Here is a 47156-nt window from a genome sequence, read left to right on the forward strand (position 1 = left end):
CCTGACAAACCGAAGGTTTTTCAACCTTCTTCACCGCTGGTAACGCTTGGCGTCCCCGGCAGCGGATGCGTACTTTACGGATTCGCTGCCGGGTTGGCAAGGGCTATTTTGAAAAAGTTTTCAAAAAGTTCAAGCAAGCGTCACACGGGCGTAACGTTTCTTGCCTGCCTGGATGACGTACACCTTACCGGTGGCCAGCATGGCATCTTGAGCAACGACCTCGCCATCGACCTTGACGCTGCCATTTTTCAGCATGTCCTTGGCCTGGGCGCTGTTCTTTGTCAGGCCGGAGCGATTCAGAACAGCGGCGATGGGCGCTTGCTCGCTGCCTTCGAAATCCACCGTCACTTCCGGCAGGTCTTCCGGCAGCTCACCCTCGGCCAGCTGGTTGCCCGCCGATTTATGCGCATTCGCGGCTGCTTCATCACCGTGGTAACGGGCGATGAGCTCACGCGCCAGCTCCATCTTCACATCCCGAGGATTGGCACCCTGCTCCACGCTGAGCTTCAGCGCGGCGATCTCTTCGTTGGTTTTCAACGAGAGCAATTCAAAGTAGCGCCACATCAAGCTGTCAGGCATGGAGACCAGCTTGTTGAACATCGACCCCGGCGCTTCGTCCACGCCGACGTAGTTGCCCAGCGATTTGGACATCTTCTGGACGCCGTCCAGCCCTTCCAGCAGCGGCATGGTAATGACGACCTGTGGCTCCTGGCCAAAATGCTTCTGGATTTCACGCCCCATCAGCAAGTTGAACTTCTGGTCGGTACCGCCCAGCTCGATATCGGCTTCCAGCGCAACCGAATCGTAGCCCTGCACCAGCGGGTAGAGGAACTCATGGATGGCGATGGGCTGATTGGCCTTGTAACGCTTCTCGAAGTCGTCACGCTCCAGCATGCGGGCCACGGTGCTTTGGGCGGCCAGCTCGATCATCTTCGCGGCGGTCAGCTCACCGAACCATTCAGCATTGAAACGGACTTCGGTCTTTTCAGGATCGAGGATCTTGAAAACCTGCTCTTTATAGGTTTCCGCATTCGCTTTGACATCGGCTTCGGTCAGCGGCTTGCGGGTGACGTTCTTGCCGGTGGGATCACCGATCCGACCGGTGAAGTCACCAATCAGGAAGATCACCGTGTGCCCCAGGTCCTGGAACTGGCGCATTTTGGTGAGCAGCACGCTGTGGCCGAGGTGCAGGTCGGGGGCGGTAGGATCGAATCCAGCCTTGATGCGCAGCTTGCGGCCCGACGCCAGTTTCTTGCGCAGCTCGTCTTCTACCAGGATTTCATGCGTACCTCGCGACAGCAGCGCTAACGCCTGATCCACCTCACTCATTGCCTCTCTCCATGTACTATATGCCGTATATAGGCGATTAACCGTGATAGCGGGCGATATTACCACGCCCCAAGGCACTGGTTGAGCCTTCACCCCGTTTTGGATGCATGGCGATATGAAAACTTCACCTCTCGCGTTACCGACCTTGTATGTCGGGCTGATGTCGGGCACCAGCCTGGACGGCATCGATGCCGCCCTCGTCGAAATAACGCCCCATACCCCTCCGACCCTGATCGGTACCACAGCGGTTGCCATGCCCGATGCGCTGCATGGGCAGCTGCTGCATTTATGCCACTCGTCGTCGGTGACGTTTGCCGAGCTGGCCGCTGCCGAAGATGCCTTCTGTCGCTTGCAAGCACGGGCCGTCAACACCCTGTTGGCAGAGCATGGCGTCGCTCACCACCAGATAGCGGCCATCGGCAGCCACGGCCAGACCATCGAACATGCCCCCGAGGGGCACCAGGGCGGGCCGCGCTATACCTGGCAACTGGACAACCCGAGCCTGCTGGCAGAACTGACCGGCTGCGCCGTCGTGGCGGATTTTCGCCGTCGTGACCTGGCCGCAGGAGGCCAGGCGGCGCCCCTGGCTCCGGCGTTTCATCAGGCACTGTTCGGAGCACGGGCAGGTGAACAGCTGGTGCTCAACCTGGGCGGCTTTGCCAACCTTACCTGGCTATCGAGCCAACCGGGGCAGGCGGTGGTGGGGTTCGATACGGGGCCGGCCAATGTGCTGCTGGATGCCTGGTTTGGCCAGCATCATGTCGGCCGATTTGACCAACAGGGTGCCTGGGCAGCGAGTGGCTGCGTGGACACCGCCCTGCTGGAGCGACTGCTGCAAGAGCCCTTCTTTCAGCAGCCACCGCCGCGCAGCACGGGCCGTGAGCTCTTTCACCTGGATTGGCTACAGCGCCACCTCACCGGCCACGAAGCGCCCTGTGACATTCAGGCAACGCTGGCGGAACTCACGGTGGCCAGTATCGCGCAAGGCATCGCCCAACTGCCGCTGGGCGATCAAAAAGCGAACCTGCTGGTCTGCGGAGGAGGCGCCCATAACGACCATTTGATGGAGAGGCTGGCGGCTCACCTACCGCACATGGCACTGGTATCACCGGCCACGCTGGGCTGGCCGGAAGATTGGATCGAAGCGGGTGCCTTTGCCTGGCTGGCCCATCAGCGCCTGCATGGGCTCCCCGGCAACCTGCCTTCCGTGACGGGTGCCAGCGGCCCGCGTGTACTGGGCGGTATTTACGCCGCCTGATACCGCGCCGCTACTCCTTGACCGACAGCGTTCCCTTGGCTCGGGCCTGAGCATCGCCCAGTGTGACCACCCCCTCCTTGACCAACCGCGCCAAGGAGGCATCCAGCGTTTGCATGCCCAGCGCGCCACCGGTCTGAATGGCGGAGTAGATCTGAGCTACCTTGTCTTCGCGGATCAGGTTGCGCACCGCTGCCGTGGCAATCAGAATTTCGTGAGCTGCCACGCGCCCGCCCCCCTGTCGCTTGAGGAGCGTCTGCGAGATGACCGCCTGCAGCGACTCGGACAGCATCGAGCGCACCATGGACTTCTCTTCCCCGGGGAACACGTCGATGATCCGGTCGATGGTCTTGGCCGCCGACGTGGTATGCAGGGTGCCAAACACCAGATGGCCGGTTTCGGCGGCGGTCAGCGCCAGCCGAATCGTCTCCAGATCCCGCAGCTCGCCCACCAGAATCACGTCCGGGTCTTCCCGCAGCGCACTGCGCAGCGCGCCAGCAAAGCTGTGGGTGTCACGATGCACCTCGCGCTGATTGATCAGGCAGCGCTTGCTGGTATGCACAAACTCCACCGGGTCTTCGATGGTCAGGATATGCTCGAAGCGGTGGTCATTGATGTAATCGATCATGGCCGCCAGCGTCGTGCTCTTGCCCGACCCCGTTGGCCCTGTCACCAGCACCAATCCCCGCGGCAGCATGGCAAGACGCTCGAACACCTCACCCATGCCCAAGGTCTGCATCGACAGCACGTCATTGGGAATGGTACGGAACACCGCCCCGGCCCCCCGCGCCTGGTTGAAGGCATTGACCCTGAAACGCGCAACGCCGGGCACCTCGAAAGAGAAGTCGGCTTCCAGATGCTCTTCATAGTCGCGGCGCTGACGATCGTTCATGATGTCGTAGATCAATCGCCGAACGTCACTGTTTTCCATGGCGGGCACATTAAGCCGACGGATATCGCCATCAACACGTATCATGGGAGGCAAGCCTGCAGAAAGATGCAGGTCGGACGCATTCTGCTTTGCCGAGAATGCCAGCAGTTCGGTAATATCCATCTCTCTTTTCCCAGCTGCGGTAAGGTGTTTGAGTATGACAGACAACGCGCTTCCCGAGTCACTGGCCGCTGCGCGCGAACGCCTGGGCCAGGCGCTCGTCCAGGCCGGGCGACCCGCGAACGGTGCAACGCTGCTGGCGGTGTGCAAAACCAAGCCCGCCAGCAGCGTGCGCCTGGCCTGGCAGCACGGCCAGCGGGCGTTTGGCGAAAACTACCTGCAGGAAGCGCTGGACAAGCAGGCGCAGTTGGCCGACCTGGAAGACATTGTCTGGCACTTCATTGGCCCGTTGCAATCCAACAAGACCCGGCCCGTGGCTGAACAGTTTGCCTGGGTGCACAGCGTCGACCGCCTCAAGATTGCCAAGCGCCTGAGCGAACAGCGCCCGGCCCACCTGCCACCGCTGAATGTCTGCCTGCAGGTCAATATCAGTCGCGAATCCAGCAAATCCGGGGTACTGCCGGAAGATGCGCTGGCCCTGGCCCGGGAAATCGCGCCCCTACCCGGCCTCGCCTTGCGGGGCCTCATGGCGATTCCTGCCCCGGCGGAAACGCAGGAAGCGCAGCGCAAACCGTTGGCTGAGCTACGGGCGCTGCTGGAAACGCTGCAGGCAGCCCTGCCCGACGCCCCTCTGGATACGCTCTCGATGGGCATGAGCGATGACCTCGAAGCCGCGATTCTGGAAGGTGCCACGCTGGTACGGCTGGGCACCGCCATTTTTGGCGCTCGGAGTTGACGGCAACCACCCGAACACGGCTTATTTTCTGCTGCACGTCGCAGCCATTTGCGAAAAAGGATCCCCCATGGCGAACAAGATCACCTTCATTGGCGCAGGCAACATGGCCAGCGCCATTATCGGCGGCCTGATCGACAGCGGTGTCGCGCCTGGCGACATCACCGCCACGGCCCCCAACGAGAGCGAGCTTTCAGCCCTGGCCTCGCGCCTGGGCATTCATACCCATACCGATAACAACGCGGCGGTGAGTGGCGCTGACGTGGTCGTCCTGGCCGTCAAGCCGCAAATCATGCGCGGCGTTTGTGAGGCCCTGCGCGATAGCGTCCAGCAGCAGGCACCGCTGGTCGTCTCGATTGCGGCAGGTCTGGACGCTGACACCATCGACCAGTGGCTCGGGGGTGGTAACGCCCTGGTACGCTGCATGCCCAACACGCCGTCCCTGGTCGGCATGGGCGCCAGCGGCCTCTACGCCAATCAGGCCGTCAGCGAGGCCCAGCGCGAACTGGCCACACAGATGATGGAAGCCGTGGGCATCGTCGAGTGGGTCGAAGAAGAGCACCTGCTGAATGCCGTCACCGCCGTGTCCGGCAGTGCACCGGCCTATTTCTTCCTGATGTTCGAAGCCATGGAAGCAGCCGCCGTGGCACAAGGGCTTTCGGCCGCCACGGCGCGCCGGCTGGCCATCCAGACCGCGCTGGGTGCCGCCACCATGGCCAAGCGCAGCGACAAAGACCCCGCCACGCTGAAACAGAACGTGATGTCGCCGGGCGGCACCACCGAACGCGCCATTGCCCACATGGAAGAGGCCGAACTGAGAACCATCATCGCCGATGCCATGCAAGCGTGCGCTCAGCGTGCCGATGCCATGGCCAAAGAGCTCGGCCAACACACATAATGCCTGCGTTACACACAGGATGACGTGCCTGATACGCCTTTAGCGTTTATTTTGCACACCAATACCAAGATCGAAGGAGAGGCAGCAATGGGAAGCCAACTGGGCAGCGCGGGGCTAATGCTCGTCAACACACTGATCAATATCTATCTGTTTCTGTTGATGCTGCGTTTCTTGCTGCAGGCGTCACGGGCCGATTACTACAACCCCCTGAGCCAGTCGGTGGTCAAGATCACCCAGCCGGTGGTAGGGCTGTTCCAGGGCTTCCTGGGCCCCGTGGCAGGTCGCTTCGACCTGGCCACCCTTGCGGCAGGGTTCGTCTTGAAGGTCGTCAGCATCGTGGCCATCTTCATGGTCATTGGTCTGGGCATGCCGCCGATTCCCGGCCTGTTGATTGCCGGGGTAGCGGCCCTGGCCAATGCCATCCTGAAGATTTACTTCTTTGCCATGATCGTCATGATCATCCTGAGCTGGGTGGCCCCCAATGCCAGTCATCCAGGCGCGCTGCTGGTCATGCAGCTGGTAGAGCCCATCATGGCTCCCGTGCGCAAGGTCATCCCGCCGCTGGGCATGATCGACCTGTCGCCCATCGTGGTGTTCATCGCCATCAACCTGGTCGATGGGCTGGTGGTTGGCGCGCTGATCCGCGCGGCGGGAATCTCGGGCGCGCTGGTCGGCCTCTGAGGCTGGTCGTCGCGTCTTTTTGAGCAGGATCCATTTTGCAGGACTAGCGCTTTCGATGCCTGATTCAGACACTCTTGCTTTTGCTGACCGGCCAGCGGACTCCGTGGGTCTGGTCACACCACACGTTGCCAAATTTGATACGCCGCTACCGCTTGCCTGCGGCAAGACGCTGCCGGAATACGAGCTGATCTATGAAACCTACGGCACGCTCAACGCCGAGCGCTCCAACGCGGTACTGATCTGTCACGCGCTCTCCGGCCACCACCATGCGGCGGGCTACCACTCTGCCGAGGACCGCAAGCCCGGCTGGTGGGATGCCCATATCGGCCCGGGCAAATCCATCGACACCGACCGTTTCTTCGTGGTGTCGCTGAACAACCTGGGCGGCTGCCACGGCAGTACCGGCCCCGTCAGCCATAACCCAGACACCGGCCGCCAGTGGGGGCCCGACTTCCCCGTGATCACGGTCAACGACTGGGTGGCCAGCCAGGCACGCCTGGCCGACCACCTGGGCATCGTGCGCTGGGCTGCGGCCGTGGGTGGCAGCCTGGGCGGCATGCAGGTACTTCAGTGGAGCATCACGTACCCGGAGCGGGTGGCCAATGCGGTCATCATTGCCGCCACGCCACGCCTGTCGGCCCAGAACATCGCCTTCAACGAGGTGGCTCGTCAGGCCATTCGCTCCGACCCGGAGTTCTTCGATGGATGGTACGCAGAGCACGACACGGTGCCCAGGCGGGGCCTGAAGCTGGCGCGGATGGTCGGTCATATCACTTACCTCTCCGAAGACGCCATGGGCAGCAAGTTTGGCCGCGACCTGCGCAGCGACGACCTGAATTTCGGCTTCGATGTCGAGTTCCAGGTGGAGTCCTACCTGCGTTATCAGGGCGATACCTTCTCCACCGCCTTCGATGCCAATACCTATCTGCTGATGACCAAGGCGCTGGACTACTTCGACCCTGCCGCCCGCCACGGGGGCGACCTTGCCCAGGCGCTGGCCCCGGCCCAATGCCCTTTCCTGATCGTCAGCTTCACCACCGACTGGCGCTTCCCACCCTCGCGTTCCCGTGAGCTGGTGGATGCCCTGACCCAGGCGGGCAAATCGGTCAGCTATGCCAATATCGACTCCCCTCACGGCCACGACGCCTTCCTGCTGCCTGAACCCCGCTACCACGCGCTGTTCAGTGCCTTCATGGGCCGCGTCGCTCGCGAGCTGAAGATCGACGCCGTCGCCAAGAAGGAGGCTCGTTAATGCGTACCGACCTGGAATTGATCTATGACTGGGTGCCCCACGGCGCCCGTATCCTCGACCTGGCCTGCGGCGACGGCACGCTGCTGGAACGGCTGGCCAACGAGAAACAGGTCTCCGGTTACGGGCTGGAGATCGACCCGGAGGGCATCACCCAGTGTGTGGCCAAAGGGGTCAGCGTGATCGAACACAACCTGGACGACGGCCTGGCCAGCTTCAGCGACAACAGCTACGACCAGGTCATCATGACGCAGGCCTTGCAGGCACTGCGCCGCCCGGACAAGATGCTCGATGAGATGCTGCGGGTGGCGGAGGAGGGCATCATTACCTTCCCCAACTTTGCCTACTGGCGTCACCGCGTCCACCTGGGGGTGCGCGGTTACATGCCGGTATCGAAGTCGCTGCCCCACGCCTGGTACGACACGCCCAACATTCACCTGTCGACCTTCAATGACTTCGAGCATCTCTGTGGCGAGAAGGGGCTGGTGATCGTGGACCGCGCCGTGGGCGTGGGCGACCACAAAGGGCACTGGACATCCAAATGGTGGCCGAATCTGTTTGGCGAAATTGCCATTTTCAGGGTTCGCCGCCGCCCATCGTAGAGGAGAACCGCCATGGCGATGGCAAGACTGCGCCGCAGCCTCGCGCTGCTGACACTATTGGGTCTGCTGCTGATGTCGACCCAGGCCACGGCAGAACAGTGGGTCGAAGTCGGCGATTATGAAATTCACTACAGCGCCATCGCCACGCGGCACCTGAGCCCTGAAGTCGCTCAAGCCCACCGCATCCAGCGCAGCGCCGGGCACGGGCTGGTCAACGTGGCCGTGCGCCAGCGCCAGCCCGATGGCACGACGCGCCCGGTCATGGCCAACGTCCAGGGCAGCGTCGGAGGACTGAATGACGCCGGGGAGTCTCTCGGCTTTCGCAATGTCCGCGACGGCGATGCCACCTACCACATTGCGCTGTTCACACTGCGCCATGACGAACCCATGCGCTTCGACCTGGAAGTGCGCCACGACCGCAATGCGCCCCCGCAGCCGGTCAGCTTTATCCAGCGTTTCTACATCGAGCGTTAGGCCCGCACCGTCAGCGCCCGGTTCAAACGTGCAGTGAACGGCGCTGCGTCGCGCCACTCGAGACGAATGCCGTAGGCCAGCACATCGACGCCCGCCGCCATGGCCTCGGCCAGCGCGGTCGCATAAACGGAGTCGATGTGGGCCGCGGGAGCCACGTCCTCGATCCCTTCATGGGCCACGCAAAACAGCAGCACCGCCCGTTCGCCCTGCTGGGCCAGCGCCGTCAGATGATGCAAATGCCGCGTGCCACGCTCACTGACCGAATCCGGGAAATAGCCATGGCCATCGTCCTCCTTGAGCGTTACCTGCTTGACCTCGACATAGGCCGCCCCCTTCACCGGGTCGTCGAGGCGAAAATCGAGCCGCGCATCGGCCACTTTTACCTCACGCTTCAGCGTGGCGTAGCCTGCCAGAGGGGGGATGTCTCCCGCCTGTATGGCCGACTCGACCAACCGATTGGCCCGCCCGGTGTGCACCGAGGCCAGCGCCAGCGCGCCGTCCGGCTGGGGCAGCGCAATCCACTCCCAGGTCCAGGCCAGCTTGCGTTTGGGGTTGTCGCTGGGCGATAGCCATACCCGAGCCCCCGGCACGTTGACCGCCTTCATCGAACCGGTATTGGGGCAGTGCGCCACCACCTCTTCGCCGCTGTCCAGCCGCACATCGGCCAGAAAACGCTTGTAGCGGCGCAGCAGCGTACCCGGCATCAGCGTGGGGTAGTGCATCATAAGCGACCTACGAAGCGGGCCAGGCGCTCCATGGCTTCCTGAAGTCTGGGCACTTCATTGGTGAACGCGATTCGCACATGGTGCTCTCCGCCCTCGACGGCAAAGTCGATCCCCGGTGTGATGGCAACGTTCTCCTCTTGCAGCAGGCGTTCGCAAAAGGCCTGGCTGTCGCGGCTGTAGCGAGAAATATCCAACCATACATAAAACGCCCCCTGGGGTGGCAGGTCCGGCGCCAGCCCCAGGGCCGCCAGGCCATCCAGCAACACCTGACGCCGCTGCTTGAGGGTGGCCCGACGGGTTTCGAGAATGTCGCGACACTCCGGCGTGAAAGCCGCCAGAGCCGCATACTGGGAGGGCGTCGGCGCAGCCAGAAACACGTTCTGCGCCAGCCGCGTGAGTGGCTCGACCGCCTGCTCGGGCGCCACCAGCCACCCCAGCCGCCAGCCCGTCATGCCGAAGTACTTGGAAAAGCTGTTCACCACAAACGCATTCTCCGACAGCGACAGAGCCGACAGCGGGGCATCGTCGTAATTCAGCCCCTGATAGATTTCGTCGACGATGAGATCGCCGCCCTTGGCGGCCACCGTCTGCATGACCTCCCTTAGTGCGGTAGCGCTGAGCGTATGCCCGGTGGGGTTGGAAGGCGTGGCCAGCATCACCAGCCGCGTATCGGGCTGCCAGTGACGTTCGACCAGCGGTGCGGTCAGCTGCCAGCCGCTGTCACGGCCCACCGGTACGCTGTCGATGTGGGCACCGGCCAGCGCCATGAAGTGGCGATTGCACGGGTAATTGGGGTCGGCCATCAGCACGCGCTGACCGCTTTCCACCAGCAGCTGGCTGGCCAGCAGCAGGGCACCGGACGCGCCGGGGGTCACCAGAATCCGCGCCGGGTCCACCGTTGCCCCAAAGTGCTGGGCATAATGGTCGGCAATCGCTTCACGCAGTGAGGCCAGCCCCGCCGCCGGTGTATAGCGTGTACGGCCTTCCGCCAGCGCCTGCTGCCCTGCCGCCACGATGGGGGCTGGCGTGGCAAAATCGGGTTCTCCTACCTCCAGGTGGATGACATCATGACCCGCCGCCTCACGCGCCTGCGCCATTTCCAATAAGTGCATCACGCGAAAAGGTGCGACGTGTTCCACACGCGTATTCCAGGCCATAACGGTTCCTTTTCCTAGCAGTAGTCAAAACATGACCCATGGCGTACAAGATGTAGGACCATGGTCGAAAACGCACTATTATGCTTGCATCGCAGCTAATTTTCAGCTAAACAAGCACCCCTTTGGCGTGCGATCGTGACACACGCACATGGTCGATCAGCAGTCACAACGTTCAGTAGTCACAACGTAAGGGGCACTCCCATGCCAGTAGCGGAAAAGAAATCGGAAGCGTCCAAGTCCTTCATCCCGTACGAGCCGGCACCGGGTGAAGAGTATATGAACGAGAAGCAGCTCGCGCACTTCCGCCAGCTGCTTCTGGACTGGAAACAGGACCTCATGGAAGAGGTGGATCGTACCGTACGCCACCTGCAGGAAGACGCCAATAACTACGCCGACCCCGCCGACCGCGCGACCCAAGAAGAAGGCTTCAGCCTGGAATTGCGCACTCGGGATCGTGAGCGCAAGTTGCTGAAAAAGATCAACGAAACCATCGAAAAGATCGATGAAGACGACTATGGCTTCTGCGAGGCCTGCGGGGTCGAGATCGGTATTCGCCGCCTCGAAGCACGCCCGACGGCCACGCTGTGCGTCGACTGCAAAACGCTGGCCGAGCTGAAAGAGAAGCAGCTGGGCGGTTGACACCGCGGCCACCGCAACATGAGTGACGGCCGCTGACGGGCACCCTTGAGGTGCCCGTTTTTGTTTGTCATCTTGTGTCTTTCCACGCTTGTGCTCTTTGATTGCCAGAAACGGGTTGCCATGACCGCTACCGCTTCCTATCGCGGGCGTTTTGCCCCTACGCCCTCCGGCCCTTTGCATCTTGGCTCACTGGTGGCCGCCCTGGGTAGCTATCTGGACGCCCGTGCCGCCGGTGGCCAATGGCTGGTGCGCATAGAAGACATCGACCCGCCACGCTGCCCAGACGGCGCCGACCTCACTATCCTGCAGCAGCTGGAAAGGTTCGGCTTGTATTGGGACGAAGCGGTCTGCTGGCAGCACACCCGCTCAGACGCCTATCAGCGGGCGCTGGAGCAGCTGATCACCCAGCGCCTCGCCTACCCCTGCAGCTGTTCGAGAAAGCAGTGGCAGAATTTCGACGTCTATCCTGGCTGGTGCCGAGACGGCGTGCGCGACGCAACCAAACCTATTGCCTGGCGGCTGCGCAGCGACCTCGGCCAGCGCCCCGTCGTCTGGCAGGACCGCCTGTTTGGTCGCCAGCAGTTCGACCCGGCGGCGCTGGGCGACGTGGTGCTCAAGCGCAAGGATGCCTTGTGGGCCTATCAGCTGGCGGTCGTGGTCGATGATGCAGACCAGGCCATCACCGATATCGTGCGCGGCTACGACCTGCTCGACAACACCCCCTGGCAGCGCCAGCTGCAAGCGGCACTGGGCTATGCCACGCCGCGCTACCTGCACCTGCCGCTGGTGGTATCTGCGGATGGTCAGAAGCTCTCCAAGCAGAACCTGGCCCCGCCGCTGGCCGATGCACCAGACGCCGTGCGCCGCCAGCTGCACCAGGCGCTCACGCTGCTCGACCAGGCGCCCCCGGCAACCCTGGCAAGCGAACCAGTCGACACTCAGCTGCAGTGGGCCATTGCCCACTGGTCGCCCGAGCGCCTGACGCCCCACGCCCATCGGCCCACGCCCGAGGAGCCCTGACATGTACGTTTACCGCATCATGCTGTTTCTGGTGTTTGGCGGCTACCTGCTATCGCCTCTGTTCATGAACGGCTGGGGCGACCCGGACACGGCCTGGTATCGCCCTTTCGCCATCTGGGGTGGTCTGATCGCCCTGACCCTATGGCTCGAACAGAAGAGGAAGCTGGATGAGCGTTGAGCTAGCGGGGGTTGCCCTGCTGGGCCTGGGCTATCTTGGCCTGCTGCTGGCCTGCGGCATGGCCGTCGAGCGCGGCTGGGTACCTATTCGGGTCACGCGTCACCCCATGGTCTACACCCTGGCGCTAGGGGTCTATGCCAGCGCCTGGGCGGTCTACGGCAGCGTCGAGATGGCTTCCAAGGCCGGTTTCGGCTACCTGGCCTACTACCTGGGCGCGGCCGGTGCCTTCTTGCTGGCACCGGTACTGCTGGTGCCCATCCAGCGTATCACCCGCACTTACCAGCTCTCATCTCTGGCCGACCTGTTTGCGTTCCGCTATCGGTCACGCTGGGCCGGTACGCTGGTCACGCTGCTGAGCCTGGCGGCCGTCCTGCCCTTGCTGGGCATTCAGGTGCAGACCCTCAGCGACACCATTGCCCTGCTCTCGGGTAGCCATTACAGCGGGGGCGTCACGCTGCTGCTCTGCGCCGCCATCGCTGCCTGCGCGGTGCTGTTTGGTGCCCGCCATAGCCACCGCCAGCGCCACGATACGCTGCTGACCGTGATTGCCTTCGAATCGGTGATCAAGCTGCTGGCCATGCTGGGGCTTGGCGTGATTGCGCTGTGGTGGGTGTTCGATGGCCCCCAGGACCTGCAGCGCTGGCTGGAAGGCCCGGGGGCCGCCGTGCAGGCCGCTACCCCGCAGCTGGAAGCGCCCCAATGGAGAACCCTGCTGCTGCTGTTTTTTGCCGCCGCCTTCCTGATGCCGCACCTGTTTCAGATCACCTTCGCCGAAAGCCTCTCACGGCACACTCTGCTTCAGGCCAGCTGGTCACTGCCACTGTTTCTGCTGCTGATGGCGCTGCCCGTCCCGCTGATCTTATGGGCAGCCCAATCGACCCAGCCCGACGTGCCCGTCGCGGCCTACGCCGCCTATCTGATGACCGAGCACTGGTGGGTCGGTGCGCTGGCTTTCATCGGCGGCCTGGCCGCAGCCAGCGGTACCATGATGATGATTGCGCTGGCGCTGTCGGGCATGGTGCTGAATCACCTGGTGCTCGTAGCCCGGCCGCCGGAAGCGCGCAGCGACCTCTATGGCTGGCTGCTGTGGCTACGTCGCGCGCTGGTGGTTGCGGTGATTGCCGGTGGCTGGCTGTTCGCCGAAAGCCTGGGCCGCTATCACTCCCTCACCAGCCTGGGGCTGGCCGCCTTCGTGGGCATGGCCCAGTGCCTGCCGGGCATGCTGGCACTGCTCTACTGGCCCGGCGCCAATCGCAAGGGCACCCTGGCGGGATTGGTCGGCGGCATCGTCATCTGGCTGTGGGGGCTTTGGCTGCCCCTGCTGCTCAACACCCCGCTGCCCGCCCTGCCCTTCACCCCGCTGATGAGCGCCGATGACCCTGCCTGGTTCAGCGTCACGCTGATCTCGCTGGCCATCAATATCGTTCTGCTGATGGTGGTATCGCTGTTCACGCGCATGTCCGAAGGCGAAAGCTCGTCTGCCGAGGCCTGCTCGGTGGACGCGGTCATCCGTTCCAAGCGCCTGCCGCTGGAGGCCGCCACCGCCGGTGATTTCACCGCACACCTGGCCCAGGCGCTGGGCGAGGAAGCCGCTGGCCGTGAGGTCAGTCGCGCCCTGAAGGCGCTCAACCTGACACCTCAGGAGCGCCGCCCCTACGCACTGCGCCGCCTGCGTGATCGTATCCAGGCCAACTTGTCCGGGCTCATGGGGCCTTCGGTGGCGCGCGACATCGTGGACCGCTACCTGCCCTATCGCCACGACGATGCGCCGGTCACCGACGACATTCACTTCGTCGAAAGCCGCCTGGAAGCCTATCGTTCACGGCTGACCGGGCTGGCCCGCGAACTGGACGGTTTGCGCCGCCACCACCGCCAGACGCTGGCGTATCTCCCCGTCGGGCTTTGCGTACTGGGTGACGACGACGAACTCCTGATGTGGAATCAGGCGCTGTCGCAGCTCTCGGGTATCAGTGGAGACAGCGTGATCGGCTCACACCGCGACAGCCTGCCCGCACCCTGGCCGGAACTGCTGGGCAGTGTACTGGAAGCAGACCAGACCCCGCTTTACAAACAGGCCGTCTCGCTGCACGGCAGGGATTACTTTCTCACCCTGCATAAAGCGGTTCTGAGTGGCCATGACAGCCGTGGCGGCAGCGTGGTGCTGGTCGAAGACCACACCGAAATGAAGTGGCTGGAAGAGGAACTCGTGCACGCCGCGCGGCTGGCCTCGATTGGCCAACTGGCCGCCGGCGTGGCCCATGAAATCGGCAATCCGATTACCGGCATCTCATCGCTGGCCCAAAACCTGCGCTACGACACCGAGGACCCAGCACTGCTGGAAACCGCCGACCAGATCCAACAGCTGACCCAGCGCGTAACCCGCATCGTCAACTCGCTGGTCGGCTTTGCCCATGGCGGCCGAGCGGCCCTGCCCCAGCCCGCCGCTCCGGTCGCCCTGGCCAGCGTCAGCGACGATGCCTTGCACTTGATCCACCTGGCCCGCTCAGGGGAGGATGTGCGCTTTACCAATGCGTGCGCGGATGACATTGTGGTGCGTGGTGACGCCCAGCGACTGACCCAGGTGATGGTCAACCTGCTGAGCAATGCCAAGGATGCCTGTGCCCCGCAAGGCAGCGTGGTGATCGAGGCTGGCCACCAGGCCAACCACGCCTGGTGGCGCGTGACCGACGACGGTCACGGCATCGACGACAGCGTCAAACACCGGTTGTTCGAACCGTTCACCACCACGAAACCGGCAGGCGAAGGTACCGGGCTTGGGTTATCGTTGGCGTATCAAATCATCAATGAGCACCAAGGCAACATAGAAGTGGCTTCGCCACCTCCCGGACAGCCTCGCGGCACGGCCATCACGCTATGGCTCCCGCTTTACCGACAGGATGATCACTTGCCCCATGCCCCGGATACTGATTGTTGAAGATGAAGCGATTATTCGCAGCGCCCTCAAGCGCCTGCTGGAGCGGCATGACTATCGCGTCAGCGAGGCCGCCAGCGTCGAGGAAGCCCGCGAGCTCCCCCCCAGCGACTTCGATCTGGTGATCAGCGATCTGCGCCTGCCAGGGGAACCGGGCACGGCGCTGATCGCCCTGGCCGCCCCGGCCCCGGTGCTCATCATGACCAGCTATGCCAGCATGCGCTCGGCGGTGGATGCCTTGAAGCAGGGCGCCGTGGATTACGTGGCCAAGCCCTTTGACCATACCGAACTGCTGGAAACCGTCGAGCGCATTCTGCACAAGCAATCCATGCAGCAAGGTACTCCCCCGGACATTACCGACGATGGCGGTGGCAGGCAGACGATGATTGGTGATTGCAGCGCCATGCAGCAGGTCTATACGCGCATTCGCAAAACGGCGCCCGCCGATGTCACAGTGCTGATCCAGGGCGAGTCCGGCACCGGCAAGGAGCTGGTCGCCCGCGCCATTCATCAACAAAGCAAGCGTGCCAAGGCACCGTTGATCTGCGTGAACTGCGCGGCGATCCCCGAAACGCTGATCGAGTCCGAGCTGTTCGGCCATGAAAAGGGAGCCTTTACCGGCGCCAGCGCCGCCCGCACCGGATTGGTGGAAGCCGCGGACGGCGGGACGCTGTTTCTGGATGAAATTGGTGAACTGCCGCTGGACGCCCAGGCCAGGCTCTTGCGGGTGCTGCAAGAGGGCGAAATCCGCAAGATTGGCTCGGTCGAAACACGCCACGTGGATGTGCGCCTGATTGCCGCCACCCACCGGGACCTGCGCGCCCTCTCCAAGAGCGGCGAATTCCGGCTCGACCTCTACTACCGCCTGAACGTCATGCAGATCGCGCTGCCGCCGCTGCGGGAGCGCGAGGATGACGTGCTGAAGATTGCCGACATTCTGCTGGAGAAAGCTTGCAAGCGACATGAGCGGCCGGGGCTGCGGCTTTCACGGGCGGCACGCCAGGACCTGCGCGACTACCCATGGCCCGGTAACGTGCGCGAGCTGGAAAATGCTCTGGAGCGCGGTGTCATTCTGGCCGAGGGGCATCTGATCCACCCTGACGACCTGGGCCTTGGTCCAGTGACCAATCGCCCGGCGCCGCCCCCCACCGCCAGCGTCACACCCACGGCTCCTGCCAGCGACGGCGAACCGGAACCCAACGAGGACGACCTCTCTCTGGAGGACTATTTTCAGCACTTCGTGCTGGAGCATCAGGACCAGATGAGCGAAACGGAGCTGGCACAGAAGCTGGGCATCAGCCGCAAGAACCTCTGGGAAAGGCGTCAACGGCTAGGGATTCCCCGTAAAAAAACGACACGCCGATAAACTTAAGTCGATAATAAGACTAACGTCCAATAGATTGATTTGCATAAGAATTATCCAAAAACCGTTACCCCTTCACTGTTACCTTCCCACACAACGACTCGGCAAAAAGGGCAATTTCGGGGTAACACTTCCTGTGCGGATAAGTTCCCCGACCCGCCTGAAAATTGCCAAGCTCATGAAAACTAAAAGTTATCTGATAGGTGGCACAGCGAGTGCAATATTACTCAGCAAGAAGAACAAACTGGGCCACGCGGCAGTCGCCAACAAAAACAACATGACGCCGCCCCGACCTGAGCCACAACAAGAACAACAGGGCCAGGCAGAGATAACGGTACTAACAAGAACAACAGGCTTGAGTCTCACTACTTGTAAGCACAGGGTTTGCAAACACGGCGCAGCCCCTGATGCGACAACAAAAACAACAGCAATCTACAAGTGCCCAAAAAGGACGCGACGTACACAACAAGCTGCACCCCAACAACAATAACAGCAGCATAGGTGTACACCCCCGGAGCCAATAACAATTCGCCGGGAGAGAAAAGTTCGCGGTTGGATTATTGTTTTGAATACGAGGCGGTCGGAATCAGAGTGGTTCTTACGCCTACCGACTGCGGTGCGTATTCAGGGCGATGTGCCATCATGAATAAAAACAGCAGCATGGATGCTGATTGTCTGCTTAGTAGGGGGAGGCTCATGTAGCCTCCCCTTTCCGCATTTGTCACCTATTACCGTCCAAACGCCGTCTCGGCGCTTTGCAAGCTATCGGGGGTCGGATACACTCAACGCCTTGATCGATACCCCTGCGAGTCGATATCGCCGCATGTTTAAAGGATTTACCCGTTTATTACATAGTCCGGGAGAGCACTTGAAATCACTGCTCGATTCCCCAGAGAGCGCTGACAACGCGCTCAGCCCACGCATTATTCCGCGCTCCGAGCACCCCGTTTCTCGTAAGCAAATCAGTGAAGCCGCGCTGAAGGTGCTCTATCGCCTCAATGGTGCTGGCTACGATGCCTACCTGGTGGGTGGCTGCATTCGTGATGCGCTGCTGGGCAAGATGCCCAAGGATTTCGACGTGGCCACCAACGCCACGCCGGAGCAGGTGCGTGACCTGTTTCGCAACTCACGTCTGATCGGCCGTCGCTTCCGTATCGTGCATGTGCGCTTTGGTCGTGAGGTCATCGAGGTGACTACCTTCCGCGGCAAACCGCAGGACGAGCACGGCGATCACATTGCCCATCAGTCCGACGATGGCTTGCTGCTGCGCGACAACGTATGGGGCAGTATCGAGGAGGATGCGCTACGGCGTGACTTCACGGTCAATGCGCTCTATTACAACATTGCCGACTTCACCATTCACGACTTCGCCAACGGCGCGCAGGACATCGATTCACGCACTCTGCGCCTGATCGGAGACCCTGCCACGCGCTATCGGGAAGACCCGGTGCGCATGCTGCGGGCGGTCCGCTTTGCTGCCAAGCTCGACTTCACCATCGAATCGGCCACCGAAGCGCCGATGTACGACCTGGCGCCGCTGCTGCTGAACATTCCTCCGGCACGCTTGTTCGACGAAGTACTCAAGCTGTTCATGTCCGGCCATGGGCTGATTACCTTCCGCCTGCTGAGCCACTACAACCTGTTCGGCATGCTCTTCCCGGAAGCCGAAGAGGCCATGGCCGATGCCGCCTGGGCAGAGGAGTTGATCGAGCAGGCGCTGATCAATACCGACAAACGCATTGCCGAAGACCGCCCGGTCACACCGGCCTTTTTGCTGGCGGCGTTTCTCTGGGCACCGGTGGTACATCGCCAGGCTGAGCTCGAACGCGAGGGCATGCCTTCAGTACCCGCACTGCAAACCGCCGCCCAGCAGGTCGTTTCTCGTCAGTTGCAGCATACGTCGATTCCCAAGCGCTTCGGTATTCCCATGCGGGAAATCTGGGAGCTGCAATCGCGCCTGCCCATGCGGCGGGGCAAGCGCGCCTTCCAGACCCGCGAGCACCCACGTTTTCGGGCAGCCTACGACCTGCTGTTGCTCCGTGAGCAGGCGGGCGAGATCCCGCGTGGCCTGGGCGACTGGTGGACGGCCTTCCAAAAAGGGGACGAGCACGAACAGCTGCGCCTGCTGCAAAAAGTCGGCAGCGACCCGGCAAGCCAGGGCGACCGGCGGCGCAAGAAAAAGCGTAAATCTCGCAAGGGCGAAGCGTGAGCCCGGTACGCGCCTATATTGGCCTGGGCAGCAATCTGGACGACCCCAAGGGGCAGCTCACTCGGGCCCTGGAGGCGCTGGCAACGCTGCCCCTGTGCCAGATGCTGGGCCACTCTTCGCTCTACGCCACCCCGCCGATAGGCCCCCAGGACCAGCCTGACTTCATCAATGCCGTGGCCTGCCTGGAAACCCGCCTCTCGCCGCTGGCTCTGCTGGATCAGCTACAGGCGCTCGAGCAGCGCCATCGGCGGCGGCGCTTGCGCCACTGGGGCCCCCGCACCCTGGACCTGGACCTGCTGCTCTACGGGTCGCAGCACTGCCAGTGGCCGCGCTTGACCGTGCCCCATGCACAGATGCACCTGCGCGCCTTCGTACTGGTGCCACTGGCGGAGCTTGCCGGCACGCTGGAGCAACCACTCACCTTGCATGGGCAGCCGCTCGATCACTGGGCATCGACCCTCCCGCTGGACGACATCCGCCGCTTACCCAACACGGCCACCCTCTCGACTGCTACCGTCTGACACAAATCTCGACACCATGCCCGCATTCAGGTAACAATTGCCGGTTACACCCCTTCGCACATGCAGGGATGCCGCGATAATAATGGTCGAGCAGCGCTGACGTTCAGCCATGCCATCGACCCCATGAAGAAACAACGAGAGCACGCCATGAAAACCGTTACCCTGAGCACGCTGCAAGCCTATAAGCGCGCCGGCGAAACGTTCAGTTGCCTGACCGCCTACGATGCCTCTTTTGCCCATGCCGCCAGCGCCGCTGGTGTCGATGTGCTGCTGGTCGGTGATTCGTTGGGCATGGTGCTGCAAGGTCACAGCAGCACGCTCCCCGTCACCATCGACGACATCTGTTACCACACCCGCTGTGCCGCGCGGGGCAAGGGTCACAGCCTGCTCATGGTCGACCTGCCCTTCATGAGCAATGCCACCACCACGCAACTGCTGCAGGATGGCGCGGCGCTGATGCGCGCCGGTGCCGAGCTGGTCAAGGTGGAAGGCGAAGCCTGGATGGCCGACGGCATTCGCGAGCTGACACGCCGGGGCGTTCCGGTATGCGCCCACCTGGGCCTGACCCCGCAAACCGTCTATCAGTTGGGCGGTTACAAGGTGCAGGGCCGCGAAGCCGAACAGGCGGCGCAGATCATCGAGGATGCCAGGGTACTGGTAGAGGCCGGAGCCTCGGTCATTTTGCTCGAGTGCGTGCCTGCCAGCCTTGGCAAAGCCGTCACCGAAGCGCTGGATGTGCCCGTCATCGGCATTGGCGCAGGGCCGGACACCGATGGTCAGATTCTGGTGATGCACGATGTACTGGGGGTTACCCATGGCCGCACGCCGCGTTTCGTGAAGAACTTCATGAGCGAGGCCAGCTCCATTCAAGGGGCCTTCGAAGCGTACCATCAGGCGGTCAAGCACCGCACCTTCCCCGCCACGGAACACTGCTTCTAAGCGAGTCATTGCGAATTTCCTATGCGCACTTTGCGAGATATCAACGAACTACGCGCCATGCTGCGCGAATATCGGCGCCAGGGGCAGCGTATTGCGCTGGTGCCCACCATGGGCAACCTGCATGCCGGTCACCTGGCCCTGGTGGCCACTGCCCGGCAGCACGCGGACGTGGTGGTCTCCAGCCTGTTCGTCAACCCGATGCAGTTTGGCCCGGGTGAAGACCTGGATGCCTACCCGCGCACCTTCGAGGCGGACCAGGCCCAGCTCACCGAGGCAGGCTGCCATGTTCTGTTCGCCCCCACGGTGAGTGCGCTCTACCCCAATGGCCTGACGGCACAAACCCGTGTCCACGTACCGGAGGTAGGCGAAGGACTGTGCGGCGGGTCACGCCCTGGGCACTTCGATGGCGTCTCGACGGTGGTCAGCATGCTGTTCCACCTGGTTCAGCCCGATGTCGCCTGCTTTGGCGAAAAGGACTATCAGCAGCTGGCGGTGATCCGCAAGCTGGTCGCCGACCTGCACATGCCCATCGAGATTCTGGGCGTGCCCATCGTGCGTGCCGAGGACGGTCTGGCCCTGTCATCGCGCAATGGCTACCTCAGTGCCGAAGAGCGCACCCAGGCGCCTGCGCTATATCGCACGCTGTGCGCATTACGCGAGGCGCTGGGGCAAGGCGAGCCTATCGAACAGGTACTACAACGCGGCAAGGCTGCGCTGTATGATGCCGGCTTTACGCCCGACTATCTGGAGCTGCGTGACCCCGAACTCGGCCCGGTCACGCCCTCCACCCACCAGGCCGTTCTGCTGGCAGCTGCCAAACTCGGCCCGGCAAGGCTTATCGACAACATCAGTGTGCAGCTACCCAAAGCTGCCCAGGGCTAGCCGTCGGGCTGGCTCGTCATCCAGGAGTTTTCATGCACACCATCATGCTCAAGGCCAAGCTGCACATGGCCCGCGTCACCCACGCCGTGCTCAACTACGAAGGCTCCTGTGCCATCGACGGCGAGCTGCTGGACATGGCCGGGATCCGAGAAAACGAACAGATCCAGATCTACAACGTGGAGAACGGCGAGCGCTTCACCACCTACGCCATTCGCGGTGAAGAAGGCTCACGGCTGATCTCCATCAACGGCGCGGCGGCGCATCTGGCCTCGCCTGGGCACCGCATCATCATCTGCAGCTACGCCCACTACTCCGAAGCCGAAGTGGAGCAGCACCAGCCCGCGCTGGTCTACCTGCAGGAAGGCAACCACGTCAGCCACACCAGCAATGCCATTCCGGTACAGCTGGCGTAAGACGCACGCGTTGCAAACACGCCGTTTCCAGCGGGCCGTTGATCGGCCCGTTTTTATTTGCAAAAAAAGCGTATTGCCGCAACGCACAACCTTCCCCTATGCTGGTAGCCAAGCCTGACACGACACGCAGTAACGACGCTAACAACAAGAGATAGGCGGCTCGTCTATCTGCGATGCATCTATCTGCGATGAATTTACCTGCGATGAATTTACCTGCGATGAATTTATCTGCGATAGAAACGATGCAACACTCACTCAAGGAGTCAATGTATGCAAGACGTGGTCATTGTGGCGGCTCGCCGCACTGCTGTAGGCTCATTTGGCGGTTCACTTGCCGGTATTCCTGCCAGCGACCTGGGCGCGCTGGTCATCAAAGACATCATGGCATCGACGGGCGTGGCTCCTGAACAGATCGATGAAGTGCTGCTGGGTCAGGTACTGACCGCAGGCGTCGGCCAAAACCCCGCTCGCCAGGCCGCCATCAAGGCAGGCCTGCCAGAGAGCGTGCCAGCCATGACCATCAACAAGGTCTGTGGCTCCGGCCTCAAGGCGCTGCACCTGGCCACTCAGGCCATTCGCTGTGGCGATGCCGAGATCATTCTGGCAGGCGGCCAGGAAAACATGTCGGCCTCCCCGCACATCCTGCCGAATTCGCGTAACGGCCAGCGCATGGGCGACTGGAAAGCCATCGACTCCATGGTCCACGACGGCCTGTGGGACGCGTTCAACAACTACCACATGGGCATCACTGCCGAAAACCTGGCCGAAAAATACGCCATCACCCGGGAAGAGATGGACGAATTTGCCGCCGCTTCGCAGCAAAAAGCCGCGGCTGCCATCAAAGAGGGCAAGTTCAAAGGCCAGATCGTGCCGGTGGAAGTCCCCCAGCGCAAAGGCGACCCGGTGGTTTTTGATACTGACGAAAACCCGCGCGAAGTGTCTGCCGACAAGCTGGGCGGCATGCGCCCTGCCTTCAAGAAAGATGGCACCGTGACAGCCGGCAACGCTTCATCGCTCAACGATGGTGCTGCCGTGGTCATGCTGTGCTCCGCTGAAAAAGCCAAAGAGCTGGGCCTGGAGCCGCTGGCACGCATTGCCGCTTACGCCAATGCAGGGGTCGACCCGGCCATCATGGGCATTGGCCCGGCACCGGCTACCCGCCGCTGCCTGGAAAAAGCGGGCTGGAGCCTGGATGACCTGGATCTGGTCGAAGCCAACGAAGCCTTCGCGGCTCAGGCGCTGTCGGTCAACAAGGAGCTGGGCTGGGATACCTCGAAGGTCAACGTCAACGGCGGCGCCATTGCCATTGGCCACCCCATCGGTGCCTCCGGCTGCCGCGTGCTGGTCACGCTGCTCCACGAAATGATCGCCCGCGATGCCAAGAAAGGCTTGGCCACGCTATGTATCGGTGGTGGGCAAGGGGTGGCGCTGGCCATCGAGCGCCCCTGATACCGCGCTCTCGCGCCGTGATGACTGCCCCCGCACACGCGGGGGCATTTTTTTGCCTGACGGCTAGCGGTGCTTTTCCCCCACGATGCGCGCGGGGGTGCGCCATACCAGCAGCATCCCCAGCAGGAACAGTCCTGCCGATGCCCACATGGTCACCGGCAGGCTGGTGCTGTCCACCACCTGACCGCCCACCATGGCGCCCAGGCCAATCGACATATTGAAGACAAACGCCATCAGCGCCGTGGCGGCTTCGGTATTGGGGGCCGTGCGCAGAATCCAGGTCTGGATGCTGACCGAAACGCTGCCAAACACGGCGCCCCACAGCATCAGCAGCAGCACACCACTGGTCGGTTGCACGCCCAGCAGCGGAAACAGCCCGACTACCACCAGCAGCAGGCTGGGGATGACCAACACCGCCCGATAAGGATGGCGCCCGGCAAAGGCCCCAGCGGCGATATTGCCCAGAATGCCTGCCGCCCCATAGAGCAGCAGCAGGCTACCCACATGCCGCTGGGCCACGCCGCTGATCTCCTGCAGGATCGGGCTGATAAAGGTGTACGCCACGAAGTGCCCGACCACCACCAGCCCGGTGGTCAGCACGGCGACCCGAACGCCTCGGTTTTGCAACTGCTGCGCCAGCATGCGCAAGCGCACCGGCTCACGGGGTGGAAGCGGCGGCAACCACACCCATAGCGCCACGGCGGTGAGCAGGCTCAAGCCGCCAAGGGCGCCGAAGGCCACCCGCCAGTGGCTGGCATCCCCCAGCAGGGTCCCCAAAGGCACGCCCAGCACCGAGGCGGCCGCCACGCCCCCGAAGATGATGGTCATGGCACGGGCCACCTGATGCGCAGGCACCAGGCGCGGCGCAATGCTGCCAGCAATGGCCCAGAAACCGCCAATACTCATCCCCACCAGCACCCTGGCGGCCAGGAGAAAGATAAAGGTCGTGGCCAGGGCCGACAGCAGGCTGCCAATGACCATCACCACCATCATCAGCGTCAGCATGATGCGGCGGTCCAGACGGCCGACGGCCACCGGCAGCAAGGGGGCGGAAAACGCCGCCACCACTCCCGGCACGGTGACCATCAACCCGGCCATGCCGGGTGTCACGCCCATGTCTGCAGCAACCTGCGAGAGCAGCCCAATGGGCAGCTGCTCGGCGGTTACCAGTAAAAAGATGCCGATCATCACGGCGACCACCGCCCACCAGCGCGGTGACTCCTGCTGCTCCATGCTGCTTCCTCTGTATGGGTCTATCAAAATACGTGGGGCTTCAAATATGCGGGGCTACCAAACGACACCGCCCCCACAGCCAGGGGCTGCAGGGGCGGTGGGTCATACGCGGGTGGCCGATTAGCCTGCGATATCCGCCTCGGCAGCGGCAAACGCGGCCTTCTCTTCCTCGGTGATCTCTTTGATCGAGAGCTTCACGCGGTTGCGGTTGTCGATATCCAGCACCTTCACGACGACATCGTCACCTTCGTTGAGGAAATCGCGCACGTTGTTGACGCGCTCGGCGACGATTTGCGAGATATGCACCAGGCCATCGGTACCCGGCATGATGTTCACGAAAGCACCGAAGTCGGCGATGCGCACGACCTTGCCTTGGTAGAGCTTGCCGATTTCCGCTTCTGCCGTGATGGCCAGTACGGTATCGATGGCCTTCTTGGCCGCGGCCTTGTCTTCGGCATAGATGCGCACGGTGCCGTCGTCATCGAGGTCGATGGACGCGCCGGTGTCTTCGCAAATCTTGCGGATGGTAGCGCCGCCTTTGCCGATGACGTCACGGATCTTGTCCGGATCGATCTTGATGGTGGCCATGGAAGGCGCATTCTCGGAGACATCGGTACGGCTTTGGCTGATCACGGCGTTCATCTGCGCCAGGATACCGATACGCGCATCGTGAGCCTGCTGCAGCGCGGTTTCCATGATCTCTTCGTTGATGCCTTCGATCTTGATGTCCATCTGCAGGGCAGTAACACCCTCTTCAGAACCCGCCACCTTGAAGTCCATGTCGCCCAGATGGTCTTCGTCACCCAGGATGTCGGTCAGGACCGCGTAGCCGTCTTCGTCCTTGACGAGACCCATGGCAATACCCGCCACCGGGGCTTTCAGCGGAACGCCTGCATCCATCAGCGCCAGCGAGGAGCCACAGACCGAGGCCATGGAGCTGGAACCATTGGATTCGGTGATTTCCGACACCACGCGAATGGTGTAGGGGAAATCTTCTTCGGAGGGCAGCATGGCCTGGACGCCACGACGAGCCAAACGACCGTGACCGATTTCACGACGCTTCGGGCCACCCATGAAGCCTGCTTCACCCACCGAGTAGGGAGGGAAGTTGTAGTGCAGCATGAAGCGGTCTTTACGCTCGCCTTCCAGCGACTCGATCAGCTGCGAGTCGCGCAGCGTGCCCAGTGTCGCCACGGCGATGGCCTGGGTTTCACCACGGGTGAAGATGGCCGAGCCGTGAGTCTTGGGCAGCACGCCGACTTCGATGGCCAGCGGGCGCACGGTGACGTTGTCGCGGCCATCGATGCGCGGCTCGCCCTTGACGACGCGAGAGCGCACCACGCGCTTCTCCAGCGCCGCAAAGGCCCCCTTGACGTCATCGGCACTGAACTTGCCTTCCGAGGAGTCACCTTCTTCAGCCACCAGCTGGGCCAAAGCAGCCTCTTTCAGCTCGGCCAGCGCATCCTGACGCGCCATCTTGTCGGTAATGCGGTACGCATCGCCCACTTTGGCTTCGAACGCATCGGCCATGGCGGTTTTCAGCGCCACGTTTTCGGCGGGCGGCTGCCAGTCCCAGCGCGGCTTGCCTGCTTCAGCAGCCAGTTCCTTGATGGCGTTGACCGCCACCTGCATCTCCTGGTGGCCGAACAGTACGGCACCCAACATTTCGTCTTCCAGCAGCTCCTGAGCTTCCGACTCCACCATCAGCACGGCGTTTTCGGTACCGGCCACCACCATGTCCAGCTCGGAGGTGGTCAGCTCTTCGACGGTGGGGTTCAGGAAGTAGCCCTGCTCTTCGTTGAAGCCAACGCGCGCAGCGCCGATCGGGCCATTGAACGGAACGCCTGAGATGCTCAGCGCTGCCGAGGTGCCCAGCATGGCCGCAATATCCGGGTCATGGTTGCGGTCAGTCGACAGAACGGTACAGATCACCTGCACTTCGTTCATGAAGCCCTTGGGGAACAGCGGGCGAATGGGGCGGTCGATCAGCCGTGACGTGAGGGTCTCTTTCTCGGTGGGGCGACCTTCACGCTTGAAGAAGCCGCCAGGAATCTTGCCGACCGCGTAGGTCTTTTCCTGGTAGTGCACCGAAAGCGGGAAGAAGGATTGGGCGGGATTGACGTCTTTCTTCGCCACCACCGTACACAGTACGACGGTCTCGTCCATGGTGACCATGACGGCACCAGTGGCCTGGCGAGCGATACGCCCAGTTTCGAGGGTGACGGTGCTACGACCGTATTGGAACGTTTTTTTGACCGGATTCACGGCGACTTCCTTTAACATTAATAGCTACTTGTCTTTTCGCTTGGGTCGTTTTGACTCGCCACCATTCTAGGCGTTGACGCGGCTGACGGCTACCTCAAACAAAAAAACGGGCAGCTCGCAAGGAGCTGCCCGTTTTGAATCGTTGCCGTTACTGCTTAGCGACGCAGACCCAGTTTCTGGATCAGAGACTGATAGCGCTCGAAATCCTTACGCTTCAGGTAGTCCAGCAGCTTACGACGCTGGTTTACCATGCGGATCAGACCACGACGAGAGTGGTGATCCTGCTTGTTGGTCTTGAAGTGGTCCTGCAGGCCATTGATGTTGGCGCTCAGCAGTGCAACCTGCACTTCAGGGGAACCGGTGTCGTTGTCGCCGCGGCCGTATTCGTTGACGATTTCGGCCTTTTTCTCAGCGGTTAATGCCATCTGTCTCTCCAGTAAGCAATATGCCTAAAAATGAATGGGTGAGACCACGCATATTTGCAGTCTCAAGCTACTATTTTCGCGCAAATCGCCGCATCCTTGCAACGTTTTCACGGCGAAATTACGAACGAGCGACCGTACTCAACAGTCGCTTGGGAGCCACTTCCTGCGGCCCTTTTACAACGCCAAGACCGATAAAGGTCTCGGCGTGATAAAGTCGTGCCAGCGCATCCGCTGCCAACTCGCCACTGGCCAATTGCACCGACTGCCCGTGGGCCAGCCTGTCATAGGCAGCATCGTCCACGCTGAGCGATGGCAGATGATCCACCAGCACATCGACGGGCATCAGTTCCGCCTCGCGATGGGCCTGGCTTGCCAGCGCTTCCAGCGCCTCCAGGGTCCACATGGCGTCGCCACCGAAGGGGCCGGTCTTGAGCCTGCGCAGTTGACTGATGTGGGCACCACACCCCAGCGCCAGGCCAATGTCTTCGGCCAGGGTTCGGATGTAGGTTCCCTTGCTGCAACTGACTTCCAGCTCGAAGGCATGACCCTCGAACGCCAGCAGGCGCGCATCATACACGCTAACCCGCCGTGCTGCACGTTCAACCTGCTTGCCCTCGCGCGCTAGCTCGTAGAGCTTCTTGCCCTGGTGCTTCAACGCCGAATACATGGGCGGCACCTGGTCGATCTCGCCACGAAAGCGGACCAGCACGGCCTCCACATCCTCGGCGGTGAGGCTTGGCACCTCACGCCGCTCGATGACGTTACCCTCGGCATCGCCGGTGTCGGTGATCACGCCCAGTTCGACCCGGGTGCGATACATCTTGTCGGCTTCCAGCAGGTGTGCGGAAAACTTGGTGGCCTCCCCCAGGCAAATGGGCAGCAGGCCCGTTGCCATGGGGTCCAGCGTGCCGGTATGCCCGGCTTTCTGCGCCTCGAACAGACGGCGCACACGCTGGAGTGCATGGTTGCTGGAAATACCCTTGGGCTTATCCAGCAGCACCACGCCATTCACCGGTAATCCGCGACGGCGACGAGCCATTAGCGCGTCTCCTCACCCTGGGCGTCGGTGTCGTCCTCGTCATCTGATTGGCGGGCACGGTCGGTAGAGACCGCCTCGTCGATCAGCGATGAGAGGTGCTGGCCACGCACCACGCTTTCATCGTAATGAAAACGCAGCTCGGGCACGTGGCGCAGCTTGATGCGCTTGGCAATCTGGCTTCTCAGAAACCCAGAGGCGCGCTTGAGCACCTGCAGGTTTTCCTTGATACGCTCGGGCTCCTGTTCACCCAGCAGGGTGACATAGATATCGGCGTAGCCCAGGTCACGGCTGACGGCAGCGCCGCTCACCGTGATCATGCCAAGACGCGGGTCTTTTACTTCCCGCTGGATCAGTACCGCCAGCTCCTTCTGGAGCTGGTCGGCTACCCGGTCGGTACGCTTGAATTCGCGCATGTTGACTCCTCGCTGCCTTACAGGCTGCGCTCGACCTTCACTTGGTCAAAGACTTCGATCTTGTCGCCGACCTGAACATCGTTGTAGTTCTTCACGCCGATGCCACACTCCATGCCGTTACGCACTTCCTGTACGTCGTCCTTGAAGCGGCGCAGCGATTCGAGTTCGCCTTCGTAGATGACCACGTTGTCACGCAGAACGCGGATACGCTTGCTGCGGGAAACCGTGCCTTCGACGACCATACAGCCGGCCACCGCACCGATCTTCGGCGCGCGGAAGACGTCGCGTACTTCGGCCACACCCACGATCTCTTCTTTCCACTCGGGGGCAAGCATACCGCTCATCGCCTGCTTGACCTCGTCGATCAGCTGGTAGATGACGCTGTAGTAGCGCAGATCCAGACCTTCACGCTCGATGATCTCACGGGCTGCGGCATCGGCACGTACGTTGAAGCCGACCACGATGGCTTCAGACGCCAGCGCCAGGTTGGCGTCGGTTCCGGTGATACCACCCACGCCGGAGGAGACCACTGCCACTTGCACTTCGTCGGTGGAGAGCTCTTCCAGAGCGCCCTTGATGGCTTCCAGTGACCCCTGAACGTCGGCTTTGAGGACGATGTTGACCTTGGCCACTTCGTCCTGGCCCATCTGGCTGAACATGTTCTCCAGCTTGGCTTTCTGCTGACGCGCCAGGCGCACTTCGCGGTATTTGCCTTGACGGAAGTTGGCCACTTCACGGGCTTTCTTCTCGTCGGCCACGACCATGAAGTCGTCACCGGCATCCGGCGTGCCGTCGAGACCCTGGATCTCGACCGGCATGGCGGGGCCAGCGGTATCGACCTGTTGACCCAGCTCATTGGTCAGCGCACGAACGCGACCGTAGTGCAGGCCTGCCAGCACGATATCACCCTTCTTCAGCGTACCGTTCTGAACCAGCACGGTAGCCACCGGGCCACGGCCTTTGTCCAGGCGAGACTCGACAACGACACCTTTGCCAGGCGCCGACGGAACGGCCGTCAGCTCAAGCACTTCGGAGGCCAGCTGGATCGCTTCCAGCAGGTCTTCCATGCCTTCGCCGGTTTTGGCGGACACGTGAACAAACTGCGTGTCACCGCCCCACTCTTCGGAGATCACGCCGTGCTGTGACAGCTCGTTACGAATGCGGTCAAAGTCCGCGCCCGTTTTATCGATCTTGTTCACCGCCACGACCATGGGCACTTCAGCCGCTTTGGAGTGCTCGATCGCTTCAACGGTTTGCGGCATCACGCCATCGTCGGCGGCCACGACCAGGATGACCACGTCGGTGGCTTTGGCACCACGAGCACGCATGGCGGTAAACGCCGCGTGACCGGGGGTATCCAGGAAGGTGACGCCGCCGTGGTTGTCTTCCACGTGGTAAGCACCGATGTGCTGGGTAATACCGCCCGCTTCGCCAGTGGCGACCTTGGCACGACGGATGTAATCCAGCAGCGAGGTCTTGCCGTGGTCAACGTGACCCATGACCGTCACGACGGGTGAGCGGGTGATCTCTTCGCCTTCGTAGGAGATGCCTTCCAGCATTTCCGTTTCCAGCGCGTCGTCCTTCACCAGCTTGACCTTGTGGCCCATCTCTTCCACGACGATCGCCGCAGTATCCTGGTCGATGGTCTGGTTGATGGTCACCGCCGCGCCCATGGTGAACATGGCCTTGATGACTTCGTTGGCCTTGATCGACATCTTGTCGGCCAGCTCGGCAACGCTGATCGATTCAGGGATCGAGACTTCACGCACGATCGGCTGAGTCGGCTTCTGGAAGCCGTGCTTGCCGTTGCCGCTCTGGCTTGCGCCGCCACGACGGCCACCACGGCGCTCGGCACGCTTGACCTTCTTGCCGCCACCGCCACGCTTGCGCTCTTCGCGATCACCGCGATCGTCGTCATCGTCGCGGCCTTTTTTCTTGGCAGCCGTCTTCTTGGGCGGTGCCGTGCGACGGTCGGTACGGCCTTCCTTCGGCGGTGCAGGCGGCAGGTCTTCACCCGTCGGTGCATCGTCGATTTCCAGGTCAGGCACGTCGATGTCCGGCACTTCTGCCGCCTTGGCCTTGGCTTGCTCTTCCGCCGCCTTGCGTGCAGCGTCTTCAGCCGCCTTGGCTTTTGCGGCTACGGCTTTCTCTTCTGCCGCCTGGGCTTCCTGCGCCTTGCGCTCGGCTTCCGCTTCGGCCATATCGCCTACCAGCTGGCGCGGGCCAGAGTGCTGGGGCTCGGCAGCCTTGGGCTTCTCTTCTTCACGCTTGACGTAGGTCTTCTTCTTGCGCACCTGAACTTCGATGGTTTTACCGCGCTCGCCGGTCTTGATGCGGCTACGGGTTTTACGCGTCAGGGTGATGCGGTTCTTGCTCGGCTCGTTGTCGCTGCCGCCGTGGCTCTTCTTCAGAAAGCTCAGCAGCGTCTGCTTGTCTTCTTCAGATACGGCGTCGCTTTCCGAGGCGTGCTGCAAACCGGCTTCTTTCATCTGTTCCAATAGGCGGGGCACATCGCGGCCCACCTTCACTGCAAAATCTTTAACTGTCATATCCGACATAGTGACCCTCCTCAGCCCGTGACCTGTTTACTGTGTGTTCGAATCCGATGTGTCGTCGGTTTCGAACCAGGGCGCACGGGCAGTCATGATCAGTGCCGCTGCGCGCGCTTCGTCCAACTCCTCGATATCGACCAGATCGTCGACAGACTGCTCGGCGAGATCTTCCATTGTGACAATGCCGCGGCTGGCGAGAATGAAGGCCAGGTGGCGCTCCATACCGTCCATTTCCAGCAGGTCATCCGCTGGTTGGGCACCGTCCAGCGCTTCTTCCGAGGCAATCGCCATCGTCAGCAGCTCGTCTTTTGCGCGTGCACGCAGCTCTTCCACCAGCTCTTCATCGAACTCTTCGATTTCGAGCATCTCTTCCAGCGGCACGTAGGCAACTTCTTCCAGGGTGGTGAACCCTTCTTCTACCAGCAGGCGGGCAACGTCTTCGTCCACTTCCAGGTGCTGAACGAAAGAGTCCACCAGGCTGTCGATCTCCTGCTCGCGCTTGGATTCCGCCTCGTCTTCGGTCATGACGTTGATACGCCAGCCAGTCAACTCGGACGCCAGGCGCACGTTCTGGCCGCTGCGACCAATGGCCTGGGCCAGGTTGTCCTGGGCGACCGCCACGTCCATCGCGTGGGCGTCTTCGTCCACCAGAATAGACGCCACATCGGCAGGCGCCATGGCATTGATGACCAGTTGCGCCGGGTTGTCATCCCACAGCACGATATCGACGCGCTCGTTCTGCAGCTCGGAAGAGACCGCCTGCACGCGAGAACCACGCATACCCACACAAGCGCCCACCGGGTCGATACGGCGGTCGTTGGTTTTCACCGCGATCTTGGCCCGAGAGCCGGGGTCGCGAGCCGCCCCTTTGATTTCGATCAGCTGCTCGGCAATTTCCGGCACCTCGATCTTGAAAAGCTCGATGATGAACTCTGGGCAGGTACGCGACAGCTGCAGCTGGGCACCACGGGCATCCGGGTCCACCTTGACCAGCAGCGCACGCACTCGCTCGTTCATGCGGTAGCGCTCGCCGTGAATCATCTCGTTGCGCGGCAGGAACGCTTCGGCGTTCTCGCCCAGGTCGATGATCAGGCCATCACGGGTGGTCTTCTTGACGATACCGGCCACCAGCTCGCCTTCACGGTCTGCGTATTGACGCACGACTTCAGCGCGCTCGGCTTCGCGCACTTTCTGGACGATGACCTGTTTGGCGGTTTGTGCGGCAATACGGCCGAACATGGCGTTTTCGATCTTCTGCTCGACCACATCGCCCAACGCCAGCGGCGGATCCCGCTGCTCGGCGATGCTCTGCTTGATTTCGTAGTCAGGCGTCTCGAACTCGTCGTCTTCCACGACGGTCCAGTAGCGGAAGGTGTCGTAGTCGCCGGTTTTACGGTCGATACGCACCCGCACATTGGCTTCTTCGTGCTCGAAACGCTTGCGCGACGCGCTGGCCAGCGCGGCTTCAACCGCTTCGAAAATTACATCACGGGGGACGCCTTTTTCGTTGGAGATCGCGTCCACGACCATTAAGATTTCTTTACTCATGCGTATGCCTCGCCAGAAAACCTGTCCTTTTGTGCGTCGACCCGGCATCTACCGGAAGCCGCCACCCGTTATTCTTCGAACTGCGGGACAACGTGCGCAGCATCAATGCTTTCAATGGGAAAGCAGTACTCTTCGCCTTCCATCTGCAGCAGCACTTCGTCTCCTTCGACCCCAGCCAACAACCCCTGGAACTTGCGTCGGCCATCGAAAGCGAGGCGTAGCTTCAGCGCCACCTGATGGCCCTGGTAGCGAGTGAAGTGATCCAGAGAATAAAGGGGGCGTGCCATACCGGGTGACGAGACCTCCAGGCGATACTCGCCAGGAATCGGATCTTCCACATCCATCACGGCACTGACTTGACGGCTGATATCGGCGCAGTCTTCCACGCTGACGCCGCTCTCACGCTCGATATAAATGACCAGCCGCGAATGCTTGCCCTGGGAAACATGCTCGATGCCCCAAAGCTCGAAGCCCATGGCGGCAACGATGGGTTCGATCAGCGCATGAAGCGCAGCGTGTTTTGTGGCCACAGACAAAGCTCCTATAGCCGTTGCATCAGGCGCCTGGCCAGGAGTCTTGATAAAAGCCAGGAGGCTGATTGGCATTACCTGGGAATGTGTCTCTGGCTACTGAACAACGTCCGCGCGTGAGACACTCTTGGCTCGCAAAAAAGCTACTAACAAAAAGCCCCTTCACAGGAAGGGGCTTTTCGAAAGAAACCTGTAATACCATTTTAGCAACATGTTGCGATCTTTTCGCTGCCTTGAAACAAATTGCGAACTGCTTCACGACACTGCAATGTTGCTAAATAAATGGTAGCGGGGACCGGATTTGAACCGATGACCTTCGGGTTATGAGCCCGACGAGCTACCAGACTGCTCCACCCCGCATCAATCTAGGTCGACGATAATAGACACTTAAACTACTGACGTCAAGTGCTGTTTTCGTCTCAGGTGCCAACCCTGACTTTCTTTGGCAAATACTCTGGGAAGCTGGCGAGCCAGCGAAACAGATGGTGCCGAAGGCGGGACTTGAACCCGCACGACCATACGGTCACTACCCCCTCAAGATAGCGTGTCTACCAATTCCACCACTTCGGCATCAGGGGAGGCCAAAGAAAACGCGGCTGATTACTCTCCGCTTTCCTCAAGCACTGGCGCGGTATTATCCATACTTGCAGGGCTGTCGTCAAGCGTAGGAATGCTGCGCTGCTGCTCGATCAGGCGTGCGTCGGGAATGCCCGCTTCCGGTGCCTGGCCTGCCTGGGTAGCAAAGTACGCCAGCGCCATGGAGGTGACGAAAAAGCCCGCCGCCAGCACACCCGTGGTGCGAGAAAGGAAGTTACCGCTACCCCGCGAACCAAACACCGTTTGCGATGCGCCGCCACCGAAGGCAGCCCCCGCTTCAGCGCCTTTACCCTGCTGAAGCAGGATGAGTACTACCAGGGCGACCGCAATCACCACATGAACCATAAGAATTGCAACTTGCATGGCGTTATCCTGCTGACTGACAAATGGCGTAGAAATCGTCGGTTTTAAGCGAGGCACCGCCCACCAAACCGCCGTCGATATCCGGCTGAGCAAGCAGCTCTGCCGCATTACTTGCATTCATGCTGCCGCCGTAAAGCAGCTTCAACTGCTCGGCCAGCGACGCATCGAACCCTGCCTGGTAGGCACGAATACCTGCCATCACTTCTTGTGCCTGCTCCGGCGAGGCCGTGCGCCCGGTGCCGATGGCCCAGACAGGCTCGTAGGCAATCACCACCTGACGACGCTGCTCTGGCTCCAGCCGCGCCATGACGTAGCCTACCTGGCGCAAGACGACGTCCATGGTCTGGCCGGCATCACGCTCCTCGAGGGTCTCGCCGACACACAGAATCGGCGTCAAGCCGACATCCAGCGCGGCTACCAACCGGTTGAATACCTGCTCATCGCTTTCACGATAGAGCTGGCGACGCTCGGAGTGGCCCACCAGCACGTAGCCAACGCCAAACTCCTTGAGCATGCGTCCACTGACTTCACCGGTGTGGGCGCCGGAATGCTGAGGATTGAGCGTTTGCGCGCCCAGCGCCAAAGGCGTATCACCAAAGGCATGACGCGCCATGTCCAGGTACGGAAAAGGCGGAATAATGACCACCTCGACACCTTTCGGCAGCGTGGCGGAGGCAAACGTTTTACCAAACGACTCGATCAATGCCGCCGAACCGTTCATTTTCCAGTTACCGGCAATCAAGGGCGTGCGCATGGGTGATCCTCAATCCAGGTGGAGCGAAATGGTATAGGAGCCGCCTTGTCAAGACAACCGCTGTGACGAGTCCTGCGTTATTTGCCGGCGTCGTCACCCAGCAGCGCCTGCACCTGCTGTGCCAGCCGATTCGCCAGACGGTCGACATCCAGATGGGCACGGCCTTCCACCATGACCCGAATCAGTGGCTCCGTCCCCGAGGCGCGCAGCAGCACGCGCCCCTGATCGCCCAGCTCGGTTTCCAGCGCCGCCACGGCGTCCTGCAAGGGCGGCGCTGCCATTACCTGGCGGGCATCGGAGCCTGCCGGTAGCCGCACGTTGACCAGCGACTGAGGGACTTTTTCGAGCCCCTTGAGCAGGGCAGGCAGCGGCTTCTGCTCGCGAACCATCAAGGCCAGCACCTGCAGCGCGGACACGATGCCGTCGCCGGTGCTCTGCACATGACCACACACGATATGCCCCGAAGCCTCGCCCCCCAGCTCCCAACCGTTGGCAGCCATCATCTCCATGACGAAGCGGTCGCCCACTTTGGCGCGCTGAAAGGGAATACCCAGCCGCTCCAGCGCCATGGCCAGCCCAAAATTGCTCATCAGGGTGCCCACCACGCCACCTTCCAGCAGGCCACGCTCGAAACGGTCACGGGCGATCAGGTAAAGGATGTCATCGCCATCTACTTCCCGGCCGTCGGCATCCACCAGCAGCACGCGGTCGCCGTCGCCATCGAAGGCTACGCCCAGGTCGGCCCCTTGCTGAATGACCGCGGCACGTAGCGCAGCGGGATGGGTGGACCCCACCTGTTGGTTGATATTCAATCCGTCGGGGGACGCCCCAATCACGCTGACATCGGCCCCCAGCTCGCGGAATACGCTGGGGGCGATATGGTAAGTGGCCCCATGGGCGCAATCCAGCACCACTTTCAGGCCATGCAGGCTCAGCCTGTCCGGCAGCGTGGATTTACAGAACTCGATATAGCGGCCCGCTGCATCGTCGATACGCGTCGCCTTGCCCAGCTGCGCGGCCTCGGCCGTGGTCAGCGGCGCTTCCAGCATGGCTTCGATACGGTCTTCGATCTCATCGGGCAACTTCTTACCTTCGGCAGAGAAAAACTTGATGCCGTTGTCATCGAAGGGGTTGTGCGAGGCCGAAATGACGATCCCGGCATCCGCCCGGAAAGTGCGCGTCAGGTAGGCAATACCCGGCGTGGGCATCGGCCCCAGCAGCGACACATCCACCCCGGCGGCAGACAGTCCCGCCTCCAGCGCCGACTCGAACATATAGCCGGAAATACGCGTATCCTTGCCGATCAACACCCGGGTGCGGCCCTTTTCGCGACGCAACACCTGCCCGGCAGCCCAACCCAGTTTGAGCATGAAATCAGCCGTAATCGGCGCCTGTCCTACCGTGCCACGAATACCATCGGTACCAAAATAACGACGCGTCATGTCAAGACTCCTTCTTCACGAGCGGCTCACAGCCTTCTTGCAGCACGGCCCAGGCCATATTCACGGCATCCACCGTGGGCCCTACATCGTGCACCCGAATCACTTTGGCTCCGCGCTCCACCGCCATGGCAGCTAGCGCCAGCCCTCCCGCCAGGCGCTCTTCCACAGGACGGCCCAGCACCTTACCAATCATGCTCTTGCGCGACATGCCCACCAGCAGCGGCAAGCCCAGCTCGTTCAGCGAGGCCATGTGCTTCAACAGCTGCAGGTTATGCTCGACGGTTTTGCCAAAGCCAAAACCGGGGTCCAGCAGCAGCCGATGACGACGCAGCCCCACCGCTTCGCAGGCCGCGATCCGCTCCGCCAGGTAGGCCGCCACGGCCTGCTCCACCGGCACATCGTAGCCAGGCGAGTGCTGCATATCCTGCGGCTCACCCTGGCGATGCATCAGACATACCGGCAGGCCACTGCTGGCCGCCGCCATCAGAGCGCCATCGCGCTCCAGGGCACGCACATCGTTGATCATGCCCGCTCCCAGCGCGCTCACCTCACGCATGACCAGGGCGCTGCTGGTGTCCACCGACACTAGCGCATCCAGCTCACGCACCAGCGCCTCTACCACCGGAGCCACCCGGTCCAGCTCCTGCTGTTCGGTGACCGGCGTGGCACCTGGGCGGGTCGACTCTCCTCCCACATCGATCATCGCCGCGCCTTCCGCCAGCATGCGCTCGGCATGGCGCAGCGCATCATCGAGGGCCACATGCTGCCCACCGTCGGAAAACGAGTCCGGGGTAACGTTCAATATGCCCATCACCCGTGGAAACGAGAGATCGAGCGAATGGCGACCACAGCGCAGGTGAAACGCATCTTCCGGGACGTGCGGAGCCGAGATAGGGTCAACGATCGGATTCATCTTGCCGCCTGAAATCAAAAAAATTCACTGTCATTGGCCACAGGATAACAAAAAGGCGCCCCGCTGGGGCGCCTTTGCTGGTTTGCGTGATGGCCTGGCTCAAGAGCCCGCCGACCCACCCAACGGGTCCGAAGGGCGACGACGCGGCTCGTCATCGTCTTCTTCGCTATCGCCTTCCGAGGAAGCTTCAGGCTCTTCTGGTTTCGCTTCCGGCTTGTCGCCACCTACCGGAGAGCCGCCACCCGAAGAGTCACCGTCACCCCAGCCTTCCGGCGGGCGAGGGTCACGCCCTTCCATGATGTCTTTCAGCTGATGCGCATCGATGGTCTCGTACTTCATCAGCGCTTCGGCCATGGCATCCAGCTTGTCGCGGTTGTCATGCAAAATCTGGCGCGCCTGCTCGTAGCACGAGTCGATGATCTTGCGCACTTCCTTATCGAGGCGCGTGGTGGTTTCGCCGGACTTCAGCTTGCCGCCACCCTGGCCCGGGCCACCGAGGAACTGGTGAGACTCGTCCTCGTCGTACATGATCGGACCCATTTCATCCGAAAGCCCCCACTTGGCCACCATGTTATGGGCCAGCTCCGTGGCGCGCTTGATGTCGTTGGAAGCACCCGTGGTGACACCGTTGGGCCCAAGCGTCATCTCTTCGGCAATACGACCACCGAACAGTGAGCAGAGCTGGCTGATGATCTGCTGGCGCGACAGGCTGTAACGATCCTCTTCCGGCAGGAACATCGTCACACCCAGAGCGCGGCCACGGGGAATAATCGTGACCTTGTAGACCGGGTCGTGCTCGGGCATGACCAGACCAATGATCGCGTGACCTGCCTCGTGGTAAGCGGTATTGAGCTTCTCTTTATCGGTCATGACCATGGATTTGCGCTCGGCGCCCATCATGATCTTGTCCTTGGCCAGCTCAAGCTCTTCCATGCCTACCAGGCGCTTGTTACGACGCGCCGCAAACAGGGCAGCCTCGTTCACCAGGTTGGCCAGGTCGGCACCGGAGAAGCCAGGCGTACCACGGGCAATCAGCTGCGGCTTCACGTCATCGGCCAGCGGCACCTTGCGCAGGTGAACGCCCAGAATATGCTCACGGCCACGGATATCCGGCAAGCCCACGGTTACCTGACGGTCGAAGCGGCCCGGGCGCAGCAGCGCGGGGTCGAGTACGTCCGGACGGTTGGTGGCCGCAATCACGATGATGCCTTCGTTGGCTTCGAAACCGTCCATCTCGACCAGCAGCTGGTTCAGCGTCTGCTCGCGTTCATCGTTACCGCCACCCATGCCGGTGCCGCGCGAGCGACCCACGGCATCGATCTCGTCGATGAAGATGATGCAGGGCGCCTGCTTCTTGGCCTGCTCGAACATGTCGCGTACGCGGGACGCACCCACGCCCACGAACATCTCGACGAAGTCGGAACCCGAGATGGAGAAGAACGGTACCTTGGCCTCACCGGCAATGGACTTGGCCAGCAGCGTCTTACCGGTACCGGGAGGACCGACCATCAGCACGCCACGGGGAATGGTACCCCCCAGACGCTGGAATTTGGTGGGGTCGCGCAGGAAGTCGACCAGCTCTTCCACCTCTTCCTTGGCCTCGTCACAGCCCGCCACGTCAGCAAAGGTGGTCTTGATCTGGTCTTGCGAGAGCAGCTTGGCCTTCGACTTGCCAAAGCTCATCGGGCCACCCTTGCCACCACCGGCACCGCCTTGCATCTGGCGCATGAAGAACATGAAGATCGCCAGGATCAACAGGATCGGGAAACTGGCAATCAGCAGCCGCGTCCAGATGCTTTGCTGTTCAGGCTCCTTGCCGACCACCGTGACATTGTTGCTCAGCAGGTCGTCGATCAGCTTGGGATCTTCTGCGGCAGGGCGGATGGTCTGGAACTGCGAACCATCGGTCCGCTCACCGGTGATGGTATAGCCATCGATGGTGACGCTGCGGATCTGCTGATTTTGCACCTGCTGCACAAACTGGGAGTAGTTGGTGCTTTGCGGCGCGCTTTCCGTACTGAAATTGTTGAACACTGTCAGCAGAACGGCCGCGATGACCAACCACAGAATCAGGTTCTTCGCCATATCGTTCAAGGGGCTACCCTCATTACAAGAATCCGTCAGTTAACCGTTAGTACTCAGACCTTACACTAGAGTTTAACGTTCAACCATTGCCAAAGCGCATAACGCCCTGGGCCATCTGTGTCACGCTCGTCCAATGTGCATAATGTGACACACCTTACGCCTGCCTGTCTGGCAATCGTGGTGATAAATCGTCGCTATCGTGGCCATGCACGCGGTCACTTGCTAACCGCGAAAGCCTTCGGCCAGAAAATAGACTTCTCGTGAACGGGCCCGTGAAGCATCCGGCTTACGGGTCACTACGCGCTGAAAGCTGCCGCGCAGCTCCTTCAAATAGGTGTCGAAGCCCTCCCCCTGAAACACTTTGACCAGAAAACGCCCCTTGGGCGAGAGCGTTTCACGCGCCAGCTCCAGAGCAAGCTCGACAAGGTACATGGCCTGTGGCTGGTCGATGGCGGCCATACCACTCATATTGGGGGCCATGTCGGACATAACAAGGTCTACCGGTCGATTTCCCAACCGCTCGAGAATCGCATTGAGTACACGTTCTTCGGTAAAGTCGCCCTGAATGAAGTCGACCCCTGCCAGGGCGTCCATCTCCAGAATGTCGGAGGCGATCACGACACCTTCCGGGCCAACCTTCTCGGCGGCGATCTGACTCCACCCGCCAGGCGCTGCACCCAGGTCGATCACCGTCATGCCATTGCGAAACAGCTTGTCCTTCTCATCCAGCTCCAGCAGCTTGTAGCTTGCCCGGGAGCGATAGCCATCCTGCCAGCTCTGTTTCACGTACTGGTCGTCGAAATGTTCTTTCTTCCAGTTGTTGCTGGTTTTGCTCACTGAATGTTTACGGCTTGGAGGCTTTTGCTGCATAGAGGCATCTGACGCTGGAATAAGAGATGGGCGCATTGACGGGATTGCTTTCACTTGACGGCATTTCACCGTAAGATGGAACGTTAAGCGCTAACCGGGATACCGCAAGATACCATGAGCTTGTCACAGGCACAAAAGAAAGCATTTCGTAGCATTGGCCACCATTTGAACCCCGTGGTCACCGTTTCTGAGAACGGCGTCTCCGAAAACCTGCTCGCAGAACTCAGCCGCGCGCTCAACGACCACGAGCTGATCAAAGTGAAGCTCGCCCTGCCCGAGCGGGATGATCGCGCCGCGATGATCAACGAGTTGCTGGCTGACAGCAAGGCCGAGCTGGTGCAAACCATCGGCAAGATGGCGCTGCTGTACCGTCGTAACCCCAAGGCCAACCCCAAGCTCTCCAATGTGACCCGCTTCGAGAACCACCACGGGCGGCACTGACGCAGGGCCGTTTGGCTGAGCGGACGCTTGGCTGAACGGATCTGGCGCCCATCATAAAGCAGCGCCAGACGAAAAGGCCCGGTGCAGGAAACTGCACCGGGCCTTTTTCATGGCGCTAGCGGAACGTGATCAGAGGTGCTCGACGCTCTCGATTTCGTACTCCACGTCGCCACCAGGGGTTTTCACCACTACCACGTCGCCCTCTTCCTTGCCGATCAGCGCGCGGGCAATGGGCGATGTCACGGAAATGCGCCCGGCCTTGATGTCCGCTTCGTCTTCACCCACGATGCGGTACGTCACGCTGGCGTCGCTGTCCAGGTTCAGCAGTGACACGGTGACGCCAAAGATCACCTTGCCGGTTTTCGGCAGCTTGGTGACGTCGATCACCTGGGCACCGGAGAGTTTGCTCTCGATTTCCTGAATACGGCCTTCGATGAAGCCTTGCTGTTCGCGCGCAGCGTGGTACTCGGCGTTCTCCTTGAGATCGCCGTGCTCACGCGCTTCGGCGATGGCGGCAATCACCTGAGGGCGAGCTTCGCTCTTCAGATGGTTGAGCTCATCGCGAAGGCTCTTCTCTCCCGCAACCGTCATCGGGACCTTGTTCATTGCGTTGCTCCTGCGTGCAGATCCTGAAGGCGCCGCACCGTAATCTCCCTACCGTACTCCAGCGCCATGCAAACAGCATTAGCGCCCGCCAAGGTGGTCGCATAGGGCACCTTGCGCGCAAGAGCAGTACGGCGAATGATCGAAGAGTCGTTGATTGCCTGACGACCTTCGGTGGTATTCACGATGTAGGCGATTTCGTCGTTCTTCAGCAGATCGACGATATGGGGACGGCCTTCATTGACTTTATTGACGTGCTCCACGGGCAGCCCGGCGGCTTCGAGGGCCGCAGCGGTACCGCGTGTTGCACATAGCGTGAAGCCCAATGTTAGCAGAGAACGAGCCACTTCGATAATCCCCTGCTTGTCCGGCTCGCGTACCGACAGGAACGCCTTGCGGTCGCCTTCCAGCGCCGGAATCGCCTCACCCGCGCCCAGCTGCGCCTTGAAGAAGGCTTCGGCGAAGGTATCGCCCGAGCCCATGACTTCACCGGTGGACTTCATTTCCGGCGAGAGGATCGGGTCCACGCCCTGGAACTTGTTGAACGGGAAAACGGCTTCCTTGACGCTATAGAAGTGCGGCACGATTTCACGCTCGAAGCCCTGCTCCGCCAGGGTCTTGCCTGCCATGCAGCGGGCGGCAATCTGCGCCAGCGAGGTGCCGATGCACTTGGAAACGAAAGGCACGGTACGCGAAGCACGCGGGTTGACCTCGATCACGTAGATATCGCCATCCTGCCAGGCCAGCTGCACGTTCATCAGGCCTTTCACGCCCAGCTCGACGGCCATTTTCTTGACCTGTGCGCGCATCTCGTCCTGCACGTCGGCGGGCAGCGAGTAGGGTGGCAGCGCACAGGCAGAGTCGCCAGAGTGAACGCCTGCCTGCTCGACGTGCTGCATGATGCCGCCGATGACCACCTGATGACCATCGGAGACCGCGTCGATGTCCACTTCCACTGCCGCGCTGAGGAAGTGATCCAGCAGTACCGGCGAGTCGTTGGAGACCTTGACCGCGTTGGTCATGTAGTTTTCGAGCTCGGAGGCGTCGTAGACGATCTCCATGGCACGGCCACCCAGTACATAGCTGGGACGCACGACCAGCGGGTAGCCGATCTTCTCGGCCTTGGTGAAGGCTTCTTCGAAGCTGCGAGCCGTGGCGTTGGGCGGCTGCTTCAGGCCGAGCTTGTCGATCATCACCTGGAAGCGCTCGCGGTCTTCGGCGCGGTCGATGGCATCCGGCGTGGTACCGATGATCGGCACGCCTGCCGCTTCAAGCTCACGGGCCAGCTTCAGCGGCGTCTGGCCGCCGAACTGGACGATGACGCCCACCGGCTTCTCCTTGTCGGCGATTTCCAGCACGTCTTCCAGCGTCACCGGCTCGAAGTAGAGGCGGTCGGAGGTGTCGTAGTCGGTGGAGACGGTTTCCGGGTTGCAGTTGACCATGATGGTTTCATAGCCGTCGTCGCGCATGGCGAAGGCGGCGTGCACGCAGCAGTAGTCGAACTCGATACCCTGTCCGATACGGTTCGGGCCACCGCCCAGCACCATGATCTTCTGGCGATCCGACACGTCCGCTTCGCACTCCTCTTCATAGGTGGAGTACATGTAGGCGGTATCGGAGGCAAACTCGGCGGCACAGGTGTCGACGCGCTTGTAGACAGGACGAATCCCTGCTGCCTGACGCGTCTTGCGGAACTCCTTCTCGGAGACGCCCAGCAGCTTCGCCAGCCGCGCATCGGAGAAGCCCTTGCGCTTGAGCTGGAACAGCTCACGCGCCGAGAACTCTGCCAAGGCGCGCTTGGACACGGCGGCTTCGGTGAGAATCAGGTCTTCCATTTGCACCAGGAACCAGCGGTCGATGTTGGTCAGCGCAAAGATCTCATCCACGCTCATGCCCGCACGCATGGCGTCGGCGACGAAGAAGATGCGCTCGGCACCCGCTGCCTGCAGCTCGCCCTTGATCTGGGCCATGGCTTCGTCGGTGAACTCGGTGATGATCGGGTCGAGGCCATCGTTGCCGGTTTCCATGCCGCGCAGCGCTTTCTGCAGCGACTCCTGGAAGGTACGGCCAATGGCCATCACCTCGCCCACCGACTTCATCTGGGTGGTCAGGCGGTCGTTGGCCTGGGGGAACTTCTCGAAGGTGAAACGCGGAATCTTGGTGACCACGTAATCGATGGAGGGCTCGAACGAGGCCGGGGTCTGGCCGCCGGTGATGTCGTTCTGCAGCTCGTCCAGGGTGTAGCCCACCGCCAGCTTGGCAGCGATCTTGGCAATCGGGAAACCGGTAGCCTTGGACGCCAGCGCCGAGGAGCGCGACACCCGCGGGTTCATCTCGATCACCACCATGCGACCGGTTTTCGGGTCCATACCGAACTGCACGTTCGACCCCCCGGTTTCCACGCCGATCTCGCGCAGCACGGCCAGAGAGGCGTCGCGCATGATCTGGTACTCTTTATCGGTCAGCGTCTGGGCAGGCGCGACGGTAATCGAGTCGCCGGTGTGTACGCCCATGGGGTCGAAGTTTTCGATGGCGCAGACGATGATGCAGTTGTCGTTGCGGTCACGCACCACTTCCATCTCGTACTCTTTCCAGCCCAGCAGCGACTCGTCGATGAGCAGCTCGTGGTTGTTGGAAAGCTCGAACCCACGGGTACAGATCTCTTCGAACTCTTCCTTGTTGTACGCCACGCCGCCGCCGGAGCCGCCCATGGTGTAGGAAGGACGAATGATGGTCGGGAAGCCCAGCTCTGCCTGAATCTCCCAGGCCTCGTCCATGGTGTGCGCCACTTTGGCCTTGGGGCACTCCAGGCCGATGTTCTTCATCGCCTTGTCGAACAGGTCGCGGTCTTCGGCCTTGTTGATGGCATCGGCGTTGGCACCGATCATCTCGACGCCGTACTTGGCCAGCACGCCGTGCTTGTCGAGGTCCAGCGCGCAGTTCAGCGCCGTCTGGCCGCCCATGGTGGGCAGGATCACATCCGGGCGCTCGGCTTCGATGATCTTCTCTACCGCCTGCCAGGTGATCGGCTCGATGTAGGTGGCATCGGCCATGGCCGGGTCGGTCATGATGGTGGCCGGGTTGGAGTTCACCAGAATGACCCGGTAGCCCTCCTCGCGCAGCGCTTTACAAGCCTGGGCGCCGGAGTAGTCGAATTCGCAGGCCTGGCCGATGACGATCGGACCAGCGCCAATGATGAGAATGCTGTTGATATCGGTACGCTTAGGCATAACGGTTCCCGCAAAAAGTGGTGACGATGAGCATCGAGGCGACGTAACTGGGCAATGAGCGGCAGCGCGGCTGACTTAGCGGCGCGCCTGCATCATCGCGATGAAGCGATCGAACAGCGGCGCTACATCGCGCGGGCCGGGGCTGGCTTCCGGGTGCCCCTGGAAGCTGAAGGCCGGGCGGTCGGTGCGCTCGATTCCCTGCAAGGTGCCGTCGAACAGCGAACGGTGCGTGGCGCGCACGTTGCTGGGCAGGGAAGCTTCATCGGCGGCAAAGCCATGGTTCTGGCTGGTGATCATCACCGTGCCGGTGTCCAGGTCTTGAACCGGGTGGTTGGCGCCGTGGTGGCCGTGGCCCATCTTGACGGTTTTCGCGCCAGAGGCCAGCGCCAGCAGCTGGTGGCCCAGGCAGATACCAAACACCGGGGTGTCGGTTTCCAGCACTTCCTGGATCGCCTTGATGGCGTAATCGCAGGGCTCGGGGTCGCCGGGGCCGTTGGCCAGGAAGACGCCGTCCGGGTTCATGGCCAGCACGTCTGCCGCAGGGGTTTGCGCAGGCACCACCGTCAAGCGGCAGCCACGGGCCGCCAGCATGCGCAGGATGTTGAATTTCACGCCGTAATCGAAGGCCACCACATGGTAGGGGCGCTCACCCTGGCTGGCATCCGCGTAACCTTCGCCCAGGGTCCACTCGCCTTCCGACCACTCATAGGCCTCCTTGCAGGAGACTTCTTTCGCCAGGTCCATGCCCTTCAGGCCCGGAAACGCCTTCGCCGCCGCCAGCGCACGCTCGACGGCATCATCACCTTCGGCCTCGGCACCTGCCAGAATCGCCCCGTTCTGAGCGCCCTTGTCACGCAGAATGCGCGTCAAGCGGCGGGTGTCGATATCGGCAATGCCCAGCACGTTCTGGCTGACCAGATAATCGGAAAGGCTCTGTTCGGAACGGAAGCTGCTGGCCAGCAGGGGGAGATCGCGAATCACCAGGCCCGCCGCCGCAATGGAAGCGGACTCGATGTCTTCGGAATTGATGCCGGTATTGCCGATATGCGGGTAGGTCAGGGTGACGATCTGGCGGGTATAAGAGGGGTCGGTGAGAATTTCCTGATAGCCGGTCATGGCTGTATTGAACACCACCTCACCGCTCGTGATTCCCTCCGCGCCGATGGCCGTTCCATGAAACACACTGCCATCTTCCAGGGCCAATATCGCGGGTTTGCTCAATGCGGGGTTATTCAAAACACGTTCTCCCATGCTGGTGGGAGCCTGTGGGCGCAGGCTCGGCGATCCGGTTACGGCGTTTGCGTACAAACGTCGGGTCGTAAAAAAGCGGGACGAAGCCGACAATAAAAAAATCGGTTTCATCCCGCTTGTTGTTCTCTTTCCGTGGCCTTCATAACGGTGTTGGCCATGGCGCAGCATGTCGCTGACTACTTTTCCCACTTGACGACCAGTGCAACAAGCGCGGTGCTCTTTCGACAGCTTGGTGCTTGACTGCCGATATGGTGCTGCTTTTTGCAGCCACTGGGCCAAAATTTTTGGAATGTTACAGCATTTACCAGAAAAAAACACCCCCGTTGACACATCAAAATAATACAGTGACTATAGGTACCCGAAGAGGTTTCGAAGAGGAAACTAGATATGGGTACCCACATCAGCATCGACGATGCCGCAACAATACTTGGTATAAGCCCCCAGTACACACGCCGCCTTTGCCGCCAACAGATACTCAAGGCAGAAAGAATTGGCAATACTTGGGCTGTCGATTCTGAAAGCGTTACACGCTATAAAACTAGAACAGGTCATGCTGTCGCAGAGGATCATCCAGCATATATAGATGCTTCAGCCGACCCTAACAAGCCTATCGCGCTGAGTTTTTTTTCTGGCGCAATGGGCTTTGATTTAGGCATTGAAAAAGCAGGATTTGATATCCGTTTGGCTTGTGAATTCGACAAATACTGCCGCGAAACAATATTACTCAACCGTCCTAACACCGCCTTGCTTGGTGATATCAACGCTTACTCAGCATCGCAAATTACCGAAGCTGCGCAGGTAGATATCGGCAGCATCGACTTAATGATAGGAGGCCCACCCTGCCAAGCATTCAGCACTGCAGGAAAGCGGAAAGCTTTTAATGATGACCGTGGCAATGCTTTTCTCACATTTATCAATTTAGCTATCAAGCTGAAGCCACGATATCTCGTCATTGAGAATGTCCGCGGACTACTTTCATGCCCTATGGACCACCGACCTCACAGTCAACGCGGCCCAGGCTTTCCCGATCTATCACTCGATGAAATGAAAGGCGGCGCCCTCAATTTTATTTTATGCCTGCTAAAAAAAGCCGGTTACGCATGCACATTCAATCTTTATAATTCTGCTAACTTTGGCACACCTCAAACACGTGAAAGAGTAATTATAGTGTGTTCCCGCGACGGAAATGCAGCACCCTTCTTACAACCAACTCACTCTCATGAAGGAACCCACGGATTACCTAAGTGGAAAACTTTCAGAGAAGCAGTTGCTGGCTTAAAGAGCCATACACACTTAAACTTCCCAGAGAAACGCCTCAAGTATTATCAGCAAATAAAAGCCGGGCAAAATTGGCGCTCACTACCCACTAGCATGCAAAAAGAAGCATTAGGAAAATCATTTTTCTCTGGCGGAGGAAAAACTGGATTTTTGAGACGACTTAGTTGGGACAAACCTGCTCCGACACTCGTTACTCACCCAGCCATGCCCGCTACAGACCTTGCTCACCCAGAAGAAAATCGGCCTCTATCAATAGAAGAGTATAAACGAGTCCAGGAGTTTCCCGATAGCTGGCAGATAGCTGGGCCATTGGTGCAACAGTACAAGCAGATTGGCAATGCAGTGCCTACCAGCCTAGGTTACGCCGTCGGCATATTAATAAAAAATCTGCTAGACGATAAGGCAACATTACCACCGGATGACTTTAAGTTTTCAAGATATCGTGAGACTTCTCACTATGAGTGGCGCCAAGCATTTGAGCGTCAACAAGAAACGACGCTATCGTTATTCTAGTCAATGAACCTGAATCCGTGAAGCCGGCGCCGACACTTTCCCTATCACCGCCAGCGAGCACTTTTTGATCATTCGCCCCGTGCAAGTTGGCTTTCGCAAGCCCGTTATTGCC

The 47156-nt window shown here is 61.1% G+C and carries 41 protein-coding genes and 2 tRNA genes; 20 read left to right on the forward strand and 23 right to left on the reverse strand.

What is annotated here, in order from left to right; all coding sequences use genetic code 11:
- Positions 1-129: 129 nt before the first annotated feature.
- Positions 130-1329 carry a tyrosine--tRNA ligase gene (gene tyrS / locus IE091_RS15860; protein WP_039181301.1) on the reverse strand — a complete coding sequence of 400 codons (1200 nt, stop codon included), beginning with the start codon at positions 1327-1329 and terminating at the stop codon, positions 130-132.
- Between the two features lie 115 nt (positions 1330-1444).
- On the opposite strand from tyrS, the gene IE091_RS15865 reads away from it, so the two are divergent.
- Positions 1445-2587: an anhydro-N-acetylmuramic acid kinase gene (locus IE091_RS15865; RefSeq protein ID WP_189464088.1), complete on the forward strand. Its 1143-nt coding sequence runs from the start codon at positions 1445-1447 to the stop codon at positions 2585-2587.
- A gap of 10 nt (positions 2588-2597) precedes the next feature.
- On the opposite strand, the gene IE091_RS15870 is transcribed toward IE091_RS15865, so the two are convergent.
- Positions 2598-3638, reverse strand: coding sequence for a type IV pilus twitching motility protein PilT (locus tag IE091_RS15870; protein ID WP_189464089.1), 1041 nt, complete (start codon positions 3636-3638; stop codon positions 2598-2600).
- 34 nt (positions 3639-3672) lie between these two features.
- Between IE091_RS15870 and IE091_RS15875 the strand changes: the two genes are divergently transcribed.
- The 6 genes from IE091_RS15875 (at position 3673) to IE091_RS15900 (ending at position 8272) form a co-directional block, all read left to right on the forward strand.
- Positions 3673-4371 carry a YggS family pyridoxal phosphate-dependent enzyme gene (locus tag IE091_RS15875; RefSeq protein ID WP_189464090.1) on the forward strand — a complete coding sequence of 233 codons (699 nt, stop codon included), beginning with the start codon at positions 3673-3675 and terminating at the stop codon, positions 4369-4371.
- Between the two features lie 67 nt (positions 4372-4438).
- Entirely contained in the window at positions 4439-5266 is an 828-nt protein-coding gene (gene proC, locus IE091_RS15880; protein ID WP_096921566.1) for a pyrroline-5-carboxylate reductase, read from the forward strand.
- A gap of 87 nt (positions 5267-5353) precedes the next feature.
- Entirely contained in the window at positions 5354-5947 is a 594-nt protein-coding gene (locus IE091_RS15885; protein ID WP_144984243.1) for a YggT family protein, read from the forward strand.
- A 55-nt stretch (positions 5948-6002) separates the two neighbouring features.
- The gene (gene metX, locus IE091_RS15890; RefSeq protein ID WP_189464091.1) at positions 6003-7199 is read left to right on the forward strand and encodes a homoserine O-succinyltransferase MetX; all 1197 of its coding nucleotides are present in this window, start codon (positions 6003-6005) and stop codon (positions 7197-7199) included.
- Positions 7199-7798, forward strand: coding sequence for a methionine biosynthesis protein MetW (metW, locus tag IE091_RS15895; protein ID WP_189464092.1), 600 nt, complete (start codon positions 7199-7201; stop codon positions 7796-7798). The genes metX and metW overlap by 1 nt, the downstream gene beginning before the upstream one ends.
- Before the next feature lie 12 nt (positions 7799-7810).
- A complete protein-coding gene (locus tag IE091_RS15900; RefSeq protein WP_016915944.1) occupies positions 7811-8272 on the forward strand; it encodes a DUF4426 domain-containing protein in 462 nt (153 codons plus the stop codon).
- Here IE091_RS15900 and sfsA read toward each other — a convergent pair.
- Together sfsA and IE091_RS15910 are read right to left on the reverse strand one after the other, a co-directional pair.
- Entirely contained in the window at positions 8269-8997 is a 729-nt protein-coding gene (gene sfsA / locus IE091_RS15905) for a DNA/RNA nuclease SfsA (protein WP_189464093.1), read from the reverse strand. The two genes, IE091_RS15900 and sfsA, sit on opposite strands and share 4 nt — an antisense overlap.
- Complete coding sequence (locus tag IE091_RS15910) at positions 8994-10154, reverse strand: aminotransferase class I/II-fold pyridoxal phosphate-dependent enzyme (RefSeq protein ID WP_189464094.1); 1161 nt, start codon at positions 10152-10154, stop codon at positions 8994-8996. The genes sfsA and IE091_RS15910 overlap by 4 nt, the downstream gene beginning before the upstream one ends.
- 201 nt (positions 10155-10355) lie before the next feature.
- Here IE091_RS15910 and dksA point away from each other — a divergent pair, with 201 nt between their 5' ends.
- From dksA to IE091_RS15965, 11 genes are all read left to right on the forward strand, one after another.
- A complete protein-coding gene (gene dksA / locus IE091_RS15915; protein ID WP_016915941.1) occupies positions 10356-10793 on the forward strand; it encodes an RNA polymerase-binding protein DksA in 438 nt (145 codons plus the stop codon).
- Between the two features lie 120 nt (positions 10794-10913).
- The gene (gene gluQRS / locus IE091_RS15920) at positions 10914-11813 is read left to right on the forward strand and encodes a tRNA glutamyl-Q(34) synthetase GluQRS (protein WP_189464095.1); all 900 of its coding nucleotides are present in this window, start codon (positions 10914-10916) and stop codon (positions 11811-11813) included.
- Between the two features lies 1 nt (position 11814).
- Positions 11815-11991, forward strand: coding sequence for a hypothetical protein (locus IE091_RS15925; protein WP_016915939.1), 177 nt, complete (start codon positions 11815-11817; stop codon positions 11989-11991).
- Complete coding sequence (locus IE091_RS15930; RefSeq protein WP_189464096.1) at positions 11981-14926, forward strand: ATP-binding protein; 2946 nt, start codon at positions 11981-11983, stop codon at positions 14924-14926. Before IE091_RS15925 ends, IE091_RS15930 begins: the two co-directional genes overlap by 11 nt.
- Positions 14904-16289: a sigma-54-dependent transcriptional regulator gene (locus IE091_RS15935; RefSeq protein ID WP_189464097.1), complete on the forward strand. Its 1386-nt coding sequence runs from the start codon at positions 14904-14906 to the stop codon at positions 16287-16289. Before IE091_RS15930 ends, IE091_RS15935 begins: the two co-directional genes overlap by 23 nt.
- A gap of 820 nt (positions 16290-17109) precedes the next feature.
- A complete protein-coding gene (gene pcnB / locus IE091_RS15940; protein WP_189464098.1) occupies positions 17110-18495 on the forward strand; it encodes a polynucleotide adenylyltransferase PcnB in 1386 nt (461 codons plus the stop codon).
- Positions 18492-19016: a 2-amino-4-hydroxy-6-hydroxymethyldihydropteridine diphosphokinase gene (folK, locus tag IE091_RS15945; protein WP_096921572.1), complete on the forward strand. Its 525-nt coding sequence runs from the start codon at positions 18492-18494 to the stop codon at positions 19014-19016. The genes pcnB and folK overlap by 4 nt, the downstream gene beginning before the upstream one ends.
- A gap of 147 nt (positions 19017-19163) precedes the next feature.
- Positions 19164-19955, forward strand: coding sequence for a 3-methyl-2-oxobutanoate hydroxymethyltransferase (gene panB / locus IE091_RS15950; RefSeq protein WP_100732162.1), 792 nt, complete (start codon positions 19164-19166; stop codon positions 19953-19955).
- A gap of 21 nt (positions 19956-19976) precedes the next feature.
- Positions 19977-20837, forward strand: a complete 861-nt coding sequence (gene panC, locus IE091_RS15955) for a pantoate--beta-alanine ligase (RefSeq protein WP_189464099.1) — start codon at positions 19977-19979, stop codon at positions 20835-20837.
- A gap of 32 nt (positions 20838-20869) precedes the next feature.
- A complete protein-coding gene (gene panD / locus IE091_RS15960; RefSeq protein WP_016915932.1) occupies positions 20870-21250 on the forward strand; it encodes an aspartate 1-decarboxylase in 381 nt (126 codons plus the stop codon).
- Positions 21251-21520: 270 nt separating this feature from the next.
- Positions 21521-22699: an acetyl-CoA C-acetyltransferase gene (locus IE091_RS15965; protein WP_039181351.1), complete on the forward strand. Its 1179-nt coding sequence runs from the start codon at positions 21521-21523 to the stop codon at positions 22697-22699.
- Positions 22700-22762: 63 nt separating this feature from the next.
- Here the strand turns inward: IE091_RS15965 and IE091_RS15970 are convergent, their stop codons facing one another.
- The 16 genes from IE091_RS15970 to rlmE all read right to left on the reverse strand — a co-directional run bounded on the left by IE091_RS15970 (position 22763) and on the right by rlmE (position 39728).
- The gene (locus IE091_RS15970; RefSeq protein WP_016915930.1) at positions 22763-23932 is read right to left on the reverse strand and encodes an MFS transporter; all 1170 of its coding nucleotides are present in this window, start codon (positions 23930-23932) and stop codon (positions 22763-22765) included.
- A 120-nt stretch (positions 23933-24052) separates the two neighbouring features.
- Positions 24053-26215 carry a polyribonucleotide nucleotidyltransferase gene (gene pnp / locus IE091_RS15975; RefSeq protein ID WP_081193556.1) on the reverse strand — a complete coding sequence of 721 codons (2163 nt, stop codon included), beginning with the start codon at positions 26213-26215 and terminating at the stop codon, positions 24053-24055.
- A gap of 137 nt (positions 26216-26352) precedes the next feature.
- Positions 26353-26622, reverse strand: coding sequence for a 30S ribosomal protein S15 (gene rpsO, locus IE091_RS15980; protein WP_016915928.1), 270 nt, complete (start codon positions 26620-26622; stop codon positions 26353-26355).
- 118 nt (positions 26623-26740) lie between these two features.
- Positions 26741-27661, reverse strand: a complete 921-nt coding sequence (gene truB / locus IE091_RS15985) for a tRNA pseudouridine(55) synthase TruB (RefSeq protein WP_016915927.1) — start codon at positions 27659-27661, stop codon at positions 26741-26743.
- Entirely contained in the window at positions 27661-28074 is a 414-nt protein-coding gene (gene rbfA / locus IE091_RS15990; RefSeq protein WP_016915926.1) for a 30S ribosome-binding factor RbfA, read from the reverse strand. Before rbfA ends, truB begins: the two co-directional genes overlap by 1 nt.
- A gap of 17 nt (positions 28075-28091) precedes the next feature.
- Positions 28092-30632: a translation initiation factor IF-2 gene (infB, locus tag IE091_RS15995; protein WP_039181363.1), complete on the reverse strand. Its 2541-nt coding sequence runs from the start codon at positions 30630-30632 to the stop codon at positions 28092-28094.
- Positions 30633-30659: 27 nt separating this feature from the next.
- Positions 30660-32174, reverse strand: a complete 1515-nt coding sequence (gene nusA / locus IE091_RS16000) for a transcription termination factor NusA (protein WP_039181366.1) — start codon at positions 32172-32174, stop codon at positions 30660-30662.
- 68 nt (positions 32175-32242) lie between these two features.
- Positions 32243-32704: a ribosome maturation factor RimP gene (gene rimP, locus IE091_RS16005; protein WP_081138051.1), complete on the reverse strand. Its 462-nt coding sequence runs from the start codon at positions 32702-32704 to the stop codon at positions 32243-32245.
- Between the two features lie 283 nt (positions 32705-32987).
- Positions 32988-33064: transfer RNA gene (locus tag IE091_RS16010), tRNA-Met, on the reverse strand.
- A gap of 123 nt (positions 33065-33187) precedes the next feature.
- A tRNA-Leu gene (locus IE091_RS16015) sits at positions 33188-33274 on the reverse strand.
- A 30-nt stretch (positions 33275-33304) separates the two neighbouring features.
- A complete protein-coding gene (gene secG, locus IE091_RS16020) occupies positions 33305-33664 on the reverse strand; it encodes a preprotein translocase subunit SecG (RefSeq protein WP_016915922.1) in 360 nt (119 codons plus the stop codon).
- Positions 33665-33668: 4 nt separating this feature from the next.
- Positions 33669-34418: a triose-phosphate isomerase gene (gene tpiA, locus IE091_RS16025; protein WP_039181373.1), complete on the reverse strand. Its 750-nt coding sequence runs from the start codon at positions 34416-34418 to the stop codon at positions 33669-33671.
- A gap of 77 nt (positions 34419-34495) precedes the next feature.
- Positions 34496-35860: a phosphoglucosamine mutase gene (gene glmM, locus IE091_RS16030; protein ID WP_039181377.1), complete on the reverse strand. Its 1365-nt coding sequence runs from the start codon at positions 35858-35860 to the stop codon at positions 34496-34498.
- Position 35861: 1 nt separating this feature from the next.
- Entirely contained in the window at positions 35862-36773 is a 912-nt protein-coding gene (gene folP, locus IE091_RS16035; RefSeq protein WP_189464100.1) for a dihydropteroate synthase, read from the reverse strand.
- A gap of 99 nt (positions 36774-36872) precedes the next feature.
- Complete coding sequence (gene ftsH, locus IE091_RS16040) at positions 36873-38867, reverse strand: ATP-dependent zinc metalloprotease FtsH (protein WP_189464101.1); 1995 nt, start codon at positions 38865-38867, stop codon at positions 36873-36875.
- A gap of 213 nt (positions 38868-39080) precedes the next feature.
- Positions 39081-39728, reverse strand: coding sequence for a 23S rRNA (uridine(2552)-2'-O)-methyltransferase RlmE (rlmE, locus tag IE091_RS16045; RefSeq protein ID WP_016915917.1), 648 nt, complete (start codon positions 39726-39728; stop codon positions 39081-39083).
- Between the two features lie 114 nt (positions 39729-39842).
- Here rlmE and yhbY point away from each other — a divergent pair, with 114 nt between their 5' ends.
- On the forward strand, positions 39843-40169 hold the full coding sequence (gene yhbY / locus IE091_RS16050) for a ribosome assembly RNA-binding protein YhbY (protein WP_016915916.1): 327 nt from the start codon (positions 39843-39845) through the stop codon (positions 40167-40169).
- 129 nt (positions 40170-40298) lie between these two features.
- Here yhbY and greA read toward each other — a convergent pair whose 3' ends face one another.
- From greA to carA, 3 genes are all read right to left on the reverse strand, one after another.
- On the reverse strand, positions 40299-40775 hold the full coding sequence (gene greA / locus IE091_RS16055) for a transcription elongation factor GreA (RefSeq protein ID WP_039181387.1): 477 nt from the start codon (positions 40773-40775) through the stop codon (positions 40299-40301).
- Complete coding sequence (gene carB, locus IE091_RS16060) at positions 40772-44002, reverse strand: carbamoyl-phosphate synthase large subunit (protein ID WP_189464102.1); 3231 nt, start codon at positions 44000-44002, stop codon at positions 40772-40774. Before carB ends, greA begins: the two co-directional genes overlap by 4 nt.
- A gap of 75 nt (positions 44003-44077) precedes the next feature.
- A complete protein-coding gene (gene carA / locus IE091_RS16065) occupies positions 44078-45223 on the reverse strand; it encodes a glutamine-hydrolyzing carbamoyl-phosphate synthase small subunit (RefSeq protein WP_026001950.1) in 1146 nt (381 codons plus the stop codon).
- A 417-nt stretch (positions 45224-45640) separates the two neighbouring features.
- On the opposite strand from carA, the gene IE091_RS16070 reads away from it, so the two are divergent.
- A complete protein-coding gene (locus IE091_RS16070; protein WP_144984282.1) occupies positions 45641-47044 on the forward strand; it encodes a DNA cytosine methyltransferase in 1404 nt (467 codons plus the stop codon).
- The last annotated feature ends 112 nt before the right edge of the window (positions 47045-47156 follow it).

The organism is Vreelandella hamiltonii (genome assembly GCF_014651775.1).
GTDB classification, from domain to species: domain Bacteria; phylum Pseudomonadota; class Gammaproteobacteria; order Pseudomonadales; family Halomonadaceae; genus Vreelandella; species Vreelandella hamiltonii.

Coding starts and splice junctions, on each gene's coding strand:
- tyrS (WP_039181301.1), bottom strand. CDS start 1,329: ATGAGTGAGGTGGATCAGGCGTTAGCGCTGCTGTCGCGAGGTACGCAT.
- IE091_RS15865 (WP_189464088.1), top strand. CDS start 1,445: ATGAAAACTTCACCTCTCGCGTTACCGACCTTGTATGTCGGGCTGATG.
- IE091_RS15870 (WP_189464089.1), bottom strand. CDS start 3,638: ATGGATATTACCGAACTGCTGGCATTCTCGGCAAAGCAGAATGCGTCC.
- IE091_RS15875 (WP_189464090.1), top strand. CDS start 3,673: ATGACAGACAACGCGCTTCCCGAGTCACTGGCCGCTGCGCGCGAACGC.
- proC (WP_096921566.1), top strand. CDS start 4,439: ATGGCGAACAAGATCACCTTCATTGGCGCAGGCAACATGGCCAGCGCC.
- IE091_RS15885 (WP_144984243.1), top strand. CDS start 5,354: ATGGGAAGCCAACTGGGCAGCGCGGGGCTAATGCTCGTCAACACACTG.
- metX (WP_189464091.1), top strand. CDS start 6,003: ATGCCTGATTCAGACACTCTTGCTTTTGCTGACCGGCCAGCGGACTCC.
- metW (WP_189464092.1), top strand. CDS start 7,199: ATGCGTACCGACCTGGAATTGATCTATGACTGGGTGCCCCACGGCGCC.
- IE091_RS15900 (WP_016915944.1), top strand. CDS start 7,811: ATGGCGATGGCAAGACTGCGCCGCAGCCTCGCGCTGCTGACACTATTG.
- sfsA (WP_189464093.1), bottom strand. CDS start 8,997: ATGATGCACTACCCCACGCTGATGCCGGGTACGCTGCTGCGCCGCTAC.
- IE091_RS15910 (WP_189464094.1), bottom strand. CDS start 10,154: ATGGCCTGGAATACGCGTGTGGAACACGTCGCACCTTTTCGCGTGATG.
- dksA (WP_016915941.1), top strand. CDS start 10,356: ATGCCAGTAGCGGAAAAGAAATCGGAAGCGTCCAAGTCCTTCATCCCG.
- gluQRS (WP_189464095.1), top strand. CDS start 10,914: ATGACCGCTACCGCTTCCTATCGCGGGCGTTTTGCCCCTACGCCCTCC.
- IE091_RS15925 (WP_016915939.1), top strand. CDS start 11,815: ATGTACGTTTACCGCATCATGCTGTTTCTGGTGTTTGGCGGCTACCTG.
- IE091_RS15930 (WP_189464096.1), top strand. CDS start 11,981: ATGAGCGTTGAGCTAGCGGGGGTTGCCCTGCTGGGCCTGGGCTATCTT.
- IE091_RS15935 (WP_189464097.1), top strand. CDS start 14,904: ATGCCCCGGATACTGATTGTTGAAGATGAAGCGATTATTCGCAGCGCC.
- pcnB (WP_189464098.1), top strand. CDS start 17,110: ATGTTTAAAGGATTTACCCGTTTATTACATAGTCCGGGAGAGCACTTG.
- panB (WP_100732162.1), top strand. CDS start 19,164: ATGAAAACCGTTACCCTGAGCACGCTGCAAGCCTATAAGCGCGCCGGC.
- panC (WP_189464099.1), top strand. CDS start 19,977: ATGCGCACTTTGCGAGATATCAACGAACTACGCGCCATGCTGCGCGAA.
- panD (WP_016915932.1), top strand. CDS start 20,870: ATGCACACCATCATGCTCAAGGCCAAGCTGCACATGGCCCGCGTCACC.
- IE091_RS15965 (WP_039181351.1), top strand. CDS start 21,521: ATGCAAGACGTGGTCATTGTGGCGGCTCGCCGCACTGCTGTAGGCTCA.
- IE091_RS15970 (WP_016915930.1), bottom strand. CDS start 23,932: ATGGAGCAGCAGGAGTCACCGCGCTGGTGGGCGGTGGTCGCCGTGATG.
- pnp (WP_081193556.1), bottom strand. CDS start 26,215: ATGTTAAAGGAAGTCGCCGTGAATCCGGTCAAAAAAACGTTCCAATAC.
- rpsO (WP_016915928.1), bottom strand. CDS start 26,622: ATGGCATTAACCGCTGAGAAAAAGGCCGAAATCGTCAACGAATACGGC.
- truB (WP_016915927.1), bottom strand. CDS start 27,661: ATGGCTCGTCGCCGTCGCGGATTACCGGTGAATGGCGTGGTGCTGCTG.
- rbfA (WP_016915926.1), bottom strand. CDS start 28,074: ATGCGCGAATTCAAGCGTACCGACCGGGTAGCCGACCAGCTCCAGAAG.
- infB (WP_039181363.1), bottom strand. CDS start 30,632: ATGTCGGATATGACAGTTAAAGATTTTGCAGTGAAGGTGGGCCGCGAT.
- nusA (WP_039181366.1), bottom strand. CDS start 32,174: ATGAGTAAAGAAATCTTAATGGTCGTGGACGCGATCTCCAACGAAAAA.
- secG (WP_016915922.1), bottom strand. CDS start 33,664: ATGCAAGTTGCAATTCTTATGGTTCATGTGGTGATTGCGGTCGCCCTG.
- tpiA (WP_039181373.1), bottom strand. CDS start 34,418: ATGCGCACGCCCTTGATTGCCGGTAACTGGAAAATGAACGGTTCGGCG.
- glmM (WP_039181377.1), bottom strand. CDS start 35,860: ATGACGCGTCGTTATTTTGGTACCGATGGTATTCGTGGCACGGTAGGA.
- folP (WP_189464100.1), bottom strand. CDS start 36,773: ATGAATCCGATCGTTGACCCTATCTCGGCTCCGCACGTCCCGGAAGAT.
- rlmE (WP_016915917.1), bottom strand. CDS start 39,728: ATGCAGCAAAAGCCTCCAAGCCGTAAACATTCAGTGAGCAAAACCAGC.
- yhbY (WP_016915916.1), top strand. CDS start 39,843: ATGAGCTTGTCACAGGCACAAAAGAAAGCATTTCGTAGCATTGGCCAC.
- greA (WP_039181387.1), bottom strand. CDS start 40,775: ATGAACAAGGTCCCGATGACGGTTGCGGGAGAGAAGAGCCTTCGCGAT.
- carB (WP_189464102.1), bottom strand. CDS start 44,002: ATGCCTAAGCGTACCGATATCAACAGCATTCTCATCATTGGCGCTGGT.
- IE091_RS16070 (WP_144984282.1), top strand. CDS start 45,641: ATGGGTACCCACATCAGCATCGACGATGCCGCAACAATACTTGGTATA.